This window comes from Stenotrophomonas sp. PS02301 (genome assembly GCF_029959485.1).
Classification (GTDB): Bacteria; Pseudomonadota; Gammaproteobacteria; order Xanthomonadales; family Xanthomonadaceae; genus Stenotrophomonas; species Stenotrophomonas maltophilia_Z.
In genome coordinates this window covers 1-46,331 of sequence record NZ_JASCOO010000024.1, presented here as the reverse complement: position 1 = coordinate 46,331, position 46,331 = coordinate 1, and the positions used below count along the sequence as shown (strand labels likewise).

At 67.9% G+C, this 46,331-nt stretch carries 25 protein-coding genes; 9 read left to right on the top strand and 16 right to left on the bottom strand.

What is annotated here, in order from left to right; translation table 11 throughout:
- Nucleotides 1-172 precede the first annotated feature (172 nt).
- Both QMX81_RS08665 and QMX81_RS08660 read left to right on the top strand, forming a co-directional pair.
- On the top strand, nt 173-838 hold the full coding sequence (locus QMX81_RS08665; protein WP_121040978.1) for a response regulator transcription factor: 666 nt from the start codon (nt 173-175) through the stop codon (nt 836-838).
- Nucleotides 839-1,106: 268 nt separating this feature from the next.
- The gene (locus QMX81_RS08660) at nt 1,107-1,685 is read left to right on the top strand and encodes a manganese efflux pump MntP family protein (protein WP_282260613.1); all 579 of its coding nucleotides are present in this window, start codon (nt 1,107-1,109) and stop codon (nt 1,683-1,685) included.
- 24 nt (nt 1,686-1,709) lie between these two features.
- Here the strand turns inward: QMX81_RS08660 and QMX81_RS08655 are convergent, their stop codons facing one another.
- Together QMX81_RS08655 and QMX81_RS08650 are read right to left on the bottom strand one after the other, a co-directional pair.
- Nucleotides 1,710-5,159: a PAS domain-containing hybrid sensor histidine kinase/response regulator gene (locus QMX81_RS08655; RefSeq protein ID WP_121040982.1), complete on the bottom strand. Its 3,450-nt coding sequence runs from the start codon at nt 5,157-5,159 to the stop codon at nt 1,710-1,712.
- A gap of 60 nt (nt 5,160-5,219) precedes the next feature.
- Complete coding sequence (locus QMX81_RS08650; RefSeq protein ID WP_282260610.1) at nt 5,220-6,575, bottom strand: ATP-binding protein; 1,356 nt, start codon at nt 6,573-6,575, stop codon at nt 5,220-5,222.
- A 100-nt stretch (nt 6,576-6,675) separates the two neighbouring features.
- On the opposite strand from QMX81_RS08650, the gene QMX81_RS08645 reads away from it, so the two are divergent.
- Nucleotides 6,676-8,610, top strand: coding sequence for a GGDEF domain-containing protein (locus tag QMX81_RS08645; protein WP_282260608.1), 1,935 nt, complete (start codon nt 6,676-6,678; stop codon nt 8,608-8,610).
- Nucleotides 8,611-8,623: 13 nt separating this feature from the next.
- On the opposite strand, the gene QMX81_RS08640 is transcribed toward QMX81_RS08645, so the two are convergent.
- The 9 genes from QMX81_RS08640 to glyQ form a co-directional block, all read right to left on the bottom strand.
- Complete coding sequence (locus tag QMX81_RS08640; RefSeq protein ID WP_183073730.1) at nt 8,624-9,634, bottom strand: OmpA family protein; 1,011 nt, start codon at nt 9,632-9,634, stop codon at nt 8,624-8,626.
- Nucleotides 9,635-9,644: 10 nt separating this feature from the next.
- Nucleotides 9,645-13,001, bottom strand: coding sequence for a hypothetical protein (locus QMX81_RS08635; protein ID WP_282260604.1), 3,357 nt, complete (start codon nt 12,999-13,001; stop codon nt 9,645-9,647).
- The gene (locus tag QMX81_RS08630) at nt 12,998-22,552 is read right to left on the bottom strand and encodes an SdrD B-like domain-containing protein (RefSeq protein WP_282260603.1); all 9,555 of its coding nucleotides are present in this window, start codon (nt 22,550-22,552) and stop codon (nt 12,998-13,000) included. The genes QMX81_RS08635 and QMX81_RS08630 overlap by 4 nt, the downstream gene beginning before the upstream one ends.
- Nucleotides 22,553-22,747: 195 nt before the next feature.
- On the bottom strand, nt 22,748-23,497 hold the full coding sequence (locus QMX81_RS08625; protein WP_282260601.1) for a response regulator transcription factor: 750 nt from the start codon (nt 23,495-23,497) through the stop codon (nt 22,748-22,750).
- Nucleotides 23,498-23,647: 150 nt separating this feature from the next.
- Nucleotides 23,648-25,795 carry a S46 family peptidase gene (locus QMX81_RS08620; RefSeq protein ID WP_282260599.1) on the bottom strand — a complete coding sequence of 716 codons (2,148 nt, stop codon included), beginning with the start codon at nt 25,793-25,795 and terminating at the stop codon, nt 23,648-23,650.
- A gap of 99 nt (nt 25,796-25,894) precedes the next feature.
- Entirely contained in the window at nt 25,895-29,740 is a 3,846-nt protein-coding gene (locus tag QMX81_RS08615; protein WP_282260597.1) for a translocation/assembly module TamB domain-containing protein, read from the bottom strand.
- Entirely contained in the window at nt 29,737-31,542 is a 1,806-nt protein-coding gene (locus QMX81_RS08610) for an autotransporter assembly complex family protein (RefSeq protein WP_282260595.1), read from the bottom strand. Before QMX81_RS08610 ends, QMX81_RS08615 begins: the two co-directional genes overlap by 4 nt.
- Nucleotides 31,543-31,796: 254 nt before the next feature.
- Nucleotides 31,797-33,893, bottom strand: coding sequence for a glycine--tRNA ligase subunit beta (glyS, locus tag QMX81_RS08605; protein ID WP_282260593.1), 2,097 nt, complete (start codon nt 33,891-33,893; stop codon nt 31,797-31,799).
- Nucleotides 33,890-34,801 carry a glycine--tRNA ligase subunit alpha gene (gene glyQ, locus QMX81_RS08600; RefSeq protein WP_102788722.1) on the bottom strand — a complete coding sequence of 304 codons (912 nt, stop codon included), beginning with the start codon at nt 34,799-34,801 and terminating at the stop codon, nt 33,890-33,892. The genes glyS and glyQ overlap by 4 nt, the downstream gene beginning before the upstream one ends.
- A gap of 81 nt (nt 34,802-34,882) precedes the next feature.
- On the opposite strand from glyQ, the gene QMX81_RS08595 reads away from it, so the two are divergent.
- The 3 genes from QMX81_RS08595 (at nt 34,883) to QMX81_RS08585 (ending at nt 38,449) form a co-directional block, all read left to right on the top strand.
- The gene (locus QMX81_RS08595) at nt 34,883-36,721 is read left to right on the top strand and encodes a type II/IV secretion system protein (protein WP_282260590.1); all 1,839 of its coding nucleotides are present in this window, start codon (nt 34,883-34,885) and stop codon (nt 36,719-36,721) included.
- Nucleotides 36,693-37,412 (top strand): glutamine amidotransferase, encoded by a 720-nt coding sequence (locus QMX81_RS08590; protein WP_121041006.1) that lies wholly within the window; start codon nt 36,693-36,695, stop codon nt 37,410-37,412. Before QMX81_RS08595 ends, QMX81_RS08590 begins: the two co-directional genes overlap by 29 nt.
- Nucleotides 37,413-37,549: 137 nt before the next feature.
- Nucleotides 37,550-38,449 carry a BPSS1780 family membrane protein gene (locus tag QMX81_RS08585; protein WP_070470085.1) on the top strand — a complete coding sequence of 300 codons (900 nt, stop codon included), beginning with the start codon at nt 37,550-37,552 and terminating at the stop codon, nt 38,447-38,449.
- Nucleotides 38,450-38,492: 43 nt separating this feature from the next.
- On the opposite strand, the gene tatC is transcribed toward QMX81_RS08585, so the two are convergent.
- From tatC to QMX81_RS08565, 4 genes are all read right to left on the bottom strand, one after another.
- The gene (tatC, locus tag QMX81_RS08580) at nt 38,493-39,242 is read right to left on the bottom strand and encodes a twin-arginine translocase subunit TatC (protein ID WP_102788725.1); all 750 of its coding nucleotides are present in this window, start codon (nt 39,240-39,242) and stop codon (nt 38,493-38,495) included.
- On the bottom strand, nt 39,239-39,784 hold the full coding sequence (gene tatB / locus QMX81_RS08575) for a Sec-independent protein translocase protein TatB (RefSeq protein ID WP_282260581.1): 546 nt from the start codon (nt 39,782-39,784) through the stop codon (nt 39,239-39,241). The genes tatC and tatB overlap by 4 nt, the downstream gene beginning before the upstream one ends.
- Before the next feature lie 15 nt (nt 39,785-39,799).
- Nucleotides 39,800-40,027 carry a Sec-independent protein translocase subunit TatA gene (tatA, locus tag QMX81_RS08570; RefSeq protein WP_019185586.1) on the bottom strand — a complete coding sequence of 76 codons (228 nt, stop codon included), beginning with the start codon at nt 40,025-40,027 and terminating at the stop codon, nt 39,800-39,802.
- Between the two features lie 73 nt (nt 40,028-40,100).
- Nucleotides 40,101-40,997, bottom strand: a complete 897-nt coding sequence (locus QMX81_RS08565; protein WP_282260571.1) for a YSC84-related protein — start codon at nt 40,995-40,997, stop codon at nt 40,101-40,103.
- A gap of 187 nt (nt 40,998-41,184) precedes the next feature.
- On the opposite strand from QMX81_RS08565, the gene hemH reads away from it, so the two are divergent.
- The 3 genes from hemH to QMX81_RS08550 all read left to right on the top strand — a co-directional run bounded on the left by hemH (nt 41,185) and on the right by QMX81_RS08550 (nt 45,093).
- Nucleotides 41,185-42,147, top strand: coding sequence for a ferrochelatase (hemH, locus tag QMX81_RS08560; protein WP_282260569.1), 963 nt, complete (start codon nt 41,185-41,187; stop codon nt 42,145-42,147).
- The gene (locus QMX81_RS08555; RefSeq protein ID WP_282260567.1) at nt 42,144-42,992 is read left to right on the top strand and encodes an alpha/beta hydrolase; all 849 of its coding nucleotides are present in this window, start codon (nt 42,144-42,146) and stop codon (nt 42,990-42,992) included. Before hemH ends, QMX81_RS08555 begins: the two co-directional genes overlap by 4 nt.
- A 364-nt stretch (nt 42,993-43,356) precedes the next feature.
- The gene (locus QMX81_RS08550; protein ID WP_282260565.1) at nt 43,357-45,093 is read left to right on the top strand and encodes a methyl-accepting chemotaxis protein; all 1,737 of its coding nucleotides are present in this window, start codon (nt 43,357-43,359) and stop codon (nt 45,091-45,093) included.
- 6 nt (nt 45,094-45,099) lie between these two features.
- Here the strand turns inward: QMX81_RS08550 and QMX81_RS08545 are convergent, their stop codons facing one another.
- Complete coding sequence (locus QMX81_RS08545) at nt 45,100-46,056, bottom strand: D-2-hydroxyacid dehydrogenase family protein (protein WP_121041020.1); 957 nt, start codon at nt 46,054-46,056, stop codon at nt 45,100-45,102.
- Nucleotides 46,057-46,331: the final 275 nt, after the last annotated feature.

Genomic DNA, 46,331 nt, shown 5'->3' with positions numbered 1-46,331 from the left:
CGCCCAATCGCATGCGGGCTGTCGCCCCCACGGTCCGCACGCGGACCGTGGGCCCCTTCTCACCATCACCCACACCCCCGCCGCTGCGCGGCCGCCCCCTGACTCAGGGGGCTGTCGTCTCGATACACTTTTTCGTTGCGTCGCTGCATTCCTCCGCAACGTGGCCCCCACCATGACGACCCTCCTGATTGCCGATGACCATCCGCTGTTCCGCGAAGCCCTTCGCGGTGCCGTGCAACGCGTCATCCCCGGCGTGCAGCTGTACGAAGCGGACAGCGTGGAAGCGCTGTACCAGCTGGCCGACCAGCACACCGACGCCGACCTGGTCCTGATGGACCTCAACATGCCCGGCGCACAGGGCTTCAACGCGCTCGTGCATATGCGCGCCCTGCACCCGCAGCTGCCGGTGGTGGTGGTGTCCGCCCGCGAGGAGCCGACCGTGATGCGCCGTGCGCTCGACCATGGCGCCTTCGGCTTCATCCCCAAATCCGCCGATTCGGACACGATCGGCCATGCGCTGGGCACCATCCTGGATGGCGAGACCTGGGCACCGCCGGAAGCGCACAACGTGCCCCAGACCGGGCGCGAGGAACGCGAGATCGGCCAGCGCCTGCGCGAGCTGACTCCACAGCAGTTCCGGGTGCTGCAGATGCTCGGCGCCGGCCGCCTCAACAAGCAGATCGCCTACGACCTCAACGTGTCCGAAGCAACGATCAAAGCCCACGTCACCGCGATCCTGCGCAAGCTCGGTGTCACCAACCGCACCCAGGCGGTGCTGATGGCCGGCAAGCTGGCCATCGATGACGAACAGATCGTGCTGCCGCCCGAAGAAGAGTAGGCGTTATAGCCGGAGCTATGAATTCCAGCGCTACCTGCGCAATTCGCCGCAAACGCTCCACGCCGCAGGCCCGGTGCTAAGCTTCGCGTCCCCTTGGGGAGTAGCCGGATTCCTGCTGAAGGAATCGCCCGTATCAACATACTCGGCCAGTGCGCCGTGGTGCGGGCAACCATCTTGGTTGGCGAGACCAGCGGTCCGCGTGCGCAACGACAGGTTGGGCGCGTCCGCGGTCCGTTGCTCGCTCTCGCCCGACCTGTCGCGTACCCCAATGTCCCCCATTTCGATCCTGCTGATCGGCTTTGCCATGTCCACCGATGCCTTCGCCGCGGCGATCGGCAAAGGCGCGGCCATGCGCAAACCGCGCTTTTCCGACGCCTTGCGCGCCGGCCTGATTATCGGTGTCATCGAAGGCATCACGCCGGTGATCGGCTGGCTGCTCGGCCGCGCTGCACTGGAGTATGTGGAGGCCTTCGATCACTGGATCGCGTTCGGCCTGCTCGGTGCGCTGGGCGTGCACATGATCATCAATGGCCTGCGCCCCGACGAGGGCGCCGAGGAAGAAGACACCAGCAAACACCACGGCTTCTGGCGCCTGGCGGTGACCGGTTTCGCCACCAGCATCGATGCAATGGCGGTCGGCATCGGCCTGGCCTTCCTCGACGTGCATATCGGCGTGATGGCGCTGGTCATCGGCCTGTGCACGCTCACCATGGTGACCTGCGGCATCATGCTCGGCCGCGTATTGGGCGGGATGGTCGGCAAGCGCGCGGAGATCGTCGGCGGCGTAATCCTGATCATCATCGGCTCCACCATCCTGTACGAACACCTCAGCGGCGCCGTGGCCTGATCGGCAGTCACGCCCGCCCCGCGGCTAGAGATCGCCGCGGGTGTCGTGGAAGGCGGCCAGGAACGCGCGCAGCGAGGCCGGCTTGATCGGCTTGGTCAGCAACCGGTAACCGCGGTCACGCGCCATCCGCTTGAGCTCATCGCGGCCGTCGGCGGTCAGCAGCGCACCGGGGATCGCGCGCCCGGCCTTCTGGCCCAGGGCCACCAGCGTGTCCAGCCCATCCAGGCGGTCATGCAGGTGGTAATCCACCAGCATCACATCCGGCCGTTCAACCACTTTCTCCAGTGCCTGGTCGACGGTGCTGGCGGTGATCACCTGCACCTGCCAACGCCCCAGCAACGCCCGCATGCCATCCAGGATCTCCTGGTCGTTGTCCACGCACAGCACGCGCATGCCCGCCAGGGAATCGGCGCGGGTGACCGGGCTCGGTGCCGGCGGTGCTTCTGCGGTTGGCAACGCCGGCGCCGCCACGAGGGGCAGCAGGATCGAGAACATGCTGCCACTGCCGACCCGGCTGCGGGCGTTGAGGCGGTGATCGAGCAGGCGCGAGATACGCTGGCAGATCGACAGGCCCAGCCCCAGGCCCTGCTCGCCCCAGTCGAACGGCTGCTGGTAGCGATGGAACTCATCGAAGATCTGCTGCATGTGGTGTTCGGGAATGCCCGGGCCGGTATCCCATACCTGCAGTTCCACTTCCGGCCCGCGATGGCGCACGGCCAGCACGATGCGGCCCTGGCGCGTGTAGCGCAGCGCATTGGCCAGGAAGTTCTGCAGCACGCGGCGCAGCAGGCGGCGATCGCTGCGTACCCAGGCCGGCCGCGCGAACAGATCCATGCGCAACCCACGGCCGGCCGCGACGGGCGAGTACTGCGCCGCCAGCTCGCGCATCAGCAGGCTGACGTCGAAGTCACCGATCACCGGATGCAGGCCACCGGCATCGAGACGGGAGACATCCAGCAGGCCATCCAGCAGTTCCTCGGCCGCACGCAACGAGGCATCCACGCGCTCGGCCAGATGCCGTTGCTCTTCGTTGTTGTGGTGACTCTCACGCAGCGCTGAAGCGAACAGGCGGGCAGCATTGAGCGGCTGCAGCACGTCGTGGCTGATCGCGGCCAGGAAGCGCGTCTTGGACTGCTGGGCCACCTCGGCTTCATGCGAACGCTCGGCCACGCGCTGTTCCAGCGTTTCGTTGGCTTCCAGCAGCGCGCGCTCGGCGTGCTTGTAGTCGGTGATGTCGTTGTAACTGGTGACGTAGCCACCGCCGGGCAGCGCCTGCCCGCGCATCTCGATCACCTTGCCGTCGCTGCGGGTGCGCTCGAAGATGTGCGGCGAGCCGGCGCGCATGTAGCCGATGCGGCGGTTGATCTGCAGCTCGATGTCGCCCTCGCCGAGCTCACCGCGCTCGGCGTTGTAGCGGATCAGGTCGGCGACCGGCCGGCCCACGTAGAGCATCCCGTCGGGGTACCCGAACATCTGCTGGTAGCGGCGGTTCCAGGCGGTCAGGCGCATGTCCGGATCGACCACGCTGACCCCCGCGCTGATGTTCTCCAGGGTGGTGGAGAGAATCTCGCGGTTGAAGCGCAGTTCCTGCCCTGCCTCGTCGAGCACCGCCACCACCTCGCCCAGGTCCATGCCCGAACCGCGCAGCAGACTGGTCAGCAGCAGGCGGGCCGACGCCGCGCCGATCGAGGCCGCCAGCAGCCGCTCGGTGAACTGCACCCAGGCACGGTCCGCCGGCGCGGAGGCCTGCAGCTCGCGGTCCATGGCCTGCGCCTGCTCGAAGAACGATCGACGGGCGTGGCGGTCGCCCACCACGCGCGAGGCCAGCGCCAGCAGATCACCGACATGCACGTTGCCCGGCCACGCACCGGCCACGGACGGGCGCTGCGCGTAGGGGTCCAGGAACGGCGCCGCACGCAGCCGTTCATCCACGCCCGGGCGCCAGCGCACCGAGACCAGCACCATCGCCGCGACATTGACCAGCAGCGACCAGAACGTGCCGTGGGTCAACGGATCCCAGCCGCTCATGCCGAACAGGTGCTGCGGCTGCAGCCAGCCGATCCCGAACGGGCCCTGCACCAGCCACGCCGACGACATCCAGCCGGCCTGGGTCAGCGCCGGCAACAGCAGCGTGTATACCCAGGTGCCGAAGCCGAGCAGCATGCCCACTTCCACGCCGCGGCGGCTGGCACCGCGCCAGTACAGCCCGCCGATCAGCCCCGGGGCGAACTGCGCGACCGCGGCGAAGGCCATCAGGCCGTAGGAGGCCAGGGTACTGTCGTTGCTGCTGCCGCGGTAATAGCTGTAGGCCACCAGCGCCAGCAGCAGGATGGCGGTGCGGCGGATCCACAACACGCGCGAAGCGACATCCGCCGCTTCTTGATGATCGCCACTGCGGCGCAGCAGGACCGGCATCACCAGATCGTTGCTGACCATGGTGGCCAGGGCGATGGAGGCCACGATCACCATGCCGGTCGCCGCCGAGAAGCCGCCGACATAGGCGACCAGCGCCAGGAACTTGCGGCCCTCGGCCAGCGGCAGGGCCAGCACCATGCTGTCGTCGGCGACGCTGCCACCGGTGCCGAACAGGGTGACGCCGGCGGTGGCGATCGGAATCACCATCGCTGAGATGATCACCAGGTACGCACCGAACATCCAGCGCGCGCGGCGGATGTCGCGCACGTCACCACATTCGACCACCGCCACATGGAACTGGCGCGGCAGGCAGATGATGGCCAGGAAACTCAGCAGCGTCTGGGAAATGAAGCCGACCGGTGGCAGGCCGGTGAACAGCGTATGCGCCGACTCGATCACCGCATCGGTGCGGTCGTTGAGCCACAGGTAGGCGAACAGGCCCAGCGCGACCATCGCGATCAGCTTGATCATCGATTCCAGCGCGATCGCCAGCATCATGCCGTGGTGGTGCTCGGTGGCATCCACCTGGCGGGTACCGAACAGCGTGGCGAACAGCGCCATCAGCAACGCCACGTACAGCGCGGGATCCGTGAAGAAGCCGGTCGGGCCCACGTTGCCGGTCAGCACCTGCAGGCTCATCGCGACGGCTTTGTACTGCAGGGCCAGGTACGGCACGATGCCGATCAGCGCGATCACCGCCACCAGTGCGGCCAGGCGGCGCGAGCGGCCGAACCGCGAGGAGATGAAATCGGCGATGGAGACCACGTTCTGGCTGCGTGCGATCAGCGCCAGGCGCTCGATGATCCGCCAGCCGAATACCCACAGCAGCAGGGGCCCCAGGTAGATCGGCAGGTAGCCGATGCCATTGCGCACCGCCGTGCCGACCGCACCGTAGAACGTCCATGAGGAGCAGTACACCGCCAGCGCCAGGCTGTAGACCACCGGGCGCAGCCACGGGCGATCCGGGTACATCGGGCGACGGTCGCCCCACCACGCCACGCCGAACAGCAGCGCGGCGTAGGCCACCGAGACCAGCAGCAGGATCCAGCTAGAAACCACAGGGTTGTTTCCGCGAGCGCAGCCCGCAGTGTAGCGGCTGGGCCACGCCCGTCGTGGTGCTCATGCCGTGGCCCGCTGGCGGGCGGGAAGCCGGATCCCGATCCGGGTCCCTGCCCCGGGTTTACTGTCCACCTCGACCTCGCCGCCCGCCGCGCGGACCAGGCTGGCGGTCACCGCCAACCCGAGCCCGGTGCCCTCACCCATCGGCTTGGTGGTGAAGAACGGTTCCAGGCAGTGGGCGCGGACCTCCGCATTCATGCCCTGGCCGGTATCGCTGACCCGGATCAACAACTCACCACTGGCGGGCAGGTCGATCAGGGTCAGATCGAACCGGCCGCCATCGGGCATGGCCTGCTCGGCATTCACCGCCAGGCTGAGCAGGATGGACTCCAGCTGCGCCGGATCGAAGTGGATCTGGCCGGTGGCGCCGTCGGTGGCGACGCGGCACTGCACGCGGTCGCCGAACACCTGCTGGAGCATCGGCTCCATGGCCATGACCGTGCCGGCCGCATCCAGCAGCTGGGGGCGCCCCGGGTCCAGCCGGCTGAAATCCAGCAGCCGCCGGCTGACGGTGGCGGCACGGCGGGTCGCCGACTGTGCGCCTTGCAGGGCCTCCTGCAGCGCCTCCTCACCGGTACTGCGGCGGGCCTTGGCGAGATATCCCTGGATCAGCGCCAGCACGTGATTGAAGTCATGCGCGATGCCACTGGCCAGGCGCCCGACGTTCTCCATCTTCATCGCGTGCACCAACTGCTCGCGCGAGCGCTCTTTCTCCTGGATCTCCAACTGCAGTTCATCGCGCTTGCCGGCCAGCTCGGCGCTGCGCTGCCGTGCCACCTGCAGGCTCTCGCGCAGCCCGGTCACGCTGTGGTGCAACAGCCAGGCTCCCAGCCACGTTCCGAACACAGCTATCGCCAGATCGTTCACCGCAAGCAGGACACGGTCCGGACGGAACATCAGGCTGGAGGCATCCACCCACGCCCCCGCCACCATCAACCCGCTCAACCAGGCGGTGGCCCACCCCAGTGGCCGCCGCCCCAGTACGGCGGAGACCAGCAGCACCGGCAGTATCACCACCAGCTGCAGCCGCGATTGTGCCGCCAGCCCCCAGTACGTGTAGGCCAGGGTCGCCAGCAGCAACTCGCCGATCACGAACACAGCGGCTGCCCGCAGCGTGCGACCTGCGTGGTGCTCCAGCAGGCAAACCAGGCACAGCAAGGCGTGAAGGCCGGCGATCAACGGCACCATCACATCCAGGCCGATGCCCATGCGCAGCGCTATCCAGACAGCCATGCACAGGTGGAACAGACCCACCATGTGCAGCAGCCCGCGCAGCATGGCATCGGTACGGCGCCCCAGCGAGGGGGATACGCCGGCGACGGGCACGTCGCGGGGAGAGGGAGGCGGAATGGGCATGTGTGGCAGAATACAGGCCGAAAGCGACAGCAGCCGGCCCCGAGGGGTCATCCAAATGCGTTGCCGCCTGCCTGCACTCGACCGGGAAGTCGTTGCTCCTATGCGTACGTTGTCGCTGGTCCGTCGCGGACTGTCCGCGCTTGTCTGCCTGTTCGCATTGGCCCCGTCCGCTGCGATGGCGCAGCGTTCCGCCGACACGGTGCCGCTGACCGCGCAGGTCGAACAGTGTCACGCCTTGTTGACCAGTGAGCCACGCCTGTCGCTGAGCATGGCGCGCAGCCTGCTGGCCACCCCCTCGCTGCCCGCCTCGATCGAGATCGGTGCGCTGGGCTGCCTGGGCATCGCGCTGCGCTCGCAGGGCCAGCTGGGCCAGACCCTCGATCTGCCTGACAGGCTGCAGGCCGCCGCTGCGCGCGCCGATGCGGGCAAGGAAGACAGGCTGCGGGCGCACTCCATGGCCGCACACCTGCTGCTCTGGCGTGGCGAGCACAGCCAGGCCCTGACGCTGACCAACACCTTCCTTGAAGACGCGGTGCGCGAGCGTGACGTGCAGGGCCAGATCGCCGCGCTGATGCAGATCGCCATGATCCGCGGCGATGCAATGGGTGATGCACAGGGGGCGCTGACGTATCTGCAGAAAGCCACGGTACTCAGCCAGCACATGCGCCGGCCGCCCAACCCGGGCGATCTCATCCTGTATTACAACTATGGCTACGCACTGCTGCGGATGCAGCGGCATGAGGAAGCCAACACGGCCTTCAGCCGGGCCGAGGCGATCGGCACGCGGCTGGGCGGGCAGGAGTTGTTCCTGTACCGCATCGCCAGCCATCGCGCTGAAGTCCAGCGTCTGCGCGGCCAGTTGGCCGACGCCGAGGCCCGGTTCCGCAGCGTGCTCAGCTGGCAGGCAAGGCAAGATCCCCAGGGCCACATCGTGACACTGCAGCGGCTTGCCCGGCTGACCATCGACCAGCACGGTGCCGAAGCCGCACGTCCGCTGGCCGAGCAGGCCCAGATGCAGGCCGAACGCGGTCAGTTCAACGATGAGATCCGCGGGGGCTTGGACCTGCTGGGCGACATCCATATCCTGCTGGGCCACCGCGAACAGGCCCTGGGCTACGCGCGCCAGGCACGGGCGATCGACAGCGCGCGCAGCAAGGGTGACATCCTCAACCAGTTGGCCAAGCTGCAGGCCACTGCCGAGCGCAGCATCGATCCGGCCGAGGTGAATGCGGTGCAGGATCTGGACCGCGTCCGTGTGCTTCGCAACGGCGCGCTGATCGCCCTGCTGGTGGTCGTCACGGTCGCCACGGTGCTCCTGTTGCGCATGCGGCGGCAGCGGCAGCGATTGGCGCTGCTGAGCAGTACCGACTGGGTGACCGGTACAGTCAACCGCCGTGAGGCCGAGCGGCTGCTGAGCCTGGAGTTGGCCAAGGCCGGAGGCGGGCAGCGCAGCGTGGTGATGCTGCTGGAACTGGACGCGTTCAAGGCGCTGAACGAGCAGCATGGCCAGGCAGCGGGGGATGCCGTGCTGCGTGCGGTGACCCGATGCCTGCGCCAGCACAGCGACCGCCATGATCGGATCGCCCGCTGGGCGGGCGGCACCTTCCTCGTGGTCCGTCACGATACCGCCGCCGCAGCGGCCCAGGCGCTGGCCAATCGCCTGCGCGCGGCGATCGAACGGCTGGTGGTGGATATCGGCCCGGGCCAGCACCTGACGCTCACCGCCACTCTCGGGGTGGCCCCCCTGCCGCTGTTCCCCACTGCACCGGCTACGCTGGAGGACAGCCTGCGCGCAGCCGATCGAGCGCTGCAGAGTGCCCGCCGCAGTGGCCACAATGCCTGGGCCATGCTCTGGGGCGAAGAAGCTGGCCGTGATGTGGATCTGTACAGCCTGCTGCACGACCCCGCACGGGCGATGGCCTGCGGCTGGGTGTCATTGGCCGGAAGCCGGCCGATGGCCTGGCTTCCGCCACGCCAGGAGCCTGCACGTCCCGCAGTGGATCAGGACGTGCAGACCGGCCGCGGACAGCGCTGATCGCGCAGGCGGATCAGCGCGTCACCTCGAACCGCACCTCCACCCGCCGGTTCGGCAACAGGCATTCCAGCAGCGCGGCCCGCGGGCGCACGCCATCGCATTGCTGCACCTGCTGGGTATCGCCCTTGTACTCATAGCGGATGCGGTCCGGATCGATACCCCGCCCGATCAGCAGCTCGCGCACCGTACGGGCACGCCGCTCGGACAACGCCTGGTTGGCATCGAAGCCACGCCCCTGCATGCGGTCGGCATGACCCACCAGGGTCACACCGTCCAGCTGCAGTGACTCATCGGCGATGCTGGCCAGCGCGCGGTCCACGCTTTCCAGCGAGTAGGTGCGGATGTCGCGGTACGCATCACGGTCGAACTCGAACAGCACATTGGCCACCAATGGCCCCGGCGCAGCGACGATGGCCGGGGCGACGTCGCACTGGCGGGCCAGCGCCTCGGCGTCATTGACCAGTTCCTCGGCGATCTGGATATACGGCTTGGAATGGCGCCACTGCTGCTGGTTGAACTCATTGCCGGCATGCACCAGCTCGACCTCACCACAGGCGACCTGCTGCTGCGCGCACACGAAGCCCGGCGCACCGTGCAGTACCCGCAGGCGCTGCCACAGGTCATCGCGCAGGTACTTGGCGTTGTTCACCAGCGGCGTATCGGTGGGCAGCGGCGAGACGCCCTGCTCCATGCCGATGATCAGCTTCTCCGATTCGGTCAGCGCCTGCTGCGGGAACGCACTGCGATCGTTGCGGCTGTACTCGTGGAAGGACACGTCCAGCCAGCACTGCGCCTTGGACAGGTGGTAGTCGCGGATCGGCCGCCCACCGTCATTGAGCGCTTGGATGCGGCCCTGGGTGGCCTCATAGGTGCCATGGTCGGCATGGATCGCCTCATCGGTGATGCGCTGCTGCTGCGGCACCAACTGCGCCTGCTGCGCGCCGGCGGGACCGGCCACGGCAGCCAGAAGGGCCGCGGCAAGCAGCGACGGAGCAATACGGTCAATCGGGGAAAGGGTCGTCATCAGGGCATCCTCAGCGTGCCGGGTCGCGGTAGCGGACGGGGTCCGGCCGGAAAAGGTCTTCATCGAACTTGAAGCGCAGGCGCAGGAACACGCCCTGCTGGGTGTACTCGTAACCGTTCAGGTCACGATCGCCGGCGAAGCCGCTCCAGTTGTAGCCGGCCGACAGCCACAGGTTCTGCCGCAGCAGGCGGCCGACCTCCATGCCGTAGGCGTACTGGTTGGCACCGCTCTGCCCACGGAAGGTGGAGCCCAGCACGCCGATATCCCAGTTCTCGGTGATGTCGTACACCACGCGGCCGGAGAACAGCATCGCGCGGAAGCGGCTGTTGACCCGTGCACTATCGGTGTAGGCGAACTGGTCCTGTTGCCACTTGCCGGCCACGCGGCCGGTGAACCACCACGGTCGCGACGGGTGCCAGTCGGCATGCGCCGAGACGATATGCGCGCGGGTGCGTACGTCCTGGCTGCTGCCATCAATGGTGTTGCCGTCGGACAGGGTCAGGCCGCTTTCATCGCGCTCCAGCTTGTACTCGTAGCGGGCCAGCGCGTTGATCCGGTTGCGGTCGGTATCGCGGTAGGCCACGCCGAGCTGGAAACGATCCTGCAGCACATCGCCGCGGGCCTCGTAGCGGGTGCTGAGCAGATAGTTGCGCGCCAGCAGTGTCCAGTCACGGCTGAGCTTGCGGGCGAGCATGAACTGCAGCAGCGTGGTGTTGAACGCCTCGTTGGCCTCGGTATCGGGCACGTCTTCGGAGATGCGGTGCTCGGCACGGATCGCCCCGCGCCACAGCGGGTTGGCGCTGTAATCCAGCGCCAGTGCCAGGCCGGTGCTGTCCCCGGTGCTGCCGTCGATCACCTTGACGTGCTCGGCCGAGCTGGCCAGGCGCAGGCCTTCGCGGATGTCCCAGTTGTTGCGGATACCCGAGGCGGCCTGCACATCGCGGCCGCTGATCGAGTCACGCAGGCGGTACTCGCTGAAGGTCTGGGTATCGCGCAGGTAGCTGCTGTCGATACCGAACACCAGCGCATCGGCTTCACGGTCGGTGGTGGTGATGCCGTAGGCGCTGGTCAGGCCGGTCTGCTTCTCATACCGGCCATACACGCGGCTGCGTTCGAACACCTGGTAATCCAGGCCGGCCGCCAGCCGCTTGCGGTCCTCGCCGCTGACGCTGTGCTCCACTTCCGCACCCGCGCTGAGGCGATCGCTCAGGCGGTAGCCCAGGCCGAACCGGGCACTGTCCGATTCCAGCTCGGTGCCGACCGGCAGGTCGCTGGTGATCGGGCTGCCACTGCTGCTGCCGTTGATGACCATCAGGCCGGTCAGCGGATCCAGCGCCTGCTGGCCGTAGCCCAGTGCGCCGCCACCGGATCCGGTCGCAAACCCACCGGTGAGACCGCCAGCATTGCCGAACGGCACCCCGGACGACCACGGCGAGGTCACGCCGATGGTCTCGCGGATGCTGCGCACGCCCAGGTCCACGGTCAGCCGTTCGGTAGCACCGATGCGTACACCGGCACCGCCGGCATCGCGCTTGCCGCCATCGGGGTTGCGGTCCTCGCTGCGCAGGCCTTCCACATACAGTTCCAGCCGCGGGCCCACCCGGTATGCCAACCGCGCGTTGTACTCGCCACGGCCACCGTACAGCGGCGCCGCCGGGTTGTTGAAGGCCGGATCGGTACGTGCGGCGAATACGCGGGCGTCGAGCTTGTCGGCGCTGTGCGCGAACTCCACCCGCCAGGCATCGCCCTCGACCTCCCCGGTGATGTCCTTCAGGCCCTGCGAGGCGATCTGGTTGATCGAGTTGGTGTTGACCTCGCTGCGGGTGCGCGCGAACTCGGCCACCAGCAGCGTGTTGGCGCCGAACCGGTAGCTCGCGTTCGCGCTGCCCATCTTGAACGCGGCATAGGGATTGCGGTCATCGACCGCCGCCGCGCCGACCTCGAGCTGCTCGGTGAGTTTGACCTGCGCATCGGCGCCGACCACCCAGAACTTCTCGGTGCCCTGGTCCAGCTCATAGGTGATGCGCAGCGACACCGGATTGAGATCGCTGTCGAAGGCCGGCAGGAACTGATTGAGCAGGATGCGGCCGGAGAACGGTTCGAAGCTGTAATCGACCAACCGCGCGAGCGAGCGCACCGAGGTGATGCGGGTGGGCTGGTTGCGATCGCGCACGATCACCTCCACCCGCTCGCTGCCTTCCAGCACGGCGTTGTTGCGCAGCGCATACGGGCCACTGCCCTGGCTGCGGAACTCCTCGATCACCTGGCGCAGCGAATCCTGCATCGCAAACACGTTGCTGCGCACGCGCTCGCTTTCGAAATGCCAGCCCAGGCCGGTAGCGGTGCGGTTGTAGGTGCCCAGGCTGCGCTGCGGGATCGCACCACTGCCGCCGATACCGGTTGCGGTGGCCAGCGTATCGCCGGTCTGGAAGTCGCCGTACAGCAGGTAGCTGCGCTGGTTGTCGATGCGCACGTAAAGACGCTCGGCCGAACGCGCATCGAAGCCGCGCAGCGAGGAATCCCCGTAGACCGGGTAGAACTCTTCAGGCTGGATATCGCGCAGCAGGCGACCACGGGTGTCCTTGTCCGAGTCGTAGGCGGCGGTGAGCAGGTACTCGCCCTTGATCCGGCCCTTGACGAAGAACGCGGTGCGCGCGGCGGCGTTGGCCTTGCCGTTGTTGAACTGGCGTTCCCAGCGGCGGATGTCACGGTCGAAGGCATCGTGATGCTCTACCGGCGAGATCAGGCCGGCGTTGCTGCGCCGGCGGAAGTTGACCACGCCTTCGATCAGACCGGTGGCCAGCAGCTCACGCATTTCCGGCAGGAACCCGATCGTGCCCTGCGCCGTCTCGGCGCCGGCAGTGATGCGCAGCACCACGTCCTGCGGCTCATGCGGGGCAAGCAGGTCGAATTCGGCCACGCCATCGACCACCTGCAGCTGGATGCCCGGAGTGACCTTGTCGGCGTCCAGCGCGCCCGGACCGAGTTCATCGGTGCGCGAGCCGGGCAGGCGGATGCGGCCACCACTGGTCTCGATCGTGGCATAGGTGGTGCCGGCCAGCGCGCGGCCGGCGGCGTCCAGCAGCTGCACACGCACATGCACGGCGCTCTGGCCATCGGCCGGTACGCCATCACGGTCCAACTCGACCAGGATCCGGTCGAGCGTGCCCGGCACCGCGCTGTCCAGCGCGCGCGGGGCAGCATCGGTACTGGCCGGGCTGCGCGGGTACAAGGTGCTGGCATCGCCCAGCACCGGCGTGAAGCGGCCGGGGCTGCCGACGCTCTGCGCCATGGCCGGCACGGCAGCCAGGGCGCAGGCGAGCAGGCTCAGGCGCGGCAGGCGGGACAACGTCGCGACGCGGCTCATGGCTGGCCCTCCGTCGAAGCGCCGGCAGCGGGCGGATGGGCTCTGGGTTGCACGATCGGTCTCTGGTTGGCCGAGTCGGTCGCCTGTTGCGGCGCCCGCGCGGGTTTGCTGTCGAAACGCAGCGGCGGCTGCCCGGTCTCGGTCTCCGGCGCACGCACCTCACCCTGGGTACGGCGGGCCTTGACCTGCTCCAGCACCGGGTTGGCACAGCTGCCTTCGATGAAGTCAGCACGGTGCAGCTCACCGTTCTTGAGGTCCAGGAACAGGCTGTCGGCATCGCCCAGGTTGCGGTTGCTGCTGGTGGTCAGGCGCGCGCCGAGCGGCAACGTGCTGGCATCCACCTTCAGCGTGTGGCTCTGCGGCGGCAGGCCGCAGTAGCTGTACTTGCCCTCCGAATCGCTGATCACCCAGGTGCCGTCGGAGAAGTACAGCCGCACGCCGGGGATGCCCAGTTCTTCGCGGTCCTGCACGTGGTTGTTGTTGCAGTCCACGAACACCTTGCCGAGCACGCAGGCCTGGTCGGTGAATACACCGCCGGTGACGCGCACGCGGTACTCGGCACGGTTGGACGGCAGTGCACCCGGCAGCGGCGTGAGGCTGCCGGTGTCGATGCAGCCGCCACTGAAGGCACAGCCGAACGCCTGTGCGCGGTTGATGCCATCGCCCTGCTGCGCGCCCACGCCGACCCGCACGCGGTAGGTCAGCACGATCTGGCCACCGACCGTGATCGGGCCGACATCAAAGCCCAGCAGCGGGCCCGGCTTGCCGGACGGATCGGTGACGGCGCGGCCATCGGCACGCGCGGTGCCGTCGATGTAGGTGAAGCCGCGCGGCAGGCGATCGATCACGTTGACCGTGCGCAGCGCGCTGCCTGCGGTCTGGCGGATGGTGATCGTGTACTGCACGGTGTCGCCGATCTCCGCGGTCTGGCGGTCACCGTTCTTGCTGATCGCCAGGCCGGTCGCTACCGCGGTGTCCAGCGGCAGGTGGTTGTTGATGATGGCCGCGGTGTCCGAGCCGGCGAACAGGCCGAGGTAGTACTGCGTCGCCATGCCGACCGCACCGGTCGGTGCCAGACGATTCGGCTGCACCAAGTGGTTGGCACCGGCGCTGCCGGCCGGCGACAGCGAGCCGCCCTGCGGTGGGATCAGCGACGAGACGAACTGATAGCTGCCCGGCGGCGTCACGGTGAGCTGGAATTCGCAGCGGGCCGGCGCGGCCGGGCCGAAGGCGAACTGGTAGAAGCCCTCGCTGCCCACCGTCATCGAGATCGCGCTGCCTTCCAGGCGATAGCCGCCGCTGCCGGCATTGAGCACCGAGGTGCGCGGGTCGTAGCCGGCACACAGGCCGACCGGCGCCAGGGTCACGATCGAGCCCGGCACCGGGTCGCGGGTGGTGGCGTCGTAGACCACGCCCGACGGATCCACTGGCAGGCTCTGCTGCGGCAGGTGCTGGCCCGGGCGGAGCACGACTTCCAGCTGGCTGACGCCGTTCTCGTTGATCCGGCAGGCGCTGACCCCGGCGCGCGCGATGGCGGCCGGTGCGTCGCAGGCTTCCTGGATCCCGGCCACGGTTTCGCGGGTGACCGGATTCGGCCACAGGATGTTGGAGGTCGGATCGCGGAAGCGGATGTTCCAGGTCACGCCCGGCACCACGTCGCCGAAGCGGTAGCTGCCGTCGGCACCGGTCGTGGTGGTCTTCACCACCTGGCCGCTGGCCGGGTCGACCAGCTCGACGACCCACGATGGCAGGCGCTTGTCGCCGCCGTCCAGCAGCTGGTCATCGCTGCCGATGTCGTACCACACCGTACCGCCGACCGAGGCGGCCAGCTGGACGGCATTGGGCACGCGGCAGGCGTTGAACTGGATCGTTTCCACGCACTCGGGCAGTTGGGTCACATCGCCCTCGAACGCGCCGCGCTCGGCCGGGGTCGGTGCGCGGAATTCATTCTCGCCACCGCCTTCGACCAGCACCGCATTGTTCACGGTACCCGCTTCCGCGGCGGCAGCACCGACCAGCACCTGCACCTCGATGGTGTCCACCGAGGTGGCGCCGGCGGCCAGCACCTGCTGGCTGCGGCAATCGAAGCGGGTGTCGCCCACTGCGCCGGTGCAGACCCAACCGGTCCCGCTCGGCGCCGCCGCCAGGGTCAGCCCCTGCGGCAGCCGGTCGTGCACGGTGTATTCGCCGCGCGACGACTGCTGCCCGCCATTGCGCACCCGGAGGGTGTACGTGGCGATGTTGTTGACGGTGAAGCGTGCGCTGCCCGCGGTCTTGGTGACCAGCATGTCCGGCGAATCGCCGATCTCACCGAAATTGTTGTCGATCGAGTCCCCGCCCAGCGGCAACACGATCTGGCTGACCGCCGAGGGCACCGTGTCGCGGCCGGTGGCCACGCCGGTGACGACACCGTCCACGGCGCCGGCACTGCTGATGCCGTTGAGGGTCTGCGGCGGCTGGGTCGGCTCGGTCACCGTATAGGTGCCCGGACGCAGCTCGTCGAAGCGATAGCGGCCTTCGGCATCGGTGGTAAGCGTGATCGAGACCGCCTGGCCCAGATCATCGGTGCCGGTCAGCACCACGGTGACGTTGGCGATGCCGCCCTCACCTGCGTCGACCACGCCGTTGTCGTTGCTGTCGTTGTAGACCCGGCCGGCGATGCTGCCGGTCGGGATCTCACCGAAGTTGTTGTTCACCGACTGCTGGTTCACGCCCAGCACCACGCCGGTGATCTTCGACGGCGTGCTGCCCGGCGCGGTCACGCTGCCACCGGTGCTGCCGGCCACGGTACGGCCGTCACGGGTGCCCGCCGGCTGGTCCGGCTCGGTGACCGTGTAGGTGCCCGGCGGCAGGTCGCTGAAGCTGTAGTTGCCCTCGGCATCGGTCACGGTGTCGCGGGTGATCGGATTGCCCACCAGGTCGGTGCCGGTCAGGGTGATGGTGACGTTGGCCAGACCGGTTTCGCCGGGGTCGACCACGCCATCGTTGTTGCGGTCGATCCAGACCTTGCCGCTGATGCCGCTGTTGAGCGGAATCTCACCGAACAGGTTGTCCACCGAGGCGATGCCCGGAGTGGACAGATCGATCGTGCTGATGCGGCTGGGCACGGTGGTCACCGGCGTGGCGGTGCCACTGCTGACACCGTCGACGGTGCCCGCGGTGGTGATGCCGTTGCTGGTGCCGGTCGGCTGCTGCGGTTCGGTCAGGGTGTACGTGCCCGGGCGCAGATCGGCGAAGGCGAAACGGCCATCGGCGTCGGTCTGCACGCTGCGCGTGACGCTGGCGCCGGTGTCGTCGGTGCCGATCAGCTCGATGGTGACGCCTTCGATGCCGGTTTCGGCGGCGCCGCTCTGCGCACCATTGTTGTCGGCGTCGAAGAACACCGTGCCGGAGATCGACACCGGCAGCACTTCACCGAAATTGTTGTTGATGGAGGCCTTGCCTGCCGGCAGCACGACCGCGCTGATCGCACTGGGTACGCTCGCCACCGGGGTGGCGGTGCCGACCGCGGTGCCGTCGATGGTCCCGGTGGCCGTAATGCCATTGATCGTGGCGACACCGTTGAACACCGGCTGCGCAGCCTGCTGGGTCACCGTATAGGTGCCCGCCAGCAGGTCGTCGAAGCGGTAGCGCCCGTCGGCATCGGTCGCGACCGCCGCGACCGGCTGGCCCAGCACATCCACGGTGCCGCCCGGCAGCTGCACCTGCACGTTGGGCAGGCCCGGTTCGCCGGCGTCCTGCACGCCGTTGTTGTTGCGGTCCAGGTAGACGGTGCCGGAGAGCGCGGCAGCGCGCTCGCCGAAGTCATTGCCCGTGGAGCCGGTCACGGGCAGGTTGGTGATCGTGATCAGGTTGCCCGGGGTTTGGCGACCCTCGGCCAAGCCGGTCGGCTGGGTCTCGGTGATGCGGTAATCCTGGCCGGCCACGGCGCCGGGATAGCTGTAATGGCCATCGGCATTGGTCACCAGCGTTTCGGTGGTGTCGTCAGCGGTGCCGAACACACCGTCCGGGCCTGCACCCACGATGATCACCTGCACGCCGGGGATGCCGACGTCGCCGGCGTTGTTGTCGCCGTCATCGTTGCGGTCCAGGTAGACCGTGCCGCTGATCGGGGCGTTGGCCAGCTCACCGAACAGGTAGCCGGTAGCGTCCTGTCCGGGGTTGATGGCGATGCCGGAGATCACGTTGGGCACGGCGGTGCTGCCCGGCGTGGCGGCGTTGCCGGCGGTGTGCTTGCCGTCCAGGTAGGTGGCCGGCTGGGTTTCCGTCAGCGTGTAGCCGGTGCCCGCCTGGGCCGGCAGCAGATCGCTGAAGCGGTAGGCGCCATCGGCATCGGTGGTCGCGGTCAGGGTGACCGGATTGCCGAGCACATCGGTACCGGTGAGCGTCACGATCACGTTGGCGATCGGGTTCTCGCCGCTGTCGCGGAGGCCGTTGTTGTTGCCGGCGGCCACGTTGGAGAAATCTTCGTAGACCGAGCCGGCGATCGAGCCGAGCTTCTCACCGAAGTCATTGCCGCTGGAACCGGTCAACGGCAGCGCGGTGATGTCGATCTGGTTGCTCGGGTTCTCGGCCGCATCGGCGTAGCCCTGCGGCTGCGTTTCAGTGATGCGGTAGTGCTGCCCCACGACCAGGTTGTCGAAGGTGTAACGGCCCTGTGCATCGGTCTGCACGGTGACCGGCGGCAGATCGTCGGCGGTGCCATAGAGGCCGTCCGGGCCTGCGCCGGTCAGGGTGATGGTGACGTCCAGCAGGCCACCATTGGGCTGCGAGCCGCGGCCGCCGGCGTCACCGGCGTCGAAGTCGCCATTGCCGTTGCGGTCCAGGTAGACGTGGCCGGAGATGGACGTGATCGCGTCTTCGCCGAAGTTGAACGCGGTACCGTCGTCGCCACTGGACAGATCGATGCCGACAATGCGGTCCGTCGTGGGCGCATCGCCGCTCGCGCCGGTGGTCACCGTACAACTCGTGCAGGCGACGCCGCCGATCAGGCCGGGATTGATCGCGCTGGGGCGGTTGCGATAGCTGCCATCCGGCAGCACTTCGCGCAGCGTATAGACCTGCAGCGGGTCCAGCCCGATGAAGCTGTAGCTGCCGTCATTGCCGGTGGTGCGGGTGTCCAGCACGGTGCCGGAAGCATCGAGCAGCTCGATGGTGGCGTTGGCGATCGGCGCATCACCGGCATCGCGCACATTGCTGTAGTTGCTGTCCACGTAGACGATCCCGGACAACGACGGGCGACGCACTTCGGGGAAGTTGTAGCGCACGGCATCCACGCCCGCGCCCAGCGCGATCGTGGTGTAGACCGAATCGGCGCTGGTGACCGGCGTTACCGCGGCGAAGACACCACCAGCCGACGGCGCCTGCGCGCCCGTTGACGGCGGCGCAACCGGACCGTTGACGTAGGCGGTCGGCTGGCTCTGGGTCAGGGTGTAACCGGCGGTACCGGCCGGGGCCAGGTTCTCGAAGCGGTAGGCACCCTGCGCGTCGGTGGTGGCATCCAGCGAAACAACATTGCCGTACGCGTCTTCACCACTGAGGTGCACGGTGACGCCGGAGATCAGCGGCTCACCACTCTGCAGCGTGCCACCGTTGGCACCGTCGCGGTCGCGGTCCTGGAATACCACGCCGGCCAGCGAGGAACGCACCACGGTGTGGGTGGTGGTGTCCTCGTTGTTGCCCGGCTCCGGATCGAGCTGGTCGCTGGTGGCCTTGGCGGTATTGAGGCCATTGCCGTTGGCCGGAAGCGTGGTCCAGCGCGCGGGAATCAGCACGCGCACCTGCCCGTCCAGGGCCAGGTCGCCCATGCGGCAGGTGACGGTGCGGCCCACCAGCAGGCAGTTGCCGAGGCCGGTGGTCTGCACGCCCGGGTCCGCAGTGGCGCCGCGCTTCTGCCAGGTGATCGCAGCCGCGCCGCCGAGCACTTCCAGCCCTTCGGGCAGGGTATCGGTGACGACCACGCCATCGCCGTTGAGCGGGTTGGTACCGCTGCGATCGCGCGAGAGGCTGTGCCCGGGGCCGTGATTGATCACGTCCAGCACGAACCAGAACGGCTGGTGCAGGCTGACGGTGCCCGCCGCCGCCGGCAAGGCCTGGGCGGGGTCGGCATTCGGGGCAAGCACCACGCTGGACTTCTTCATTTCCAGGTCCGCGCGGGTGCGGATGCTGGTTTCCTGGGTGGCGGTGTTGTTGCTGGTGTCGCTCTCTGCTTCAGAGGACCGTGCGGTGACCGAGTTCTTCAGCGTTTCGCCGGTCGCCGGCGGTGCGGTCATGTACTGGTAGACCAGATACAGATAGCTGGTCTGGTTGGCGGTGATGACGCCTTGGTCGGCCGTGGGGACACCGGCGCTGGGCATGGTGCAGGAAATGGTCTGCGGCCCGGTGCTGGGATTGGTGCTGCCAGCAGCCACCGAGCAGCGGGAGCCGACCGGCTCCAGAGCACCCTGCGGACCGGCGATGTTGCCGGTTTTGCTGCCGACCAGGCTCACGCTGGCGCCGGGCGGCGGGCTGATGGTGTCATCGATCATCGTATGCGTGGCCAGCGAGGGCCCCGCGTTGCGCACGCTGATCTGGTAGTAGATGTAGTTGTTGGTTTCCATCCCGGTGCGGGAGTCGAAGCCCAGCGGGTCCACCGCGCCGATGAAGTTCTGGTCGATCTTGTTGACAATCAGATCCACGCGACCGGCGTCGAAGGGCAAGGTGGCGTCCTTGGTGTCGTCGTCGGTGCGGCTGTTGTAATCGTAGGTACGGCCATTGGCATCGGTGCCGCTGGACGGGTCCGGCGTCCCATCGTCATTGAGGTCGAAATGGAAGCCACCGGTGTTGGTGAACTGGCGTCCGGTATTGCCACTGTTGACGTTCGGGCGGATCTCCACCGTCATCGTTTCCGTGGAGTTGTTGGCCATGTCCTTGGGCGTGCAGGTCAGGCGCAGCGTGGCCGGTGCGCCACCGGTGTTGAACCAGGAGGTGCCGCCGGGCGCCGGTGCGGAGCTGACCGACGGGTCGGTCGTGGTGACCTTGCACGCCTTTTCCGCTGCGTCCGAACCGGTGCGCAGGGCGGAAAGCAGCACGAAGCCGGCATCGTTGGCAGGCAGCGTGAACAGGTCGCTGAAGACCACACCGCGTGCCGTCGATGGCCCCATGTTCTGGTAGGTGATGCGATAGATCGTGTTGACGCCGGCGCGCCCGGGAGTACCCGAGGTGATGTCCTTGCGGGTGGTGGCGACATTGGCCACCGCATCGATCTGGACCCAGTCCGAGGCGGTGTTGTTGCTCTGGTCGATCTCGCCGAGCGCGCCGGGGATGGCCGGATTGATACGGACACCGGCCGTATTGCAGAAGCGACCCGGCAGCAGCGGCTGACCGCCGCACGTGCCGGCCGGCTGGTTCTGACTGTCGAACAGGCCGCGGTTGACGGTAAAGCCTACGACCGCGGTCTCGTTGCGGCCCAGCACCGTGGTACCCGCATCGCACACCCACGCGCTGCCAATCAGGCGGCAGGTCCAGCCTGCCGGCGTGGCGTCCGCAGTCACCGTGGTGATCCCGTTGACGAAGCCCGGGATCGGATCGTTCACCACCACGCCAGTCGTGGCTGCGCCGCCGTTGCGGATGGTCAGCGTGTAGCTCACCGAGGCGTCGCTGTTGCGGATGATGTTGTCGGCCTCGCCCGTCGCGTTGGTCTGCTTGGTGATCGACAGGTCGGCACGGTCGTCGGTGGCACGGCTCTCGCCACCGGCGCAGTCATTGGTGTCGTTCGGGTCGCGATCGATGCCGCCGGCGGTACCCGGCTCGAGCGAGCCGCCGCTGCCACCGGTGCAGGCGTCGTTGCGCAGCGCCCCGGCGGTGCGCGCCAGGGTCTGCAGCGCCAGTGCGGGCGCGTTGGCATTGACAGCCACCGGGTAGCCGGTGGCCAGGGTGCAGGTCACCGTTTGTGCCCGACCGACGGCCCAGACACGATCGACGCTGCAGCTCCACCGCCCCACGACCACCGAGGTGCCGGGCAGGATCGGCTGCCCGCTGGCATCCACCCACTCCTCGCCGGGTGCCAGCGTATCGACCACCTGCAGATTGCTGGTCACCGTGCGCGGCCCCAGGTTCTGCACGCCCAACGTGGACGTCATCATGCTGTCGCTGCGCACGCCGGTGCCGTTCCACACCGGCACCAGCAGCGGGGCCTTGGACTTGCTCATGCGCAGGTCGGCGCCATCGGGAATGACGGTCAGGCCAACGGTGCCACTGTTGTTGCCCGGCACCGGGTCCGGCGTGGCCGCACGGATCTCTGCCGTATTGCTGACCACCCCACTGCTGTTGGTACCGGTCGAGGGCACCTGCGCGGTGATGGTGATGATCGCCTGCGCACCCGGCGCGAAGCTGCCGGCCAAGGTGCAGGTGCGTACGCTCGCTCCGGCATTGCTGATGCAGGTCCAGCCGGCCGGCGCCACGCCACCAGTGATCACGAATCCTTCCGGCATCGCGTCGGTCACCACTACGCCGGTGGCCGCACTCGGGCCATCGTTGCGCGCGGTCAGGGTATAGGTCACCACCGAACCGGCTGCCGCCGGGGCCGGCGAGACCGACTTGGACATCGCCAGGTCGGCACCGGCGGTGACCGCGGTGGTCACCTGCGCGGCATTGTTGTCCGGCACCGCATCGGGTACCGAGCCGGCATTGACCACGGCGGCATTGACGATGTTGCCGGTGCCGACGTTGACCTTGCCGCGGAACTGATAGCTCGCGCTCGCGCCCACGGCCAGGGTGCCGTTGTAGGTGCCGTCCTGCGCACTGAAGCTCCAGTCCGCACCGCTGGGCGTACCGACCAGCGTGACGTTGGGTGGCAGCGTGTCCACCACCCGGAAGCCGGTGGTGGTGCTGGGACCGTTGTTCTTGACGGTGAGGGTGTAAGTGATTTCGCCGCCACCGATCACCGGGTCGGGCGTGGCGGACTTGCTCAGCGCCAGATCGGCCGCTGCCTGGATGGTCGTGGTCTGGTTGGAGATGTTGTTGCCGGTATTGGTGTCACCGGCAAAGAAGGGGTCATTGCCCGGCAGCGTCACGATCGGCGTGGTCGCCGGCGGCAGTGCGGCGGCGAAGCCGATCGCTGCATGCAGGCTGATCGTGGCCGGCTGGGTCTGCAGCGTGGTGACCGGCAGCTTGAACTGGTACGGCGCGCCGGACGCGGTCAAGGTGGGGTTGGTGCACACCACGCGGGTCGTGCCGGCACTGCCGGGCGAGGCGCTGCAACCGGCCGGTGCCGGGCTGCCCAACGCCGTGCCGACCGGCAGGTCGATGATCGTGACGCTGCCGGCCGCGGTGTCGTTGGCACCGTTTTCGACCTTGATGTTGTAGATCACCGTGGTGCCCGCCGGTACCGGGTCGTAACCGGTATCGGAGAAATCGGTGATCTGCAGATCGATCGCCAGGGCAGACAGCGGCAGGACCAGCAACAGGGTCGCCAGGGTGGCGCGCCACCAGCCCAGGCGGGCGGATGTGTCTGCGCGCTCGAACGGCGTCACCGCCGCGCAGATGGCTGCGCGATCGCTATGGCTGGACATGCGTTGTTCCCCTGTTCCGGTCTCTGCTGCTTTCAGAGGGAACGCACTGCGCTCCCGTGACGTGATGCGACCTGACCGTGCACGACTGTCGCCATTGGCACGCTCAGGCGGGGCGCATTGTGGTGGTGCAGCATCGGCAAGTCAGTGCCGCCCGCTCACGCTGGCTCACACTTGCTCACACGGGGAAACGCCGGGTCAGGCGGTCAGCAGGTAACCCTGTCCACGCAGGGCGCGCATCGGCAGTTCCGCGCCGGTGGCCGCACGCACGCGCGCGCGCAGGCGATGCACCAGCACGTCCAGCCGATGCGGGTCGAAGTCCCAAGGGGTATCGGTGATGCGTTCGATCAGCCGCTCGCGGGTGATCGGCTCACCCGCCGCGTCGAACAACAGTTGGAGTGCAGCACGCTCCATGGCGGTCAAGGCGAGCGTCTGCTGCGTGGGCGACTGCAGCGTCCAGCCATCGGCAGAGAGCTGCCAGGCCCGCTGCACCTCCGTGACGGTCTGCACAGCCGGGCGCCCTGCGGACAAGCGACGACGCAGGCTGAGCAGCCCGGCGGCCAGCACGTCCAGGTCCAGCGGTTTCACCAGGTACACATCGGCCCCCTGGGTCAGGCCATGCGCCATGTCGTGCGGACTGCCACGCCCGGTCAACATCACGATGCCGATATCGGCGGCCTGACGCAGGTGGCTGGCCACCGTATACCCGTCTTCGCCGGGCAGGCCGACATCGAGCACGACGATATCGCAGCGATCATGCAACAGCGCGCGGTAGAGCGCCTCTGCACTGCCCAGGCCCCGCACCGCGGCACCGCGCCACTGCAGGTCATCGAGCATCAGGGCCAGCAGTTCCGGGTCGTCCTCGACCACCCAGACGGTCAAACCGACCAGTTCCTTGTGTGCCGCTGGCAGCTGCGCGCCGCCGCGGTTGTCCTGGTCTGCCGTCACGTGACCGCTGCCTCCCTTCACCGGCCTGCAGTCTAGCTGCCGCCCGGAAACGAGCCAAATGCGATAGCGCCCGCACCCCGATCGACGGATGCCAACGCTTGGAAACGGCTGTTGCCGGTCACGGCCGTGGATCGTGACCGGCCCTGTCCTTTACTCGGCCGGAACGCCCATTTCCTTCAGCAGCTCCGGCGCCGGGTAAACCTTGGCCAGCAGCCAGCGCAGGTAGCGCATGTCCACGTGCACCGCGCGCTTGAAGCGCGGGTCGAACCACCAGCTGGCGCTGACCGACTCCCAGTTGCTGTCGAAGTTCAGGCCGATCAGCTCGCCCTTGGCGTTGAGCACCGGCGAGCCGGAGTTGCCACCGGTGGTGTCCAGGTTGGTCAGGAAGTTGACCGTCTGGGTCTTCAGCACCGGATCGGCGGTGGAACCGAAATCACCCTTGGCGATCGCGTCCAGCAGCGGCTTGGGTGCATCGAACGGATAAGCGTTGGTGTTTTTCTCGACGATGCCGGCCACGGTGGTCACCGGGTCGAAATGCACGGCATCACGCGGCGACAGTGCCTCGACCTTGCCGTAGCTGATGCGCAGCGTGCGGTTCGCATCCGGGTAGACCGCGCGGCCCTGCTTGGCACGCCAGGCGAACAGCGCCTGCATGTACGCCGGGCGCAGACGCAGCTGCTCGCCTTCGCGGGTCTTGCGCTCGTCATCCAGGCGCAGTTGCGCGGCGACCAGCGGGCCAGCCAGATCGATCAAAGGATCGCGTGCGAGCGCCTTGCCCTCTTTCGCCGCAGCAAAGCGCGACAGGCGCTCGGTTTCCTCGCCCAGGTGCGTGTTGGCGTACAGCGTGTCCAAGGTCTTGGCGAGCGCGGCCGGGGTGCGGCCGAAGGCAGCGTCGAACGCGGGCACGCGCTGCGCGTCGGGCAACTGCTGGTAGCGGGTCAGCAGCGTGGTCAGCAGGGCTTTTTCGATGGCCGGATCGTAGCGGCGCTGGACCTGCTTGAGCACGCCCTCGATCAAGGCCAGATCGCGCTGCTGGTAGCCCGTGTCACGCTCGGCATCGGGCTTGGCCGATTCGATGCGCAGGCGCTCCAGGGTCAGCGCCGAGCGCAGCAGCTGGCTCTGCGCCGCGAGCAGATCCAGCAGCAGATCGCGCTCGCCCACCGAGGCGCCGCTGGACAGCGAGCTCAGCAGGGACTGGATGTCGCCCCGGTACTTCGCGTCGGTGGCCTGCAGCATCGCTGCCTCATCGGCGGCACGCTGCGCCTTGGCATCGCTGCGCAGCAGGCCTTCCAGCTCACCGGCGGCGCGCTTGCGGTTGTTCTTCAGCGACTGCAGCTGCGAGGCGTAGCGGGTGCGTGCCTGCGCGTCCTTTGCACTGGCCGCTTCGATGGTGTCGATCATCTGCTGGAACACCGCCACGCGGCGCGGCAGCACGGCATCGATCTGGCTGGCGAATTCCGCGGCGGTGCGATGGCGGTAGGTGATGCCCGGATAGCCGGCCAGCATGGCGTAATCGCCGGTCTTCGGGCCGTCGATCGCCATCTTCAGGTGCGCTGGCGGGTGGTACGGCACGTTGTCCACGCTGTACGGCGCGGGCTTGCCGTCCTTGCCCACGTAGGCACGCAGCAGGGTGAAATCGCCGGTGTGGCGCGGCCACATGAAATTGTCGATCTCATCGCCGTAATTGCCGATCGCGCGCGGCGGCGCGTAGACCAGGCGCACATCGCTCAGCTCAAGCTGGCGGATGCGATAGAAATCGGTGCCGTAGTACATGTCCGCCACGCTGCAGCGGATGTTGCCTTCCTTCTCGCAGTCAGCCACCAGCTGCTTGCTGGCGCGGTCCACCGCATCGAAGTACGCTCGCCCGGTCTTGCCGCGCGCATCGCGCAGCACTTCATCGGTGACCTTGTCGAACCCGACCGTGACCAGCACGCGGAAATCGGGGTTGGCCGCGCGCTCATCGCTGCGGCCGGTGGCGATGAAGCCCTCGTTGATCAGGTTGTGCTCGGGCGAGGTGTTGTACTGGATCACGCCCATGGCCACATGGTGGTTGGTCAGCAGCAGGCCGTCGTCGGAGACGAACGAACCGGTGCCACCACCGGCACGCACGACCGCACTCAGCGGCGGCGCGGTGACGTTGGCCAGGTCGCCCGGGTTGCCCTTGAAGCCGGCCGCCTTCAGCGGTTTGGCCAGGTCCGGCAGCTGGGTCGGCATCCACATGCCTTCGTCGGCATGGGCGCCGGCGGCGAGGGTCAGGCCAAGCGCCAGCGCGGCGGTGAGGGGTTTGCGTGAAGACATGGGCACATCCGGTACGTCAGAACAGCCAGAGACCTTAGCCACTGAGGCCCGGCAGGGCAACGGCCGATGGTCAGGGGCGCCTGGACCGTCGGCCGTGGCTTACTTCTCCCGCCGCCAGTTCAGCGACCCACGGTTCTCCACCGTGCTCGACTCCAGCTCCACATCGAAGCCACGGCGCAGCAGGTACTTCAGCGTCAGCACCGAGCCACTGCCGACCAGCGAGACGCCGTAGCCGATGTACAGCTTGGGCGAGATGTACTTGCCAAAGCCGATCACCGAGCCACCCAGCGCGCGCGACTGGCTCACGCCGGCGTCGTCCAGGCCGAGCTTGGCGCCCAGCTGCGACGCGAGCAGGCCGCTGCCGGCCGACAGCGCCGCCGAGGCCGCGTTGACCTGCTGGGCCTGGTCGCTGCTGGCACCGGTGAGGCTGCGTCCCAGCACCAGATAGGCCAGTGCTTCGGACTGCGACATCGCCGGTTCCGACCACACATCCACACGTGGCGACTGCGCCCGCCCGGTCACGTCGATGCCGGCGGTGACATCGCCGACGGCGCGCTGGGCACGGATGTTGATGCGCGGATCGGAGACCGCGTTGTAGTTCCAGTTCAAGTTGCCGCGGGTGATGGTCAGGTCCTGGCCGTAGGCCTTGTAGCGCCCACTGACTTCCAGCCCGCCGTTGGCGGTCATCTCACGCCCGGGGCGTGCCCACACCTGCATCTTGCCGGTCAGCGCCCCCTTCAGGCCGAACCCGGCCATCTTGACCTTGTCGCCCAGGCTCACGGTCAGGTCCATGTCCAGCGGCGAGCTGGGGCCCTCTTCCGGATCGACCGGATCCAGCACCACCACGTCTTCGGAGACCGAGGTACCACGGTCCAGGCGCTCCAGGTCCAGATCCGCTTCAGGCACGTGCACGGTGCCGCGCAGCTGCATCGCGCTGCCGGCCAGGGTGAAGTCCAGGTTCGGGTTGGCGATCACGCGCAGCTCGCTGGTGTTGGCCAGCAGCACGTTTTCGCCGTGGATATGCAGCTGCAATGGCTGTGCATCGCCGAACCACGACAGCCCGCCATCCACGTACAGCGTGCCTTTGCCGGAGTTGGCCTGCGCGCTGATCTTGGCCGAGCCATCCGGCTGCGCGGTGAAGCTGCCCTTGCCTTCGGCAAAGGTCAGGCCGAGCGCGGGGAACTCGCCGTTGAACTTGCTCAGCGTCGCCTCACCGCCCAACGACGGCGTACCCCGCGTGCCGCGCAGACTGACGTGACCTTCGATCAGGCCGGTCGGGCGCACGATGTCGGGCGAGAACAGTTCCAGCCAGTACAGCCGCGCGATGTTCATGTACAGCTCGCCGGTCAGCGGCGCGTTGGCATCCCAGCCGGTCTGCACCTTGGCATCGACGAAGCCGTCGCCCTGGAAACCGACACCGAGCTTGGCGTTGATCTGCTGCGGGGTCATCTCCAGGTTCACCGAGAACTGGTCATAGCGCACCAGCTCGCCACGCGCGTTGTCGCCCAGGCGTACCCCGCCTTCGCGCGAGGTGACCGAAGCGCTGCCTTCCCACGCGTTGCCGCGCGGCCGGATGCGCCCATCCAGATTCACTTCACCGCGCAGGAAGATGCGGCGTCCGGACTGCGGTGGCAGCCACGGCTGCACCAGCGCCAGCGGCAGCGCATCGCCGCGCACCAGCAGGCCTTCGCGGGGCCAGTTCGCACTGGCGCACAGCGCGCCGCCCGTGGCGGCACCCAGGCACGCATCGCTCAGGGTGAAGTTAGTGCCCTGCACGCTGAAGGTGGCCGGCGCGCGCAGGCTCCAGGCATCGCCCTTGACCGGTGCGATACGCAGCGCGGTCAGATCACCGCGCCAGGCCTGGCCCTGCTGGCGCACGCCGCCTTCCAGCGCGACAGCACCCAGCTCGTTTTTCGTCTGTGCATCCAGGCGCAGATGGGAGAGGCTGCCGCGGGCATTCACGTTGAGCGTGTCCAGCAGCATGCCGACCTGGATCTTGCTGCCCTGCACCGCCAGCGTGCCGCTGTCGCCCTGCCACGGCAGGCGCCCCTGGATGCTGATCGCCTCGGCGCTCCAGTCGTCCCAGCGCAGGCCACTGCCGACCAGATCGGCGGTGATGTCCGGTGCGGTACGCGCGCCCTTGATCAGCACGTGGCCGCGCAGGCTGCCGCTGCTGTTGGGCAGCAGGTCGTCCAACTGCACCGGCTCCAGCTGCGCATCGATATCCAGGCGGTCGCCCACCGAGCCTTTGGCGGTCAGGCGGCTGTTGCCCAGCGCCAGCCGGAGGTTGCCCTCGCCCTGCTCGCCGCGCAGCGCGAACTTGCCCTGTGCATCCAGCGCACGCTTGCGCAGCGTGCCCTTGATGCCGGGCACATCGACGGTGGCTTCGTAGCTGCCAGCGGTACCGGCCGGACTGCCGGCCGGCGGCGGCAACTGGCGGCCCTTCGATGCAAACGAGCCGGACAGCTTGCCGTCCCAGCCCGGTGCGAAGTAGCCCGGATCAAAGCCGGCCAGTTTGGCGGCCACGTCCCAATCCAGCTGCGGGGCCCAGGCCACCTGGCCGGTGACATCCAGCGAACCGCCCGGGGTGCTGGCCTGGAGCTGCTTGATCACGGCGGCCTGGTCATTGCCGCGCACGTCGAACTGCAGATCGGCGACCTGTTTCTCGCGTTCCACCGAGGCACGGCCAACCGCCGCCCACGCCTTCAGCGTGCCGGCCAGGCCCATGCGCGCTTCTTTCAGCGTCACCGGCACCGGCGCAGCGGCGCCCGGGGTGGTGGTATCGGCGGCGGGTACGAAGGTGAGGTCGTTGGCGACGATGGAGAAGCGCAGGCTCGCGTTTTCCTTGTCGGTGAAATCGGCGATGCCTTCCAGCCGCGCCTGGCCACCAAAGCCCTTCACCTGCAGCGGCGACACGGTCAGCACCTGGTCGGCCAGACCCACCTTGGAGGGCGCCAGTTCCACCGCGATGTCGCCCTGCTTGAAGCTGCCCTGCAGATTGGCCTGGCCACCCTTGCCATCGGCCTGCACATCCAGCGCCATCGGCGTGCTGGTGCTCGCGTCCATCCCCGGCACCAGCAGCGCCAGGTCCAGTTCCTTGCTGCGCGCAGCGAGTTTCCACACCGGGTCGGTGCGGCCATCGAACACCAGGCTGGCCTGCAGCGGCGCCGGTGCATTGCCGGCGATCGCCACTTCCATATGCCCCAGGTCGCCGCGTGCGACCAGGCCCAGCCGCGCCGGGGTGCGCCCGCGCGGGGCCGGCATCAGCGCGCCGATGGTGATATCGGTGTCGTAATCGCTGCGCGGCAGGTACCGGCCATCCACGCGGAAATCGCCCATGTCGCTGTCGACCTTCAGCTGGGTCGCGCGGAATTCGCCATTGGCGATTTCCACGCCACCGCGCACCTTGGCGATGTCGATCAGCGGCTGCTGCGCCTGGGTGATCCGGAAGCCATCGATGATGATGGTGTCGGCCTGGATCGCCAGCGGCATTTCAATCTGCGGCAGCGAGTCCGGCCACGACGGCAGCTCGAACGGTTCGTCACTCTTGGCCAGGTTCAGCGTGGCGTTCTTGATCTGCAGCGCATCGAGCTGCAGCTTGCGCCCCAGCAGCGGCCGGATGTCCGGATCCAGGTAGGCGCGTTCGGCGGTGAAATGGATGTCGTCGTAACGGAAGTCCAGGTCGTGCAGCACCAGCGGCCCGGCGACCGGGCCATCCACCTTGCTCCAGGTGAGCGAGGCGCCGACCGGCAACCGCGCGACCACCTGGGCCAGCAGCACATCACGGCCGGCCACGGTCTGCAGCAGCCAGTACACCAGCAGCAGGGCCAGCAGCACCAAGCCGAGCACGGTGAAGCCCGACCACGCCCAGAAGCGGCGCTTGCGGTAGAAACGCACGCGCGGCGGCGGCGGCGTGGCAGGTGCAGACGGCGTCGGCGTGCTCACAGGTCCGCTCCGATGTTCAGGTACAGCTGGAACTGCGAATCCGGGTTGTTCAGGCCATGCGCGATATCCACGCGCACCGGGCCCACCGGCGATTTCCAGCGCACGCCGAAGCCCACGCCGGTATGCAGATCGATCGTATTGTCGAATGCGCTGCCGGTGTCGACGAACACCGCCGCACCCCACGGCCCGCCCTTGAAGTAATGCTCATACTCGGCCGAGCCGACCACCAGGTTCTTCGCGCCGAGCGCGTATTTGTCCGGTGGTGCAGTACGCGGGCCGACTTCGCGGAAGGCATAGCCGCGGATGCTGCGGTCGCCACCGGCGAAGAAGCGCAGGCTCGGCGGCATCGCGACCAGATCGCTGGTCCAGGTGGTGCCACCTTCGCCGCGCAGGATCAGGCGGTCGCTGTCGCCGATCTGCACATACCAGCGCAGCACCATGTTGGCCTGCACGAAGCTGGTGTCCGAGCCGGCACCTTCGACGCCGCCACGCAGCGTTGCACTGCCGCTGATGCCGCGGCGCGGGAACATCTCATCATCCACGTTGACGTAGTCGGCCACCAGCTGCGGGTAGACCAGCGTGGAGGTGTTATAGACCGCATCGGTGAACTCGGTGCCCGAGGCATACCGCCAGCGCTCACGCAGGGCGTTGATCGAGGCGATCGCGGTCCAGTTCTCGTTGATCTCGCCACTGCGGCTGGCCGAGAGTTTGAAGTTGCGCAGGTCGATGTAATCGGTCTGCTCGTCATAGGCGCTGGCGGTGAACGCATACCAGCCGTCGAGCCAGGCAAAGCCCGGGATGCGGTAGCTGGTGACCAGGCTCTTGCGCTTCTGCGCATAGTCGAGCTGGGTGTTCATCTTGTGGCCGCGGCTGTTGAGGAAGCGCCGCTCCAGGCCACCGCGCACACCGGCGCCGCTCTCACTGCCGTAGCTCAGGCCGGCGGTATAGATCGTGCGCTTGGCGCGGGTCAGGTTGACGTCCACCGGCACATCGCCGTTGTCATCGGCCTGGTCCGGGCGCGGCTGGATGTCGATCACGCTGAAGTAATCGAGCTTGGTCAGCGATTCGCGCAGGCGGTCCAGTTTGCCTTCGTGGAAGTAACTGCCTTCGTCCCAGTACACCAGCGGGTCGAACAGCTTGTCGACGAAGTAATCCTGATGGAAGCGGATCTCGCCCATGTTGTAGCGGCGGCCACTGTCCCAGGTCAGATCGACGTCGGCCGCGTTCTCGGCGCGGGTGATCTGCACCTGGCGCTGGGTGAAGTCGGCATCGAAATACCCGCGCTCGGCCAGGCGCCGGGTCACCCGGATCTTGCTGGCTTCGTACTCGGTGTGCTCGAACCGCTGGCCTTTGCGCGGCTTGAAGTTCTCCAGGTCTTCCTGGAGGTACTGGTCCAGCTGGGCCGGGCCGGTGATGTCGATGTGCTCGCGGCGGACCAGGGTCGGCGGTCCCTTCTCGACCTGGATCACCACGCGCAGGTTCTCGCCTTCGCGCGGGCTTTCCACGGTGATGGTCGGGTTGTAATACCCGAACGGCTCCAGCGCCTCACGGGTCTGGCGCTCGGCCTGCGACAGCAGATACTCCAGCCGGGACTCGCCCTGCGGCTTGCCGATGGTGTCGTACAGGGACAGCGAGACCTCGATGTTCTCGATCATCTCGGCATCGTCGCCCTTGTCCAATCCTTTGATGTCCACTTTCTCGATGGTCCCCCGTGCATGTGCCACCGAGGCGGTGGCAAGGGACAGGAACATCAGCGGAAGGGCGAATTTCGTTGGCTGCATGGCGACAGCATAACGGGCCATCGCGAGCATGCGAAATCGGCGTGGCCGTTTCAGAACGGCGGTGAAGAAGCCGTTAAATTCCGCGAGAAAGTCGTCAGCGTCGTGTCGGCCCTGATCGATGACAGCACGGTGTCGGACAGAACCGTCCGCGACGCCCCATGACGCACCCAGCGCGAACGAAGCGCTGCACGCGCCACGCCTGAAAACGCAGAAGGCGCGAACCGCCGAAGCCGTCGCGCCTTCTGGTGAGCCTCGAGGCGTCCTGCCCCGCAGCGTCAGTTGGACAGGTGTTCGATCGCCGCCACGCTGCCCAGGCGGTCGCCCAGGCGCTTGAGCAGGGCCAGTCGATTGGCCCGCAGCGCGGGATCCTCGGCATTGACCATTACCGCATCGAAGAACGCGTCCACCTGCGGGCGCAGGCGCGCCAACCGGTTCAACACGCTCACGTAGTCCTTCTGGTGCAGGCTGGCGTTGCTGTCATCGATGGCCGCTTCCACCGCTTCGGCCAGTTCGCTTTCGGCCGGCTCGGCCAGCAGCGCCGGGTCGATCATCCCCGGGATCTCGCCCTCCGCCTTGCGCAGGATGTTGCGGATGCGCTTGTTGGCCGCGGCCAGCGCCTCGGCTTCGGGCAGCGCAGCGAAGGTGCCGATGGCATCGATGCGGCGGTCGAAATCGTACAGCGAGGCCGGCTTCAACTCGGCGACCGCGTTGAAGTGCGTGGCCGGCACGCCCTTGTCGGCGTAGTAGCCGCGCAGGCGGTCGATGATGAAGTCGTACAGCTCCTGCGGCAGCGCCTCGGTCTTGCGTTCGGCACTGGGCTGCACGCCTGCCGGCAGGCCGGCGGTGGCGGTACCGATCAGCGCGCGCAGATCCAGGTCGAACCCGCTTTCGATCACCGTACGGGCAAGGCCCAGCGCGTTGCGGCGCAGCGCGAACGGATCCTTGTTGCCGGTCGGCTTCAGGCCTGCGGCGAAGCCACCGGCCAGCGTATCCAGACGCTCGGCGATGGCCAGCACCTTGCCCAGCGGCGACAGCGCGATGTCATCCCCACCGAAGCGCGGCTGGTAGGCCTCGTCGATGGCCAGCGCGACCTCGGGCGACTCCCCGCCGACCACGGCGTAATGCCGGCCGGCAATGCCCTGCAGCTCCGGGAACTCGTTGACCATGCGCGACTGCAGGTCGTTCTTGGCCAGCACCGCAGCACGCTTGGCCAGCACCGGGTCCACGCCCACCTGCGGCGCGATGGCCTCGGCGAGGGCGGCCACACGGGCGACCTTGTCGGCCACCGAGCCCAGCTTGGCCTGGTAGGTGACGGTCTTCAGGCCGTCGCCCATCGCTTCCAGACCCTGCTTCAGATCTTCGTCGAAGAAGAACTTGGCATCGGAGAAGCGCGGACGGATCACGCGCTCGTAGCCCTTGGCTACTTCGGCCACGTCTTTGGATTCAATGTTGGCGATGCCGATGAACTTCTCGGTCAGCTTGCCGCCGGCATCGAGCACCGGGAAGAACTTCTGGTTGATCTCCATCGTCTCGATCAGCGCTTCCTGCGGCACCGCCAGGAACTCGCGCTCGAAACTGCACAGCACCGGCGCCGGCCATTCGACCAGGTTGACCACCTGTTCCAGGTTGTCCGGGGTGATGCGCGCCTGGCCACCGGCCTGCGCGGCCGCCGCGTTGACCTGCTCGACGATGCGGGTACGGCGCGCGTCGGCGTCGACCAGCACATAGGCGGCCTGCAGCGAGGCGACGTAGTCCTCCGGCGCGCTCAGCCACACGGTCTTGTCATGCATGAAGCGATGCCCGCGGCTCATGCGGTCGGCCTTCAGGCCCAGCACCTCGGCCTCGATGATGTCCGGGCCGTGCAACAGCACCAGCCAATGCACCGGGCGGGCGAAGCCGTAGGTGTGGCTGCCCCAGCGCATCGGCTTGGGGATCGGCATCGCGGCGATCGCCTCGCGCAGGATCTCCGGCAGCAGCGTCGCGGTACGCGCGCCCGGCGTGGTGGAGCGGTGCACGAAGCGCTCGCCCTTGGCATCGCTGGTGCGCTCCAGCGCGGTCCAGTCGATCCCGGCCTTGGCCGCGAAACCCTGCAGCGCCTTGGTCGGCTGACCCTCGGCGTCAAGCGCGATGTTCAGGTACGGGCCCAGCACTTCGCTGTGCTGTTCCGGCTGTTCCAACGCCACGCCGGGCAGCAGCACCGCCAGGCGGCGCGGCGTGGACAGTGGCTTGGCATCGCCCCGTTCGATGGCCACGCCACGCTTGCTCAGGCCGTCGACGATGCCATCGAAGAAGGCCTGGGCCAGGCCCGGCAGCGCCTTGACCGGCAGTTCTTCGGTACCCAGTTCAATCAGCAGCGGCTGCATCGTGCTCATGCCTGCACCTCCTTGGCGGCGACGGCTTCGAGGCGCTTGGCCTCGTACAGCCTGGCCACGGCCTGGGCCAGCGCGCGCACGCGCAGGATGTAGCGCTGGCGCTCGGTCACGCTGATCGCGCGGCGCGCATCCAGCAGGTTGAACGCATGGCTGGCCTTGCAGACCTGCTCATACGCCGGCAGCGGCAGGCCGACATCGACCAGCTTCTGTGCTTCCTTTTCGCAGGCATCGAAGCGGTGGAACATTTCGTCCACGTCGGCGTATTCGAAGTTGTAGGTGCTCTGCTCGATCTCGTTCTGCAGGTACACATCGCCGTAGGTGACCGGGGTGCCATCCGGACCGTAGGTCCAGATCAGGTCATAGACGTTGTCGCAGTTCTGCAGGTACATGCACAGGCGCTCCAGACCATAGGTGATCTCGCCGAGTACCGGCTTGCACTCCAGGCCGCCGGCCTGCTGGAAATAGGTGAACTGGGTGACTTCCATCCCGTTCAACCACACTTCCCAGCCCAGGCCCCAGGCGCCCAGCGTCGGCGATTCCCAGTTGTCCTCGACGAAGCGCAGGTCATGCACCAGCGGATCGATGCCCAGCGCCTTGAGCGAATCCAGATACAGCTGCTGGATGTTGTCCGGGCTCGGCTTCATCGCCACCTGGTACTGGTAGTAGCGCTGCAGGCGGTTGGGGTTCTCGCCGTAGCGGCCGTCGGTCGGGCGGCGCGAGGGCTGCACGTACGCGGCATTCCAGCTTTCCGGACCGATCGAGCGCAGGAACGTGGCCGGGTGGAAGGTGCCCGCACCGACCTCCAGGTCCAGCGGCTGGATCAGCACGCAGCCCTGCTGCGCCCAATACTGGTTGAGGGTCTGGATCAGGCCCTGGAAAGTGATCGGAACGTTCGGGATCGCGGACATGCGGCGGATTCTTGCCTGCAGAAGGGGTGCGCTAGTATAGCGACCGACCGCACGGGCCTTCCGTGCCTGGGGAAATGGAGGATGGATCCACGCCTGCCTGCGGCGTCTGCCAGCGTCCCTGCGGGGGGCGTCTCCCTGCCGGACGGCCGCCTGGATTTCGACCAGGTCGCCGCCGCCCTGGTCGCCGATGGCCTGGTCGCCGCCGCCGATCTGGAGCGCATCCGCTTCTCCGCCCCGGGCGCACGCAACGCCAGCGAGGTCCATCCGCTGGTGCTGCTGGCCAACCTGAAGCTGGGCGCCAACGGCGGCGGTGAGCTCGGTCTGGAGCGCCTGAGCGAATGGCTGGCCCAGCGCGCGGGTGTGCGCTACCTGCGGGTGGACCCGACCCGGGTCGACGTCTCGGCGGTCACCGCCCTGGTGTCCCACGCCTATGCCCGCCGCCACCGCTTCCTGCCGCTGGCGGTGGACAGCGAGCGCGTGCTGGTCGCCACCAGCGAGCCGCTGGCCCAGGAATGGCTGCGCGACCTGCAGCACCTGAGCCGCCGCCGGATCGAGCTGGCGATGGTCAACCCGCTGGATCTGCACCGCTACACCATGGAGTTCTACGGGGTGACGCGCTCGGTGCGCGGCGCCCGTGGCGATGTCCGCGGCGAGACCAGCAGCACCCTGCCCAGCTTCGAGCAGTTGGTGGAACTGGGCCGCGCTGGCGACGTCAACGCCGACGACCAGCACATCGTGCACATCGTGGATTGGCTGCTGCAGTACGCCTACGAGCAGCGCGCCTCGGACATCCATCTGGAGCCGCGCCGCGACATGGGGCGCATGCGCTTCCGCATCGATGGCGTGCTGCACAAGGTGTTCGAGGTGCCGCCGGCGGTGATGACCGCCGTGGTCAGCCGGATCAAGGTGCTGGGCCGGATGGACCTGGCCGAGCGCCGGCGTCCGCAGGACGGCCGCATCAAGACCCGTTCGCCAGGCGGGCGCGAAGTGGAAATGCGCCTGTCGACCATGCCCACCGCATTCGGCGAAAAGTGTGTGATGCGCATCTTCGACCCGGATGCCGCGTTCAAGAGCATCGACCAGCTCGGCTTCAGCCCGCAGGAGGCGGCCGGCTGGACCGCCCTGGTCGAGCGCCCGCACGGCATCGTGCTGGTGACCGGGCCCACCGGCTCGGGCAAGACCACCACGCTGTATTCCACGCTGAAGCGGCTGGCCACGCCGGAGGTGAACGTCTGCACGGTGGAAGACCCGATCGAAATGATCGCGCCGGAATTCAACCAGATGCAGGTGCAGACCAACATCGACCTGGATTTCGCCAGCGGCGTGCGCACCCTGCTGCGGCAGGACCCGGACATCATCATGATCGGCGAGATCCGCGACCTGGAAACCGCGCAGATGGCGGTCCAGGCCTCGCTCACCGGCCACCTGGTGCTGTCCACCCTGCATACCAACGATGCGCCCTCGGCGATCACCCGCCTGCTCGACCTGGGGGTGCCGCATTACCTGCTCGCCTCCACCCTCAACGGGGTGCTGGCCCAGCGCCTGGTGCGCACCCTGTGCACCCACTGCAAAGTGCCCACGGCGCTCTCGGCCGAGCAATGGGCGGTGCTGACTGATGCCGATGCGGCATTACCTGAGGCGCCCACGCCATATGCACCGGTCGGCTGCATCGACTGCCGGCGCACCGGTTTCCTCGGTCGCGTGGGCCTGTATGAGTTGCTGCCATTGGGTTCCAGCCTGCGCCGGCACATCCGCGCGGACATGGATCTGGCCGCCTTCAACCGTGTCGCACGTGCTGAAGGGGTACGAACCCTGCGCCGCGCGGGGCTTGAAAAGGTAGCGGCAGGGCTGACTACAATCGAGGAAGTCCTCTCGGTCCTGCCTCCCCCGGATGAATTCCGCCCCGTTCCTGATTCTTGAAACCGGCCAACCCGTCGCCTCGCTGCGCCGCTACGGGCGGTTTTCGCACTGGATCCGGGTCGCGGCCGGGCTGGATGCCGACGAGACCGTGGTGGTCGATGTCGAACATGGCGGCACCCTGCCCAGCCACCGCGATTTTGCCGGCGTGATCGTCAGCGGTTCGGCCGCCTACGTCACCGACCGCGCCGAGTGGAGTGAACGCAGCGCACAGTGGCTGCGCGAAGCCGCCCACGACGACCGCCCGGTGTTCGGTATCTGCTACGGCCACCAGCTGCTCGCCCACGCGCTGGGCGGCGAAGTCGCCTACAACCCGGCCGGGCGCGAGTCCGGCACGATCGAGCTGGCGCTGGATCCTTCCGCAGTCGACGATCCGCTGTTCGGCGGCCTGCCGGCCCGCTTCCCGGCCCACGCCACCCACCTGCAGACGGTGCTTCGCGCGCCCGAGGGCGCGGCGATCCTGGCACGCTCGGCGCAGGACAACTGCCACGCCTTCCGCTGGGGCGCACACGCCTGGGGCGTGCAGTTCCATCCGGAGTTCGCCACCCACCACATGCGCGGCTACGTCCGCGCCCGCGCCGAGTGCATCCGCCAGCACGGTGGTTGCGCGCGCAGTGTCGCCCGCGACGTCAGCGCCGCGCCGCTGGCCCGCCAGCTGCTGCGCCGTTTCGTCCGCCAGGCACGCAACGCCTGAGCCCCGCGCGGGGGACGTTATCCGGGCGCAACGCAGCGTCCGCGCCGCGCCGGGCGGCCTTCAGGTCACGCGCCGGGAAAACAGGGATAATCGACCGCAATCGGGCGTTCGCGCCTTCTCCCCTGTCCCGGAATGTTATGAGCGAGATTCGCAAGCTGCCGGCCTCCGCCGGCGCGGAATGGCTGGTGTCGGGTTTCACCCTGCTGCGCAAGGCGCCGCTGGCGCTGGGCCTGCTCGGCGTGATCTGGGCCGTGGCCGCGTTGCTGGTGATGTCGCTGGCGATGGTCAGCCCGGCGCTGAGCACGCTGGCGCAGCTGTTGATGGCACTGGCCGGCCCGCTGTTCTTCGGCGGCCTGGTGTGGGCCGTGCGCGAAGTCGACCAAGGTCGTGTCGCGCAGCCGTCGCACCTGCTGCAGGGCCTGCATGAAGGCCGCGCCTTGAACCTGCTCGCCTCGCTGCTGCCGCAGCTGGTGGCCGGCCTGTTCCTGGGCGTGTTGTTGCTGGTGCTGATCGGCAGCAGTGGCCTGCAGCACTTGAGCGAGGTGATGGTGCAGCTCAACGCGATCAGCCAGTCCGGCGCGCAGCCGGACCCGGCGCAGATCGAAGAATTGATGGCGAGCCTGCCGGCGATGCGCATCCTGCTCTGGCTGGCACTGGTGGTGGTGACCTTCCTGGCGATGGCGCTGGCGCTGTTCACCCTGCCGCCGCAGGTGATGTTCGAGCACCGCAACGGCCTGCAGGCGATGCGCCTGAGCCTGCGCGCCTGCCTGCACAACGTGCTGGCGATGCTGGTGTTCTTCCTGCTCGCCTTCGTGGCGGTCTTTGCGATCTATTTCGGCGTGATGCTGGTCGCGCTGATCGCACAGTTGATCGGTGGCACGATGCTCGCGCTGTTCGTTGCGCAGCTCCTGCTGATGGGCGTGGTGATGCCGGTCTTCGCCGGTGCCATCTACACGGCGTGGAAGCAGATGTTCGGCCAGCAGGGGCCGCAGACCCCGCCGCCGATGCCGGGCCCGAACAACGTGTTCGCGGCCTGATCCAGACAAAACCCCGGCCTTGGCCGGGGTTTTTGTTTGTGCCTTACTCCGGCTGCTCTTTCCCGCCCGGGCGTGGCACCAGCCAGCGCGCAGCGTGGATGCCCAGTTCGTAGAGCAGGCACATCGGAATGGCCAGCATCAGCTGCGAAACCACGTCCGGCGGCGTCAGCACCGCGGCCAGCACGAAGATGCCGACGATCGCGTAGCCGCGACCTTCCTTGAACTGCTGCGGCGTGATCCAGCCGAGCAGCACCAGGATCACCATCGCCACCGGCAGCTCGAAGCTGGTGCCGAAGGCGAAGAAGATCGCCAGCACGAAATCCAGGTACGCCGTCGCATCCGGTGTGATCGCAATCACCTCCGGGCGGAACGTGGTGAGGAAGTGGAACACCGCCGGCAACACCAGGAAATACGCGAACGCGCAGCCCAGATAGAACAGCAGCACCGACGAGGCCAGCAAGGGCACCGCCAGGCGCTTTTCGCGGGCATACAGGCCCGGCGCCACGAACGACCACAGCTGGAACAGCAGCCACGGCACGGCGATGAACACCGCCACGAAGAAGGTCAGTTTCAACGGCGCGAAGAAGGCGCCCGCCGGGTTGGTCGCGATCATCGTCTGCCCGTTCGGCAGCTGCGAGATCAGCGGTTCGGCGATCATCGTGTAGATCTGCCGCGAGAACGGCATCAGGCCCAGCAACACCACGCCCAGGCCGATCAACGCGCGCACCAGGCGCGCACGCAACTCGATCAGGTGTTCGACCAGCGAACTCTCGTTGCTTTCATGCTCGCTCATCGCGGTGCCTCTTGGTTCGGCGGCGTGGGCACAGGCGTAAGCGGTGCGGTGTCAGTCGACGGCGGCAGGGCCGCCGGCGGATCTGCACGCGGTGCGCTGCCATCGATGCCCGGCGGCGCCATCGCATCGCGCGGCGGCTCGGCCTCCTCGGGGGCCACCACATGCTGGGCCACGCTGGCCGGCGAGCCCGGTGCGGGGCCGGTCATCACCGGTTCGTCGTCCGCAGCGGCAGCCGCAATGCCATCGCCATGCTGCGCCACGTCCTGGCGCATCTGCTCGGCCTCGCGACGCACCGCTTCGCCACTGGCGCGCAGCTGCGACTCGGTATCGCGCATCGAGGTTTTCACATCGTCGAACTGCCGCTTGATCTCTTCGGCGTGCAGTTCACGCTCGAGCTCCTGCTTCACCGAATCCCACTGGTTGCGCGCGCGGCGCACCCACAGCCCGGCGAAGCGGGCTGCCTTGGGCAGCCGCTCGGGGCCGAGGACGACCAAGGCCACCACCGCGATGACCAGCAGTTCACTGAAACCGATATCGAACACGCCAAGCCGCCCGGATCAGCGCGGGTCGCGGTCGTGCTCGGTCTGCGACGTCGTCGTCGAGTCCTGCGGACGCGAACTGTCGCTGAGCTGCGCGTTCGGCTTGTCCTCGTCGCGCATGCCCTTCTTGAATTCCTTGACGGCGCTGCCAAGGTCCTTGGCGCCGCTGGTCAGTTTCTTGGTGCCGAACACCAGCAGAACGATGACCAGCACGACCAACCAATGCCAGATGCTGAAACTGCCCATGACTCGCTCGTTACGTAGTGATCAGACGGTTGAGCATAGCGCACCGGCGGTAAGCCGGCGCGCGTGACAAAAGTCAGTTGCCGTCCAGCGATTCGGTACGGACTTCACCGTCGCCGACCGGCTGGAAGCCCTGCTGCGGGGCGGGTTGGGCCGGCACGGACTGCAACGGGGCGGTGGTCGCGCCAGCGGCGACCGGGGCCGGCGCCTGTTCAGGTCGAACCGGCACGGCAGCGGCGCGCGGGGCGGGGGTCGGTGCAGGCGCGCTGCCTGCGGTGCCGCGCTTCTCGCGGGCGGTGTAGGTGGCTTCTTCCAGGCGATCACGGAAGGCGACCACGTCCACCGACGGCGGCTCGCCGACACGGCCTTCAAAGACCATGCGCGGCGTGGTGTTGCTGCCGTAGGCATCCAGGTTGGCGGCATCGTCGATCTGCAGCACGGCGCCATCCAGTGCCACACCGGCGAACAGCCCGCGGGCGCGCGACCAGGACCAGATTTCGGCCTTCAGCTGGCCATCGGTGGCGGCGGCAGCGTTGCGGCCGACCGGACCGGCGGCGACGCCGGCATCGGCGCCCAGGGTGAACTTGCCGTTGACGAGATTGTCCAGGCTGCGATCGTTGCGGAACACCAGCACCACATCGGAGGACTGCACGCCGGCCTGGAAGCCGATGCTGCCGCCGGTGAGCTTGACGAACACCGGGTTGGACCAGCTGCCATCCGGCGTCTTGACGGACATCAAGCCATGGCCGCGACGGCCGCCGATCACCAGACCGGCCTTGATCGTGTCGGGAATGACAATGACCGCGCGACCTTCGTCGAGCAGCTTGTCGGGAATCCCCTGCTCGGGGATGTCCTGGATTTCATTCAGGACGCGCACGGCATTGCGGGCGCGCTGGTCCTCCTGTGGCCCGGCCATGGCCTGGGTCGACAGCAGGCTGGCGGAGATCAGCAGAACAAGGCTGAGGCGGCGCATGGGTGGGCTCCAGAAAGTCGATTCATACAAGATAGCGGCAGGTACGACCGGGGTCGATACGCTTCTCGACGTTAGAAGGCCGGCGATGAATCGGCAATGAGTATTCCGGGCTATCGATATGCCTGCCAGATCGCGTTCATCATCCAAATCCATCCCGCCAATCGCGCAGACCTGCGAGAATGGCGGCATGCTCGACGCACCCGACACCGCCGTGCTGGCGGTCAATCTAGGCACGCCCGAGACGCCAACCGCCCCGGCGGTGCGTCGCTACCTGGCTGAGTTCCTCAGCGACCCGCGCGTGGTCGCGATTCCGCCGTTGTTCTGGAAACCCTTGCTGTTCGGGCTGATCCTGCCATTGCGCAGTGGTCGTTCGGCCGCCAAGTACGCCCAGGTCTGGCTGCCGGAGGGCTCCCCGCTGATGGTCTACACGCGCCGGCTGGCCGAGGCCATGCAGGGCCTGATGCCCGACCTGCGGGTGCGCCATGCGATGCGCTATGGCGCCCCGGCGCTGCCGGCCGAGCTGGACCGGCTGGCCGCCGAAGGCATGAAACGGATCGTGGTACTGCCGTTGTATCCGCAGTATTCGACCACCACCACCGCCTCGATCGAGGACCAGGTGCGCGAGTGGCAGCCGAAACATCCCGGCGTCACCGTGACCCTGGTGCGCGATTACGCGGTCGATCCGGACTGGGTCGCCGCCGTCGCCGGCAGCATCCGCCAGTGGTGGGAACAGCACGGCCGTGGCGAGAAGCTGGTGTTCTCCTTCCACGGTATTCCGCAGCGCCTGGCCGACGCCGGCGATCCGTATCCGCAGCGCTGCGAAGCCAGCGCCCACGCGATCGCCCAAGCGCTGGAGCTGGCCGACGATGCCTGGCAGCTGACCTACCAATCGCGTTTTGGCCGTGAGAAATGGCTGCAGCCCTATGCCGAACCCACCCTGTGGGCGATGGCCGAGAAGGGCGTGCGCAGCATGGACGTGGTCTGCCCCGGCTTTGCCACCGACTGCCTGGAAACCCTGGAAGAGGTGGCGATGGGCTTTACCGAGACCGTTGCCGAGCGCGGCGCGACAATGCGCTACATCCCCTGCCTCAACGACGCGCAGGCGCATGCACTGGCGCTGTCGCGGCTGAGCATCGCGGCGCTGGCATGACGCTGCAGCCGTTCTCGCTGCCGGTTGCCGGCAGCACCGTGGCCGGCCTGCGGTCGGCTGAGACCGGCGGCACGCGTGTTCTGGCGCTGCATGGCTGGCTCGACAACGCCGCCAGCTTCGTACCGTTGGCGGCGCAGCTGCCGGCGCTGGCGCTGGTGGCGATCGATCTGCCCGGCCACGGCCACAGCGCGCACCTGCCGCCCGGCACGCAATACAACACGCCCGGTGCGATCTGCCACGTGCTCGACGTCGCTGATGCGCTGGGCTGGGACCGCTTCGTGCTGCTCGGCCACTCGATGGGCGCCGGCATTGCCAGCCTCACCGCGGCGGCCGCACCCGAACGCGTCGAGCGCCTGATCGCGATCGAGGCCCTCGGCGGCCTGCGGGGCCCGGAGAATGAAACCGCACAGCGCCTGCGTGAGCATGTGCGTGCCGCGCGGGCGCTGCCCACCCGCAAACTGCGCGTGTTCCCTGATCTGGCCGCGCCGATCCGCGCCCGCATGATGGCCAACCAGCTCAGCGAGCCGTGTGCGCGCCTGCTGGTCGAACGCGGCGTCAAGCCTGTTGAAGGGGGTTTCAGCTGGTGCAGCGATCAGCGCCTGATGCTGCCCACCGCGATGCGCCTGAGCGAAGCACAGATCGACGACCTGCTCACCGCGATCGAATGCCCGACCCAGGTGATCTACGCCACGCCAGCGCAGTCGTATTACCCGGAGCCGTTGCGCAGCCAGCGCATCTCGCTGCTGCGCGAAGGCCGCTTGGCCGTGTTCCCGGGCACGCATCATCTGCACATGGAGCATCCCCAGGTGGTGGCCGAGGTGATCCAGGGCTTCCTCGCCGGGTAAGCCCTGCACGGTGCGACACACGGTCGCACTCAACTTATCCCGGCAGCGACCGATACCGATGATGCAGGCCGATTTTCATTGGCCGCACTGTCGTCGCTTGCTCCGCCGTTGCGAAGCCGCGCATCACCCAGGCTTCCAGGGAACGTCGTCGCAATGCCGGATTGGCCGTGCCATCGCCCACAGGACCGGGCCATGCCGGCGGTGATTGCCACCGCCGACGCGGCGTTTTCCGCTGCGTGCTCTCTGCGCGCCTCCCTGCTTCTTTCCGCTGCCGCACCCACCGCTTCGCCGGTGACGGGTGTGGCATCCGCCTGCGCGCGATCACGCCGCGGGCTTTCCGCTTTCTGATGATTCTGGAGCCGCCATGACCGCCATTCCCGATGCCTCGTCCCGCCCGCCCGATCTGCTGCGCACGCGCATGTCCCGGCCGTCCGCTGACGCGGCCTGTCTGGTCACCGCAGGGGTACTGCTCGCCGCCGCCGTGATCGCTGCGATCGGGCAGCGGCAACCCTGGGCGCTGGTTCCCGTCGCGATCGCAGCCGCACTGTTGGGCCTGCTCGCGCTGCGTGTGCGGCAGCAGGGCAATGCACTGCGGCAGGCACAGACGCGGGCGCTCTCGCTGGCCGCGGAGGCGGCACGCGCGCAGGCGCGTGATCGCGTCGAACACACGCACGACGCCCAGGTCCGGCAGGCGCTGGATGTCTCCCGCACCGCAATGATGATCGCCGACAACGACCACGTGATCCGCTACGTGAACCAGTCGGTGGTGACCCTGCTGCGCAACCAGCAGGCCAGCCTGCGTGAGGCCTTCCCCGACTTCGATGCCGAGCGCCTGGTCGGCAGCAGCATCCACCGTTTCCATGCGAATCCGGACCGCATCCGCGCCATCCTCAATACGTTGATGGCCACCCATCACGGGCGTGTGCGGATCGGCCCGGTGCATTTCGCCCAGGTTGTCACGCCGGTATTCGATGCGAAGGGCCAGCGCCAGGGCTTCGCGGTGGAATGGCATGACCGTACCCACGAATTGCTGCTGGAACACGCCGTGGCCGATATCGTCGAGGCGGCCAGCAAGGGCGATCTCGATCGCCGGCTGCAGGCCACGGACGGAGGCGCGAGCTTCCTCAACGGCCTGACCGGCGGCATCAACCAGCTGCTGGACAGCGTGGGTGGCACGGTCGGTGAGATCCGCCGCGTGCTCTCGGCGCTGGCCGATGGCGATCTGGACCAGCGCATGCGGGGCGATTTCCACGGGTCGTTCCAGGCCATGCAGCGCGATGCCAATGCGACGGCGGAGCAACTGACCGCAATGGTCGAACGGATCAAGCAGTGCACCGGCTCGATTTCGCTGGCCGCCAGTGAGATCGCCAGTGGCAACGATGATCTGTCCGAGCGTACCGAACGCCAGGCTGCCCATCTGGAGGAAACCGCCGCCTCGATGGAGGAGCTGACCTCCACCGTGCGCCAGAACGCCGAACACGCGCGCCAGGCCAGTGCGTTGGCGCACGGCGCGCATGATGTCGCCACCCGCGGCAGCCAGGTGGTGAGCGAGGTCGTGACCACCATGGACGCCATCCAGACCGCCTCTCACCGCATCGGCGACATCACGCGGGTGATCGACGGGATCGCCTTCCAGACCAATATTCTTGCCCTCAACGCCGCCGTGGAAGCAGCACGCGCAGGCGAGCAGGGCCGCGGCTTCGCGGTGGTTGCCAGCGAGGTACGGAGCCTGGCACAACGGTCGGCCGAGGCAGCCAAGGAGATCAAGGGGCTGATCGATGCCTCTGTAGTGCAGGTCACCGACGGCGCGCGCCTGGTCCAGGACGCCGGGCAGACCATGGGCGAGATCGTGAGCAGCGTGGCCGGTGTCAGCGGCATCATGGCCGAGATCTCTTCGGCCTCGCAGGAGCAGGCTGCCGGCATCGATCAGGTCAACCGGACGGTGGCGCAGATGGACGATGCCACCCAGCAGAATGCGGCGTTGGTCGAAGAGGCGAGTGCAGCCGCACGGCTGTTGGAAGCGCAGGCTGCCGACCTGACCCAGGCAGTCGCCGTGTTCCGTCATCAGGAACAGGCGTACCGCCCCGCCGCGGTGGCCTGATCGGCGTCAGTCCAGCACGCGTCTCGGCGCGCCCTGCAGCCAGGCGGCGATGTTCTCGACCGCCTGGCCGAAATAATCCCGGTAATTGCGCGCGGTGACATAACCCAGGTGCGGCGTCGCCAGTACGTTGGGCAATGTGCGCAGCGGGTGCCCGACCGGGAGGGGCTCGATGTCGAAGACATCCAGCCCGGCGCCAGCGAAGCGTTTCTGCGCCAGTGCCTGGATCAGCGCGTGTTGATCGATCAGGCCGGCACGTGCGGTGTTGATCAGGTAGCCGTGTGCCGGCAGGCAGGCCAGCGTGGCCGCATCAACGATGCCCCGCGTGCGCTCACCCAGCACCAGGTGCAGCGAGACCACATCACTGTCAGCGAACAATGCCTGCTTGGACGCCGCCAAGTGCACGCCCGCGGCCTGCGCACGGGCGGCATCCAGGTTCGGACTCCACGCACTGACCTGCATCCCGAATGCCTGGCCGATCCGCGCCACGCGCTGCCCGATCTTGCCCAATCCCAGCAGCCCCAGCCGGGCACCATGCAGGTCCCGGCCGAGCGTCTGCTGCCACGGCCCGTCCCTGCGCAACGCGTTGGCCTCAGGCACCAGGTGCCGCATCACCCCCAGGATCAGCGCCCAGGTCAGTTCCACGGCCGGTTCGGGATGGCTGTCGGTTCCGCACACGACCACGCCCCGCGCCTTCGCGGCGGCGACGTCGATTGCGGCGTTGCGCATGCCGCTGGTAACCAGCAGACGCAGGCATGGGAGCTTGGCCAGCAGCTCGGCGGTGATCGGCGTGCGCTCACGCATCACTACCAGTATGTCGGCGTCCTGCAGTGCGGCCACCAGCGCATCGCCCGTGTGGGATGTCGTCAGCGTACGTATCTGCACCGCATCGCCGAGCCGGTGCCAATCGGCGGACGATGTCGCCACGCCTTGGTAGTCGTCGAGAATCACGCAGTTCAGCGGCATGGGGGCGTCCTTCATCAGCAGCCATGACGATACGCCCGCGCGGCGGCGCGCTCTACAGACAGGTACGACCGCTGCCGGCATGCCGTGCCCGCGTTGTGGGCAGGCGCTGTGGCCAAGCTGCCCCCAGGCAGGCACGGAATCGCAGACAAAAAGAAAACCCCGCTGCGTGAGCAGCGGGGTTTTCGGGGTAAAAACCCTGGCGATGACCTACTCTCGCATGGCTTAGGCCACACTACCATCGGCGCAGCTGCGTTTCACTTCCGAGTTCGGGATGG

Coding starts and splice junctions, on each gene's coding strand:
- QMX81_RS08590 (WP_121041006.1), top strand. CDS start 36,693: ATGAATTCCGCCCCGTTCCTGATTCTTGAAACCGGCCAACCCGTCGCC.
- QMX81_RS08650 (WP_282260610.1), bottom strand. CDS start 6,575: ATGCCCATTCCGCCTCCCTCTCCCCGCGACGTGCCCGTCGCCGGCGTA.
- QMX81_RS08555 (WP_282260567.1), top strand. CDS start 42,144: ATGACGCTGCAGCCGTTCTCGCTGCCGGTTGCCGGCAGCACCGTGGCC.
- QMX81_RS08595 (WP_282260590.1), top strand. CDS start 34,883: ATGGATCCACGCCTGCCTGCGGCGTCTGCCAGCGTCCCTGCGGGGGGC.
- QMX81_RS08610 (WP_282260595.1), bottom strand. CDS start 31,542: ATGGCCCGTTATGCTGTCGCCATGCAGCCAACGAAATTCGCCCTTCCG.
- glyQ (WP_102788722.1), bottom strand. CDS start 34,801: ATGTCCGCGATCCCGAACGTTCCGATCACTTTCCAGGGCCTGATCCAG.
- QMX81_RS08635 (WP_282260604.1), bottom strand. CDS start 13,001: ATGAGCCGCGTCGCGACGTTGTCCCGCCTGCCGCGCCTGAGCCTGCTC.
- glyS (WP_282260593.1), bottom strand. CDS start 33,893: ATGAGCACGATGCAGCCGCTGCTGATTGAACTGGGTACCGAAGAACTG.
- QMX81_RS08640 (WP_183073730.1), bottom strand. CDS start 9,634: ATGACGACCCTTTCCCCGATTGACCGTATTGCTCCGTCGCTGCTTGCC.
- hemH (WP_282260569.1), top strand. CDS start 41,185: ATGCTCGACGCACCCGACACCGCCGTGCTGGCGGTCAATCTAGGCACG.
- QMX81_RS08620 (WP_282260599.1), bottom strand. CDS start 25,795: ATGTCTTCACGCAAACCCCTCACCGCCGCGCTGGCGCTTGGCCTGACC.
- QMX81_RS08645 (WP_282260608.1), top strand. CDS start 6,676: ATGCGTACGTTGTCGCTGGTCCGTCGCGGACTGTCCGCGCTTGTCTGC.
- tatC (WP_102788725.1), bottom strand. CDS start 39,242: ATGAGCGAGCATGAAAGCAACGAGAGTTCGCTGGTCGAACACCTGATC.
- tatA (WP_019185586.1), bottom strand. CDS start 40,027: ATGGGCAGTTTCAGCATCTGGCATTGGTTGGTCGTGCTGGTCATCGTT.
- QMX81_RS08545 (WP_121041020.1), bottom strand. CDS start 46,056: ATGCCGCTGAACTGCGTGATTCTCGACGACTACCAAGGCGTGGCGACA.
- QMX81_RS08585 (WP_070470085.1), top strand. CDS start 37,550: ATGAGCGAGATTCGCAAGCTGCCGGCCTCCGCCGGCGCGGAATGGCTG.
- QMX81_RS08565 (WP_282260571.1), bottom strand. CDS start 40,997: ATGCGCCGCCTCAGCCTTGTTCTGCTGATCTCCGCCAGCCTGCTGTCG.
- QMX81_RS08665 (WP_121040978.1), top strand. CDS start 173: ATGACGACCCTCCTGATTGCCGATGACCATCCGCTGTTCCGCGAAGCC.
- QMX81_RS08660 (WP_282260613.1), top strand. CDS start 1,107: ATGTCCCCCATTTCGATCCTGCTGATCGGCTTTGCCATGTCCACCGAT.
- QMX81_RS08630 (WP_282260603.1), bottom strand. CDS start 22,552: ATGTCCAGCCATAGCGATCGCGCAGCCATCTGCGCGGCGGTGACGCCG.
- QMX81_RS08550 (WP_282260565.1), top strand. CDS start 43,357: ATGACCGCCATTCCCGATGCCTCGTCCCGCCCGCCCGATCTGCTGCGC.